The sequence below is a fragment of the Paranoxybacillus vitaminiphilus genome, from assembly GCF_003259935.1.
GTDB lineage: Bacteria > Bacillota > Bacilli > Bacillales > Anoxybacillaceae > Paranoxybacillus > Paranoxybacillus vitaminiphilus.
This window is the reverse complement of record NZ_QLMH01000016.1, coordinates 1-56,350: the sequence shown is the minus strand read 5'-3', so window position 1 is coordinate 56,350 and position 56,350 is coordinate 1. Positions and strand designations below refer to the sequence as shown.

Genomic DNA, 56,350 nt, shown 5'->3' with positions numbered 1-56,350 from the left:
AAGTATAAGCAGTTGATAAGCATTGCAGACTAGCAGCGGGAATAACATTAAATATAGCCAATCCTTTTCGTTAATTCTCAATACCGGAAACCATTCAATAACTGTGACTACGACCATAAAAAACAAAGCTGGAACAAAAGCTTCCTTATTTGTTTGCGAACGTTTAATATATGCTACAACGAGTCCAAATAAGAAAATAAACAAAGCAATCAATACATAGCTGACAATCGACTCGCCTTCTTTCGCAAAAATTTGATATCGGAAATAAATTAAGTCAAACAACACAAATGCAATGAATACGAGTTGTACTGAATTCCAAAGGGAAACGGAACGAAAGATTCCTAAGCCAAAGCGATGAACCGTCAAATAAGCAAAAAACCCCATTTGGCTAATAATACTGAAAATAAAGCCAACACCAATTAACCAAAGCAAAACGGCAAAAATTTCTCCGAAATTCATTTCTAAGAAAAGTTCTTTATATTCACTCCATCTTACTGCAAAACCAGTAATTCCTGTTGTAATTCCCCCGATGATTAATGTTGTCAGAAATAAACGAACCCATTTACGGCTGTTCACAGTCAAGTCCTCCATTACTGTTCTAATATTTCCTTTAAAAATTTTATCAATCACTTATTGAAAAAGCCAGACATTAATCAGACCGATGTATATTTTTTTCTCTAACATTCATATTAAGGATAAGGATCTTTGCAGAAAGGAGCTTATTTCGCATGATAAAATGGACATCGCTCCTCTTATTGAATTATTTTCTTCTCCTTAGCGCTTGTGCTCCTCAAGAGCCAAGTCCTCCCCCACCTGATTACGATCAAACAAAAAAGATGATTGTTGATATATTAAAAACGGATGAGGGAAAGAAAGCGATTAAAGAAATTATGAAAGATGAAAAAGTGAAACAGGAACTTATCATGGACCAAGCCGTTGTTAAACAAACCGTTGAACAAGCACTCACATCTAAAAAAGGTGCAGATTTTTGGAAAAAAATGTTCGAAGACCCTAAATTCGCTGAAAGCTTTGCACAAAGCTTAAAGACAGAACAAGAAAAAATGTTGAAAGCGTTAATGAAAGACCCAGAATATCAAGCGATGATCATCGACATTTTAAAAAATCCGGAAGTAGAAAAATCGATGATAACCGTGTTAAAAAGCAAAGAATTTCGCACCCATCTTCAACAAGTAATGACAGAAACATTTGAAAGCCCATTATTTAAGGCAAAGATTCAAGATCTTCTTATTAAAGCAGCTGAAGATATGCAAGGAACAAAAAAGAAAGATGAAGAACAAGAAGGAGAAGAAGGCGGGGAAGGCAGCGAAGATACGGGCGGAGGACAAGGGGGCAGCTAGTACAACCGCTTAAAGCGGAAGACTTCTTTCTTTAATTTGTCCTGATAAGGGTCCGACTCTCTAAAATATGTAAGAGAAGTCTGACCCTTATCTCACCCAGCTTTCTTTTAAGAAATTTTCTCAGTGATTTTGCGGGCAATATCCATATAAATTTTTCCGATTGGGTGATCTTCCGCATATACCGAAGGAGCAAAGTCTTCTTCATTCCAATCAGGCTGCTGCAACGGCAGCTGTCCTAAAAGCTCTGTTTGCAATTCTTCAGCGAGCTTCTTGCCGCCGCCTTTTCCGAATACATATTCTTTCTCCCCGGTTAGTTTGCTTTCAAAATAAGACATATTTTCAATGACACCAATGATTTCATGCTCTGTGCGAAGCGCCATCGCCCCTGCTCTCGCTGCAACAAATGCTGCCGTTGGGTGAGGAGTAGTAACGATAATTTCTTTACACGCAGGTAACATGGAATGTACATCTAGTGCTACATCTCCTGTTCCGGGCGGTAAATCTAATAATAAATAATCTAATTCTCCCCACTCCACTTCCTTAAAGAAATTGTTTAGCATCTTTCCTAACATCGGTCCGCGCCAAATAACAGGCGCATTATCTTCCACAAAAAAGCCCATAGAAATCACTTTTACGCCAAAACGCTCCACAGGAATAATTTTTTCACCGCGAACAACGGGTCTTTCCACTATTCCCATCATATCTGGAATACTGAAACCGTAAATATCCGCATCGATAAGCCCGACTTTTTTTCCAAGCCGTGCAAGGGATACAGCAAGATTGACGGAAACAGTCGATTTTCCTACCCCGCCTTTTCCGCTCGCAATGGCAATATAGGTAGTTTGTTTTAACTCTCCTTGATGTTTCGCTAGTTCTTCTGAAGACAAGCTCGTAAATCGCAATCCTACCGTTTCTGCACCCGCATTTTTTAACAGCTGTACAACTGTATTTTGTACTTGGAGCTGCTCAGCAGTGCCTGTTTTCGCCAAAGCAATTTTGACGCTTACATGTCCTTTATCCTCTTTTATTTTGATTTCTTGAATAGCATTTGTTTCTTTAAATGTTTTATGTAAGAACGGATCTTTTATGTTTTCCAAAATTTCTGTCACTTTTTGTTCTGTTAACACGGTTTATCACCAATCCTTTTATGTAGTCGTTTTCATATTTCTAATATAACATAATCTATTTTTTCTATGGAAATAATCCGGTTGTTGATGACTTCAAGCAAAACAAAAGCCCCCTAGTTTGGGGGATTTTTTTCATTTGAAAAATATCTTAAAATTCCTTTGTATATCGATGCCGCCACTTTCGTTTGGTAATCTTCAGAAGATAGAAGCTGCCGCTCATCATAGTTAGATAAAAAACCGACTTCGACAAGCGCACCCGGTTTTTTGGCGTACTTTAATAAATACACTCCATTAATTGGTTTCGCTAAACGGTTCGTATTTTCAAGATTTCTCCGAAGTTCCGCTTGAATAAATTTCGCAATCCGTTCATTTTCCACAAAGGAGGCATAATAAAATGTTTGTGCTCCACGCCATCGCGGAGATGGGATCGCATTTAAATGAATGCTGATGAATAAATCTGCTTCTGACTCATTAATAAACTCTGCTCTCTTTTGCAAATCCTCGATTTTCCGCCTGCTGTAACCTTTTGTATCCTTTGAAGCTAAATCATTGTCCCCTTCACGTGTCATCACAACTAATGCCCCTTGCTGTTGTAAGTAGTCGCGCAATTTTAACGCTATGTTTAAAGCTACATTTTTTTCGACCACTTCTTCTCCGACCGCGCCACCATCAGGACCGCCATGCCCCGGGTCTAAAATAATGATTCTTCCTGAGAGCGGAAGATTCCATGATTTCCATGAACTGTTATCAGTAAACTTATATTGAAGTAAAACCATCAAAATGATAAAACCAATGACAAAACCAATCATTTTTATTTTTTTGTTCATCGTTTCTCCCCCTGCTTTTCCCCTTCTCTATCTTATATGGAACAAGCAGAGAAAATAGAACATACATTAATGCAATTTTAAACGCCAACGTTTTCTTCCTTTTTCAAAGCCTTCTATCCACCAGCTTTCCACATAATGTTCACATGCATAATATAGCGATTCATTAATAAGTGCATCATCAATATTTCCCCAAAAACACAAAACATCAAACAATGTGTCGACTAAATATTTTTCCTCTTTTGTACAACGGTGCCTTACCATTGTGACCGGTTCACCATAATAACCAAAACGGCTATAGCTTGCCCCAAGCAAAAAAGCTTCAATCGCAATATCTACACAACTATCTTCAACAGACGAAGGAAAAACACGGTGAGTGCGATAGAAATCCGCAAAATATTCGTGTACCCGTTTTTTCAGTTGCTCTAACGATAGTTCCCGGAGCATTTTTCGTTCATAAGCGATTTCCTTTTCCCGTTTTTTCTCTTTAAAAGAAGTAATCACATTCATCTATTTCACGCTCCTTTGAGATGTAGTTTCCTACCGTCTCATCTCAATCATGCGTACATAAAGAAAACAAAAAATCCCAGCCGCAATGGCTGAGATTGATAAAGAAGAAACATTTGATATTAGCGTTTTGAGAATTGTGGTGCACGACGAGCGCCTTTAAGACCGTATTTCTTACGCTCTTTCACACGAGCGTCACGAGTTAATAAGCCTGCACGTTTTAATGTTGGACGGTATTCTGGGTCAACTTGTAATAAAGCGCGAGCGATACCGTGACGGATTGCGCCTGCTTGACCAGAGAAACCGCCACCTTTTACATTTACTAATACATCATAGCTGCCTAAAGTCTCAGTTAATACTAATGGCTGCTTAACTACTTCAATTAACGCTTCGAATGGGATATAGTCTTTAATATCACGACCATTGATTACGATGCGTCCGTCGCCAGGAACTAAACGTACGCGCGCAACAGAGCTTTTACGACGGCCTGTGCCATAATATTGTACCTGTGCCAAAATAATACCCTCCTTAATAGATTATCCGCGAAGTTCGTAAACTTCTGGTTTTTGTGCTTGATGTGGATGTTCGCTTCCTCTGTAAACATGTAATTTTTTAAACATTTGACGGCCAAGGCGACCCTTTGGAAGCATGCCGCGAACTGCTCGCTCAAGCATTTTTTCTGGATAGTTCGTACGCATTTCAAGCGCTGTTCTTACTTTTAATCCGCCTGGATGTAAGCTGTGGCGATAGTATAATTTGTCAGTTAATTTTTTACCAGTCAACTCAATTTTCTCAGCATTAATGATGATTACGTGATCACCAGTATCAACATGTGGTGTGAAAGTTGGTTTGTGTTTACCGCGTAAAATTGCAGCAACTTCGCTTGCAAGACGACCTAACGTTTTGCCTGCAGCGTCAACAACGTACCATTTACGTTCTACTTCATTTGGCTTCGCCATGTAAGTTGTACGCATTGTTTTCCCTCCTAAAATAAAAAATGAAACGAATGGGTTATATTTATTTCAACACGATTATTTTCCGGGGCTAATCGTGGGGTTAAAATACATACCATATGATATAATATCTCTTTAAAATACCAATGTCAAGAAAATGTTACACCTGGATTAGTTGTCATAATAAACTTTCCATAAATATAAACCATGACTAGGGGCTGTTTTGCCCGCTAAACGGCGATCCTTCCCTTTTATGATTGCAGGAATGTCGGCTGGATGAATCTTTCCTTGTCCAACATCAAGCATCGTTCCGACAAGAATACGCACCATATTATAAAGAAAACCATTTCCCACGAATTTAAATATTAGCTCGCTGTCTGAGATAACAAAATCAGCTTCGTAAATCGTGCGCACTTTATCTTCTGTCTCCGTTTTTGCCGAACAAAAACTTGTGAAATCATGTGTCCCAACAACAAATTGCAATGCTTCCTTCATTGCATCATAGTTAAGCGGATATGGAAAATGAAAAGCATAGTTACGGGAGAACACATCCTTTTCTTTTGCAATTCTTACTTTATAGCGATACTCTTTAGACGCAGCGCTGAATCGAGCGTGAAACGAGGAATCTACTTTCTCGACTTCTTTAACAACAATATCGTCTGGCAGCAAAGCGTTCAATGCTTTTAACCATCCGGCCCCCGGAATCGTCATTGGAGAATCAAAATGAACAACCTGCCCATGCGCATGAACTCCCGCATCGGTTCTTCCAGATGCGAAAACACGAATGGACTGTCCTTTATGCATCGTTGCTAAAGCACGTTCCAATTCACCTTGCACTGTGCGCTTATTCGGTTGAATTTGATAGCCGGCAAAGTTCGTTCCATCATAAGCAATTGTACATTTCAACCTTTGCATCGTTCATTCCCCATTATGACCGTAGTATAAACAATATGATTGCCAATAAAATGAGTGAAACTATTAACGCAGTATCGGCAGTTTTCCACGTTAATAAACGAAATTTCGTTCTTCCTTCTCCCCCACGATATCCGCGCGCTTCCATAGCAGTAGCTAATTCCTCAGCCCGCTTAAAAGAGTTGATAAACAATGGAACAAGCAGCGACACAATCGCTTTTATTCTTTCCTGAAAAGAGCCGCCTGAGAAATCGACTCCTCGGGCAGTCTGAGCTTTCATAATTTTATCGGTCTCCTCCATTAATGTTGGGATAAAACGCAAAGAAATCGACATCATCAGCGCTAACTCATGTATCGGCATGTTGAATTTTTTTAATGGTGAGAGGAGACTTTCTACTCCGTCTGTGACTTCAATTGGCGTCGTCGTTAATGTCAGCAACGTCGTTACAATAATTAATGACAGAAAGCGAAGGGAAATAAAAACACCTTGTTTGACACCCTGTTCATAAATTTCAAACCATCCCAGTCTATACAATAGTTCCCCTTCTTTCGTCATGAATAAATGAAGCAAAAATGTAAATAAAATGACCAAAAAAATCGGTTTCAAGCCTCTGATGATGAAAGAAAGCGGAATACGAGACAATAATATGAGACTAAAAGTAAAAATCATTAAAACGGCATAAGTTTCAACATTATTCGCTAAAAAAACGATAAAGACATAGAAAAAGACCATGATTAATTTCGAACGCGGATCCATTCGATGAACAATCGATGTACCAGGAACATATTTACCGATAATCATACTATTCATCATTTTTCCTCACCTTGGCAAATAGCTTTTTCGCTTCTTCAACAATTTCTTCCATCGTTAAACATGGAGAGTCGATGGTTACCCCAAACTTTTCTTCCAATTTCTTCTGGAATAAAATCGTCTCTGGCACATCTAACCCTATTTCCAACAAAGTATTTGGCTCACGGAAAATTTCTTTAGGAGTTCCCGTTTTCACTACAGTACCTCGGTGCATGACAACAATTTCATCGGCATATTTTGCTGCATCTTCCATACTATGAGTAACTAAAATCGTTGTTAACTTCTTCTCTTGATGTAAGCGGTAAAACATTTCCATAATTTCTTTTCGTCCCTGTGGATCTAAGCCGGCTGTCGGCTCATCTAATACAATGACTTCCGGTTCCATCGCAAGCACTCCGGCAATGGCTACTCTCCTCATTTGCCCCCCGCTTAACTCAAAAGGCGACTTTGTTAACACTTCTTCAGGAAGACCTACTAATGGAAGCAATTCTCTTGCCATTTTTTTCGCCTGTTCTTCTGGAATTCCGAAATTCACAGGGCCGAAACAAATATCCTTTTCTACCGTTTCCTCAAAAAGCTGATGCTCTGGAAATTGGAACACGATTCCTACTTTCTTGCGTAACGGTTTTAAGTGTTTTGGTTTTTTGGCATTTGTAATGATTTGATCACCAATATGCACTGTGCCGTTTGTTGGTTGGAGTAAACCATTGAGATGCTGTAAAAGTGTTGATTTCCCCGAGCCGGTATGACCAATGATAGCAACGTAAGAACCGCTGGCAATCGATAAATTCATATTATATAATGCCCGTCGTTCAAAAGGGGTGTTGGTATGATACCGATGCTCTACATCTTTGAATACAATGTCCATAACTCTTCCACCAACCCCTCTGCAGTTAAATGATCCGTAGTCAATGGGAAACCCGCTCCCTTTAACTCATTGCTAAGTTTTACAGTAAAAGGAAGATCTAACCCAATTTTCTCAAGTTGTTCTCCTAATAAAAATATTTCTTCTGGTGTCCCTTGAGTCAAAACTTCGCCCTTGTTCATTACGATAACCCTGTCTGCTTTTACTACTTCCTCAAGGTCATGCGTAATCGAAATCACGGTGATCTTTTGTTTCTTCTTTAAATCTCTCACCGTTTCCAGCACTTCATTACGCCCTTTCGGATCAAGCATGGATGTAGCTTCATCTAAAATAATAATATCGGGCTGTAAAGCAATAATACCGGCAATCGCTACTCTTTGCTTTTGTCCGCCGGAAAGATGGTGCGGTTCTTGTTCTAAAAACTCTTCCATTTTCACGAGTCGAATCGCTTCATCCACTCTTTCCACCATCTCGTCGCGAGGAACACCGTTATTCTCAAGTCCAAAAGCAACGTCGTCCTGAACGGTAGTACCAACAAATTGATTATCCGGGTTTTGAAATACCATTCCAACCCGCTTGCGAATCTCCCAAATCGTCGTCTCATTTAACTCTGTACTAAATATTTTGATGACACCGCTTTCCGGTCTCAATAAGCCATTCAATAATTTAGCAATTGTCGATTTTCCAGAGCCATTATGCCCAACAATGGCCAACCATTCGCCTTCTTGAACGTAGAAGCTGACATTTTTGACAGCATAGTTGGCTTCATTCGGATATTTAAAAGAAACGTTCTCGACTGATACAGCAATCTCTCTCATAACTGACCTCCTCTCAACTCTTCGCTTTCTATTCTCTACTCTACTATAGTTAGCGAAAAAGAGAAATAAAAAAAAGGGCATAGATCCAGTTTGATTAAACTGTCTCGCCCTTATAGTGTTGCTATTAAACTAACTCAATAATGACCATTGGAGCACCATCGCCACGGCGTTGGCCAAGTTTCATAATGCGAGTGTAACCGCCTTGACGATCTTGATAACGTGGTGCAATGTCACTGAATAATTTTTGGATTGCGTCTTGGCCTGTTTCTGTATTTGCTACTTCTTTGCGAACGAAAGCAGCTGCTTGACGGCGAGCATGTAAGTCGCCACGTTTGCCTAACGTAATCATTTTCTCTACTACTGAACGCAATTCTTTTGCACGAGCTTCAGTAGTTTCAATGCGCTCATTAATGATTAAATCAGTAACTAAGTCACGAAGTAACGCTTTGCGTTGAGCGCTCGTACGTCCTAATTTTCTGTAAGACATAAGATGTCCCTCCTTTATTATTAAATGACTTGTAACATGAAAATGCCTAGTTAATCAAAAAGTTAACTAGTCATCTTTGCGTAATCCTAAACCTAACTCTTCTAGCTTCGCTTTTACTTCTTCGAGAGATTTCCGTCCTAGGTTACGCACTTTCATCATATCTTCTTCCGTTTTTTGAGCGAGCTCTTGAACTGTATTAATGCCGGCGCGTTTTAAGCAGTTATATGAACGTACAGAAAGATCCAGTTCTTCAATCGTCATTTCCAGCACTTTTTCTTTCTGGTCTTCTTCTTTTTCTACCATAATTTCCGCATTTTGCGCCTCATCAGTAAGACCAACGAAAATATTTAAATGCTCTGTTAAAATTTTCGCACCAAGTGCAATCGCTTCTTTTGGACCGATGCTGCCATCTGTCCATACGTCGATTGTTAATTTATCATAGTTTGTCACTTGACCGACACGTGTATTTTCCACTTGGTAAGATACGCGTGATACCGGTGTATAAATAGAATCGATAGGGATAACACCTATTGGCTGATCCTCGCGTTTATTTGCATCAGCTGGAACATACCCACGTCCGCGCTTCGCAGTCATTCTCATGCGCAAATGGCCGCCTTCTGCTAGCGTAGCAATATGAAGGTCTGGGTTGAGAATTTCTACATCGCTGTCGTGAGTAATATCTGCAGCCGTGACAACTCCTTCGCCCTGTACATCAATTTCGAGCGTCTTTTCTTCGTCAGAGTAAATTTTTAACGCAAGTTTCTTAAGGTTTAAAATAATTGTTGTTACATCTTCTACGACGCCTTCAATTGTTGAAAATTCATGCAATACACCATCTATTTGCACAGATGTTACAGCGGCACCAGGGAGTGAGGATAATAGGATACGACGTAAGGAGTTACCCAAAGTTGTACCATATCCACGCTCAAGCGGTTCAACGACGAATTTGCCATATGTGGCATCTTCGCTGATTTCAACCGTTTCGATTTTTGGTTTTTCGATTTCAATCATTATATAACCCTCCTTCAAAACGTCGAAACCCCGATCAAACGATAAGCGCCTAATCGAAATTCCCCCATGAATAAGTTCCCGAATGTGCACAACAACTGGTTTAATGTTCTCTGCAAGAATTTATATATCATATCCCATTATTGACAAGGATACGAATTCTATACAGAGAAATTAAACACGGCGACGTTTTGGCGGACGGCATCCGTTATGTGGTACAGGAGTAACGTCTTTAATCGATGTAATTTCTAGTCCAGCAGCTTGAAGCGCACGGATAGCAGCTTCACGACCAGCGCCAGGTCCTTTTACGTTTACTTCAACAGTTTTCATGCCATGCTCCATAGAAGCTTTTGCAGCAGCTTCTGCAGCCATTTGCGCAGCGAATGGAGTTGATTTGCGAGAACCTTTAAAACCTAACGCACCAGCACTTGACCAAGCAATTGCGTTACCATGAACGTCAGTAATTGTTACGATTGTGTTGTTGAATGTAGAGCGAATGTGAGCAATACCAGATTCAATATTCTTTTTCACGCGGCGTTTACGTGTATTTGTTTTACGTGCCATTAGTTCATTTACCTCCTTTTCTCAATTATTTTTTCTTGTTAGCTACAGTGCGGCGTGGACCTTTGCGTGTACGAGCATTGTTTTTCGTATTTTGACCGCGAACTGGTAAACCGCGGCGATGACGAAGACCACGATAGCAGCCGATCTCCATTAAACGTTTAATGTTTAAAGATACTTCGCGACGAAGATCTCCTTCAACTTTTAGACGATCAACAATCTCGCGGATTTTTCCTAATTCTTCCTCTGTTAAATCACGAACGCGAGTGTCTTCAGAAACACCTGCTTCCGCTAAGATTTTTTGCGCAGTTGGTTTTCCGATACCATAGATATATGTTAAAGAAATAACTACACGTTTATCACGAGGAATATCTACACCTGCAATACGTGCCATGTTACATACACCTCCTTAAAAATTACCCTTGTTTTTGTTTATGTTTTGGATTTTCGCAAATAACCATTACTTTTCCTCTTCTACGAATAACTTTGCATTTTTCGCAGATTGGTTTAACAGATGGTCTGACCTTCATGTTCTTACCTCCTTGTTAGTCCGGAGTGTTGATTATTTATAGCGATACGTAATTCTACCACGAGTTAAATCATACGGAGATAATTCTACCGTAACTTTGTCTCCAGGTAAAATACGAATGAAGTGCATCCGAATTTTACCAGAAACATGCGCTAAAACCGTATGCCCATTTTCAAGTTCTACACGAAACATCGCATTTGGCAACGTTTCAACAACAGTACCTTCCACTTCAATTACATCGTCCTTCGCCATTGAACGGCTCTCCCTTCTTTGTAACATATTCATTGACAAATTTCGTTAATGCATAACGCAATTTGCCGTTTGTCACACGACCAGTTTCCATAATGCTGTTTTGAACTTCCAAAGAAATGTAATCAAGCAACTGAATGTGCTGTACATTTTTTCGCTTTGGAAAATCAAATTTACGTCTACTTCCATCTGCAAGAAGGACAAAGCGTTCATCTATAACATCAATGATTACTGCATACTGTCCCGCATCACGACCGCGCGTAATTTGCACAATTTGCCCCACTTGGCACGGTGAGCATTTTCTTGGCAACCATCTCACCTTCTATTAAAGGGTCGTCAAAATTTCATAACCGGTCTCGGTGATAGCGATCGTATGCTCAAAATGCGCACACATTTTACCGTCCACTGTAACAACTGTCCAATTATCTTCAAGTGTCCGTACATAGCGGCTTCCCGCATTTACCATCGGCTCGATGCATAAAACCATTCCAGGTCTCAGTCTAGGTCCTTTATTAGGTGGACCATAATGCGGAATTTGCGGGTCCTCATGTAAGTCTTGACCAATTCCATGCCCAACATACTCACGGACGATCGAAAAATTATGCGCCTCTACGTATGTTTGAATAGCATGAGAAATATTAGATAGACGAGCACCTGGTTTCGCTTCTTGTAATCCCTTGTACAACGACTGTTCTGTTACTTCAAGAAGCTTTTGTGTTTCTTCGGCAATTTTACCGACCGCGTATGTCCAGGCAGAATCACCATGATAACCGTTATATTTAGCTCCAATATCAATGCTGATAATGTCGCCTTCCTTTAATACTCGGTCACCGGGAATACCGTGAACCAATTCTTCGTTCACAGAAGCACAAATACTTCCAGGAAATCCATTATATCCTTTGAAGGAAGGAATAGCACCATATTGGCGGATGACTTTTTCAGCAATATGGTCAAGCTCCTTCGTTGTAATTCCTGGTTGAATGTGCTTTTTTAATTCTTGATGAGTTAAAGCGACAATTCGTCCAGCTTCACGCATAATTTCAATTTCACGTGGGGTTTTGCAAATAATCATTATTGTAAGCCCCCGAGCAATTCGCTAATATCTTCGAATACTTTATCGATTTCTTGCTGACCGTTAATATTGCGCAAGTAGCCTTTTTCTTGATAAAAATCAAGCAATGGTTTCGCTTGCTTTAAGTTCACCTCAAGACGGTTTGCCACTGTTTCTTCATTATCATCAGCGCGTTGATAAAGCTCACCGCCGCATTTGTCGCAAACACCTGGTTGAGCAGACGGATTAAACACTAAATGATATGTCGCACCACAATTTTTGCAAATACGTCTTCCCGTTAAACGCTCCATTAAAATATCTTTATCAACATCGATGTTGATAACATAATCAATAGAGCGGTTAAGTTCAGCAAGAATATTTTCAAGTGCCTCCGCTTGAGTTACTGTTCGTGGAAACCCATCAAGCAAAAATCCTTTTTGACAATCGTCTTTGCTTAAGCGTTCACGAACGATTCCGATTGTCACTTCATCAGGCACAAGATCTCCTCGGTCCATATATGACTTAGCTTCCAATCCTAACGCTGTACCTTCCTTAATCGCAGCGCGAAACATATCACCTGTAGAAATATGGGGAATTCCATATTTCTCTACAATTTTTTCCGCTTGAGTACCTTTTCCTGCACCCGGTAACCCCATCAATACTAAATTCATCATTGTTCCCCCTCAGCTCTATATGAGGTAAAGGGAATAAATATTCCCAAAACCTCTTACTTAATAAATCCTTTATAATGACGTTTTACTAATTGACTCTCAAGCTGTTTCATCGTTTCAAGTGCAACACCGACAACGATAAGCAAGCTTGTTCCCCCAATTTGAGCAGAAGGCGGCAGTTCAGCAAATTTAATAAAGAAGACAGGAAGAACAGCGATTGCTGCTAAGAATAATGAACCAACAAACGTGAGTCGATAAAGAACTTTTGTTACATACTCTTGCGTATTTCTTCCTGGACGTATACCTGGAATGTAACCACCTTGCTTCTTTAAGTTCTCCGCCATTTGTTCCGGGTTGACTTGAACAAATGCATAGAAATACGTAAAGGCAATAATTAAAGCCACATATATAATCATACCAACTGGTTGTGTATAATCAAATGTTTTCCTAATCCACAATGTTACATCATTAGAGCCGAAAAACGATGCAATTGTCGGTGGAGTAATAATAAACGATACCGCAAAGATAACAGGAATAACACCTGCCGGATTTACTTTAAGCGGTAAATGAGTAGAGTGACCACCCACTGAGCTACGTCCTTCTAAACGCTTTGCATATTGAATCGGAATTTTCCGAAGCGCTTGTTGCATATAAATAACTCCGACGATGACTGCAATAACAGCCAACGCAATGAGAAGCACTGTAACAATCCTTAAGAACAAATCTTCGCCAGCATTTTCAAATTGCTGTGCGTAAATTTGGTTAAGAGTAGATGGGATGCCTGAAACAATTCCTGCAAAGATAAGAACGGAAATACCGTTTCCGACACCTTTAGCAGTAATTTGTTCTCCCAACCACATTAAAAATGCTGTACCTGCAGTTAACACAGTTGCAATTAGCAAATATGTTGGTATTCCAGGGTTTTTTATTAATAATCCACCTACGAGATTATTGAAGCCGTAAGACATACCAAATGCTTGAATAAAACCAAGCACAATCGTAAAATAGCGGGTAAACTGAGCTAATTTACGCCGTCCAACTTCTCCTTGTTTAGACCATTCCGTAAATTTAGGAACAACATCCATCTGTAACAGTTGTACAATGATGGATGCTGTAATGTAAGGCATAACTCCCATCGCAAAAATAGAGAAGTTTTGTAGAGCTCCTCCACCGAATGTATTTAAAACGCCAAATACATTCACTTGATCTTGGAGCTTTAACACATCGGTGTTAACGTTCGGTACGGGAATAAATGTACCGATACGAAAAACAATGAGCATAAGAAGGGTGAAAATAATTTTTTTTCTTATATCACCCACGCGCATAAAATTGGAGATTGTTTGAAACATTAAATCACCTCAGTTTTACCGCCAGCAGCTTCAATTGCTTCTTTTGCAGCAGAGGAGAATTTATGTGCTTTTACTGTTAATTTTTTCTCGATTTGACCGTTACCTAAAATCTTCACGCCAGCTTTTAGCTTGCTGACAACACCTGTTTCAAGTAAAAGTTCAGGTGTTACTTCTGTGCCGTCTTCAAAACGGTTAAGCGCGTCAAGGTTAACAATCGCATATTCTTTGCGGTTGATGTTTGTGAAACCGCGTTTTGGAAGACGACGGAATAAAGGAGTTTGACCTCCTTCAAAGCCAATTCTTACACCGCCGCCAGAGCGAGCTTTTTGACCTTTTTGACCTCTTCCAGAAGTTTTACCGTTACCAGAACCGATACCACGACCAACACGATTGCGTTCTTTACGAGAACCCGGTGCTGGTTGTAATTCATGAAGTTTCATCGCGAGGCACCTCCTTAGTTAAGAATATCGATTACTCTTCTACTTCTTCCACTTTTACAAGGTGAGAAACTTTATTAACCATTCCGCGGATTGCTGGATTATCGTTATGAATAACTGTTTGATGTAACTTTCTTAATCCTAACGTTTTTACAGTGATACGTTGATCTTCAGGACGACCGATAACGCTACGAGTGAGGGTGATTGCTAATTTTTTCGCCATTTCATTTCCCTCCTTATCCTAACAGTTCCTCAACTGTTTTACCGCGTAACTTCGCTACGTCTTCAGCACGTTTTAATTGTTTTAAACCGTCAATTGTTGCCCGTACCATGTTGATTGGTGTGTTAGAACCAATTGATTTTGATAAGATGTCGCTAATACCTGCTAACTCCAATACAGCACGTGCAGGACCACCAGCGATAACTCCTGTACCTTCAGAAGCAGGCTTCAAGATAATTTCACCTGCACCAAAATGACCGATTACTTCATGAGGAATGGTTGTGCCAACAATTGGTACAGTGATTAAGTTTTTCTTAGCGTCCTCAATTGCTTTACGAATAGCATCTGGAACCTCTTGAGCCTTTCCAGTTCCGAATCCAACATGGCCGTTCTTGTCACCAACAACAACTAAAGCAGCGAAACGGAAACGACGCCCACCTTTTACTACTTTTGCTACGCGGTTAACGGCAACAACGCGTTCTTCAAGTTCAAGTTTGCTTGGATCAATGCGACGCATCTCTGTCCCTCCTTTATTATTAGAATTCTAAACCAGCTTCACGAGCAGCGTCAGCAAGAGCTTTTACACGTCCATGATATAAATATCCGCCACGGTCGAATACAACAGATTTAATACCTTTCTCTAATGCGCGTTTTGCAACTAATTCGCCAACTTTTTTTGCTGCTTCAATATTGCCAGTTGACTCTAAGTTAAATTCTTTATCTAATGTAGAAGCGCTCACAAGCGTTACTGCTTTCACATCATCAATGACTTGAGCGTAAATGTGTTTGTTAGAACGGAACACATTTAAACGCGGACGTTCAGCAGTTCCGAACACTTTTTTACGAACACGTGCATGTCTTTTTTTGCGAACTGCATTTTTATCAAGCTTAGTGATCATTTATGTCACTCCTTTCATTTACCTAAGCAGCATTATTTACCCGTTTTACCTTCTTTGAGACGTACAACTTCACCTTCGTAACGGATACCTTTTCCTTTATAAGGTTCTGGAGCACGTACTGCACGAATGTTAGCAGCTAATTCACCAACACGTTGTTTGTCCGCACCTTTAACAACGATTTTTGTTTGAGAAGGAACTTCGATTTCAAGACCTTCTTCTGGCTCGATTTCAACAGGATGAGAGTAGCCAACGCTAAGTACAAGTTTTTTACCTTGTTTAGATGCACGATAACCGACACCGACTAATTCAAGGTTTTTCTCGTACCCTTTAGAAACTCCTTCAATCATGTTTGCTAAAAGGCTGCGAGTTGTCCCGTGAAGAGCACGATGCTCTTTTTCATCGCTTGGGCGGGAAACCGTTAAAACGTTATCTTCTAATTTAATTGTCATATCAGGATGGAAAGTGCGAGTAAGCTCGCCTTTCGGTCCTTTTACTGTAACTGTGTTGCCGTTTACTGTAACTGTTACACCAGCTGGAATTTCAATTGGTTTTTTACCAACACGTGACATATGTTACACCTCCATTCTTAAAGAGACTAATTACCAGATGTATGCCAATACTTCGCCGCCAGTTCCTTTTTGACGTGCTTCTTTATCTGTTAAAATACCTTGAGACGTAGAAAGAATTGCAATGCCTAAACCGTTAAGTACGCGAGGCACTTCATGCGCTTTTGCGTAAACACGCAAACCAGGTTTGCTGATACGTTTAAGACCAGTAATAACACGTTCATTATTTGGACCGTATTTTAAGAAGATACGGAGGATACCTTGTTTGTTGTCTTCAATGTATTCTACATCACGAATGAAACCTTCGCGTTTTAAAATTTCTGCGATTTCCCTTTTTATTTTAGAAGCAGGAACTTCAAGTTTCTCGTGACGTACCATGTTCGCATTACGAATGCGAGTAAGCATATCTGCAATTGGATCTGTCATCACCATTATTTTTACCTCCTTCCCAATTCACGGGTTGATTACCAACTTGCTTTTTTAACACCAGGAATTTGACCTTTGTAAGCTAATTCACGGAAACAAATACGGCAAAGTTTAAATTTGCGGTACACAGAATGCGGACGTCCGCAACGTTCACAACGAGTGTACGCTTGCACTTTAAACTTTGGCGTACGTTTTTGTTTCGCAATCATTGATTTTTTAGCCACGTTTTCGCCTCCCTCTTTTTGCGATTGGGATCCATTATTTTTGGAATGGCATACCAAGTAAAGTTAGTAACTCACGAGCTTCTTCGTCAGTTTTTGCTGTTGTAACGATTACAATATCCATACCGCGCACTTTATTTACTTTATCGTAATCAATTTCAGGGAAAATTAATTGCTCTTTAATACCTAATGTATAGTTACCGCGACCATCAAACGACTTTTTAGATACGCCACGGAAGTCACGAACGCGTGGAAGAGATACAGAGATTAATTTATCTAGGAATTCGTACATGCGCTCTCCACGTAATGTAACTTTCGCACCAATTGGCATACCTTCACGAAGACGGAAACCAGCAATTGATTTTTTCGCGCGAGTGACAACTGGTTTTTGACCAGAAATTAATGCTAACTCTTCAACAGCGCTATCTAATGCTTTTGGATTTTGTACAGCATCACCAACACCCATGTTGATGACGATTTTTTCGATTTTTGGAACTTGCATTACAGATTTATAGTTAAACTTGCTCATAAGAGCAGGAGTAACTTCTTTTAAGAACTTTTCTTTTAGGCGGTTCATGTAAGTACCTCCCTTCCGACATCACGATTATTTATCTAAAATCTCACCAGATTTTTTCGCATAACGTACTTTTTTACCATCTACAATTTTATATCCTACACGAGTTGGTTCTCCTGTTTTAGGATCTAAAGGCATTACGTTTGATACATGAATAGGTGCCTCTGTGCTAATGATACCGCCTTGAGGATTTGCTTGAGATGGCTTCACGTGTTTTTTAACGATGTTTACACCTTCTACAAGCACTCGGTTTTTCTTAGGGAATGCGGCAAGAACAACGCCTTGTTTTCCTTTATCTTTACCAGAGATTACTTGTACTTTGTCACCTTTTTTTACATGCATTTGAATCGCACCTCCCTTAAAAGGCTGTTCCTTTTCATTAAATAACTTCTGGAGCTAGAGAAACGATTTTCATAAAATCTTTTTCACGCAATTCACGCGCAACTGGTCCAAAAATACGAGTTCCACGTGGACTCTTATCATCACGAATGATGACGCAGGCGTTCTCGTCAAAGCGAATGTAAGAACCATCTGTACGACGTACGCCGCGTTTTGTGCGGACAACAACTGCTTTCACAACTTGACCTTTTTTAACAACGCCACCTGGTGTTGCTTCTTTAACGGTTGCCACTACAACATCGCCGATGTTTGCATAACGACGACCAGAGCCACCTAATACTTTAATAACAAGCACTTCACGTGCACCTGAGTTATCAGCAACTTTCATACGAGATTCTTGTTGAATCATTTACGAGACCTCCCTTCGGAATTATATAACCGTTCCGAACAATAGTTAGATAATAACAGCTTTCTCCACCACTTCAACTAAACGGAAACGCTTTGTCGCAGAAAGCGGACGAGTTTCCATGATTTTAACGATATCGCCAACTTTCGCTACATTGTTTTCATCATGAGCTTTGTATTTTTTAGAGTACTTTACGCGCTTTCCATATAGAGGATGCTTTTTGTAAGTTTCTACAAGAACAGTGATCGTTTTATCCATTTTGTCGGATACAACACGACCAACGTATACTTTACGTTTATTGCGTTCACTCATTCCGCGAACCTCCTCTCAAGCTTTTATTTATTAGCAGCGATCTCTCTTTCGCGAATAATTGTTTTCATGCGAGCGATTGCTTTACGAACTTCACGAATACGTGCAGTGTTTTCCAATTGACCAGTTGCTAATTGGAAACGAAGGTTGAATAACTCTTCTTTTAAAGCTTTAATTTTTTGTTCAATTTCGGCAGTGGTAAGTTCACGAATTTCTTTAGCTTTCATTAGATTCACCACCAATTTCTTCACGTTTTACAAACTTACATTTTACAGGAAGTTTATGAGAAGCGAGACGCAATGCTTCACGTGCTACTTCTTCAGAAACACCTGCAACTTCAAACATTACTTTTCCAGGTTTAACTACCGCTACCCAACCTTCAGGTGCACCCTTACCGGAACCCATGCGCACTTCTAAAGGTTTTGCAGTATAAGGTTTTGAAGGGAAAATTTTAATCCAAACTTTACCGCCACGTCTCATATAACGAGTCATCGCACGACGAGCAGCTTCAATTTGACGGTTTGTAATCCAAGAAGCTTCTAAAGCTTGTAAACCGTATTCACCAAAATGTACTTCCGTACCGCCTTTCGCACGACCTTTCATGCGTCCGCGATGTTCACGACGATATTTTACGCGTTTTGGCATTAACATGATTAATTTCCTCCTTCCTCAGTTTTCTTTTTAGTAGGAAGGACCTCTCCACGATAAATCCATACTTTGACACCGATTTTTCCGTAAGTTGTATCAGCTTCCGCTGTTGCATAATCGATGTCAGCACGCAATGTGTGGAGTGGAACTGTTCCTTCGCTATAATGTTCAGAACGAGCGATATCAGCACCGCCTAGACGACCAGATACCATTGTTTTAATTCCTAATGCACCAGCGCGCATAGTGCGTTGAATTGCTTGTTTTTGTGCACGGCGGAATGATACGCGGTTTTCGATTTGACGAGCGATATTTTCCGCTACTAATTTCGCATCTAATTCTGGCTTTTTAATCTCAAGAATGTTGATATGAACACGTTTACCTGTCAATTGATTAAGAGCTTTGCGAAGCGCTTCAACTTCTGTGCCGCCCTTACCAATAACCATACCAGGTTTTGCAGTGTGAATAGTGATGTTTACACGGTTTGCTGCACGTTCAATTTCAATGCGTGAAACAGCAGCATCGCTTAAACGTTTCGTAATGTATTCACGAATTTTTAGGTCTTCATGTAAGAGGTCTGCGTAATCTTTTTCAGCGTACCATCTTGATTCCCAATCACGGATAATACCGATGCGAAGACCGACTGGATTCACCTTTTGACCCACTGATTATCCCTCCTTCTTTTCTGAAACAACAATTGTAATATGGCTCGTACGTTTGTTAATTGCGCTTGCACGTCCCATAGCGCGAGGGCGGAAACGTTTTAAAGTTGGACCTTCATCAACGTATGCTTCTGTAATAACTAATTTGTTAACGTCCATTTCATAGTTATGCTCTGCGTTCGCTACAGCAGATTTCAAGACTTTCTCAATGATTGGAGAAGCAGCTTTTGGAGTGTGGCGAAGAATAGCTACTGCTTCACCTACTTGCTTTCCTCGAATTAAATCGATTACTAAACGAGCTTTACGAGGAGCAATGCGTACTGTTCTCGCAACAGCTTTAGCTTTCATGAATAAAGCCTCCTCTCATTAACGTTTTGTTTTCTTATCGTCGCCAGCGTGACCTTTGAATGTACGTGTTGGCGCGAATTCACCGAGCTTGTGTCCTACCATATCCTCTGTAATGTATACAGGCACATGTTTACGGCCATCATATACAGCAATTGTATGACCGATAAATTGAGGGAAAATTGTTGAACGACGAGACCAAGTTTTAATCACTTGCTTTTGTCCAGTTTCATTCAACTTCTCAATTTTTTTCATTAAATGATCATCACAGAAAGGACCTTTTTTCAAGCTGCGACCCATAAATGAACCTCCCTTCGTGATTGCTCTACGGTTCTTTTGAACCGTAGCTCAACCCCGTTATTTTTTACGACGACGTACGATAAATTTATCAGATTTATTTTTCTTCTTGCGAGTTTTGAAGCCAAGAGTTGGTTTACCCCATGGAGTCATTGGTGATTTGCGTCCGATAGGTGCTTTACCTTCACCACCACCATGTGGGTGATCCACTGGATTCATTACAGAACCGCGAACTGTTGGACGAATTCCTAACCAACGAGCACGTCCCGCTTTACCAATGTTTACAAGCTCATGTTGTTCGTTACCTACTTGACCAATTGTTGCACGGCAAGTTCCTAAAATCATGCGAACTTCGCCAGACGCTAAACGAACAAGTACATATTTACCTTCTTTACCAAGAATTTGTGCAGATGTACCTGCGGAACGTACTAATTGTCCACCTTTACCAGGTTTTAATTCAATGTTGTGTACTAATGTACCAACAGGAATGTTTGCAAGTGGTAATGCGTTACCGATTTTAATGTCCGCATCCGGACCAGACATGATTTCCATGCCAACTTCTAAGTTTTTAGGTGCGATGATGTAGCGTTTTTCACCATCTAAATAGTGAATTAGCGCGATGTTCGCAGAACGGTTTGGATCGTATTCAATTGTAGCAACGCGTCCTGGAATGCCATCTTTATCGCGCTTAAAGTCAATGATACGATATTGACGCTTATGACCGCCACCTTGGTGACGCACAGTTAACTTACCTTGGTTGTTGCGACCGCCTTTTTTCTTTAAAGGCACAAGCAAAGATTTTTCCGGCTTATCAGTTGTGATTTCAGAGAAATCAAGAACTGTCATGCCACGACGACCGTTAGATGTTGGTTTATATTTTTTAATCGCCATGTCGGTTTCCCTCCTTCGCTTTTAAACTTACACTTCAAACAATTCGATTTCCTTGCTGTCAGGCGTTAACGTAACAATCGCTTTGCGACGACGGTTTGTAAAACCGCTGTAGCGACCTACACGTTTGAACTTACCTTTGTAGTTCATGATGTTTACTTTTGCAACTTTTACGCCAAAGATCGCTTCAATTGCATCTTTTACTTCTGTTTTATTCGCTTTTACGTCAACTTCAAACGTATATTTTTTCTCAGCCATTAATTCAGTTGAACGCTCAGTAATGACGGGGCGCTTAATAATATCGCGAGGATCTTTCATTATGCAAGCACCTCCTCTACTTTTTCCACTGCAGCTTTCGTGATCACAAGCTTATCGTGGTTAAGCACGTCAAGAACGTTAATTCCGTTTGCAGTAACAACTGTTACTCCAGGAATGTTGCGTGCTGATAATGTAACATTTTCGTTCACATCAGCTGTAACGATTAACGCTTTGCGATCAACAGAAAGATTGTTTAGGATTTTCACCATTTCTTTTGTTTTTGGTGCTTCAAGGGTTAAGTTATCTAATACGATAATGTTATTTTCAAGAACTTTTGAAGATAATGCTGATTTGATTGCTAAACGACGTACTTTTTTCGGTAATTTGTAGCTGTAGCTGCGTGGAACCGGACCAAATACTGTACCACCACCGCGCCATTGTGGAGAGCGAATAGAACCGTGACGAGCGCGTCCAGTACCTTTTTGGCGCCATGGTTTACGGCCACCGCCGCTTACCTCTGCACGATTTTTTGTTTTGTGAGTTCCTTGACGTAAGGAAGCACGTTGCATAATAACAGCTTCAAATAAAACATGCTTATTTGGCTCAATACCAAATACGGAATCGTTTAATTCGATTTCACCAACAGTTGCTCCGTTTTGGTTGTACAATGCTACTTTTGGCATTGGATAATTCCTCCTTTCTTAAAGAAGTTATTTCGCTTTAACCGCACTTTTAATGATCACTAATCCTTTTTTCGGACCAGGCACATTGCCTTTTACAAGGATTAAATTGCGTTCTGCATCAACTTTAACGATTTTTAAGTTTTGAACTGTTACACGTTCTCCACCCATGCGACCTGGAAGTTCTTTAGATTTGAATACACGGTTTGGAGCAATCGGACCCATTGAACCAGGACGACGATGATAACGAGAACCGTGTGACATAGGTCCACGAGACTGTCCATGGCGCTTGATTGCACCTTGGAATCCTTTACCTTTTGAAGTTCCTGTTACATCAACAATATCGCCTTCAGCGAAAATATCAACTTTGACTTCCTGACCAACTTCATAATCCGCAAGATTTACTCCACGGATTTCACGAATGAAGCGCTTAGGTGCAGTATTCGCTTTAGCAACATGTCCTTTTAAAGGCTTATTAGCAAGTTTTTCGCGTAAATCTTCAAAGCCTAATTGAATTGCTTCATAGCCATCATTTTCGATCGTTTTCTTTTGAAGAACTATGTTTGGGCTAGCTTCAATAACCGTTACAGGAATTAAATCACCATTTTCAGCGAATACTTGCGTCATGCCAATTTTTCTACCTAAGATTCCTTTGGTCATTCGTCACACCTCCTATGAAACTCATTTTTGAATTAAAGCTTAATTTCAATATCTACACCAGACGGTAAGTCAAGACGCATTAAAGAATCCACTGTTTGTGGAGTTGGGTTTACGATATCGATTAAGCGCTTGTGAGTACGCATTTCAAATTGCTCACGAGAGTCTTTGTATTTGTGAACAGCGCGTAAAATCGTATAAACAGTTCTTTCAGTTGGTAATGGGATCGGTCCAGACACAGTTGCACCTGAACGTTTTGCTGTTTCTACGATTTTCTCAGCAGATTGATCAAGGATTCGATGATCGTAAGCTTTTAAACGGATACGAATTTTTTCTTTTGCCATTATTTTCCCTCCTTCTTCGCCTATTTTAAAAATAGACATTCTCCGTGGAAATTTCCTCACACTCTCGCCATGGCAAAGCGGCCGGGTGTGTCAGCAACCTTCCACTTCATCGCAGTTAAAGACCAACATTAGATATTATACAGATATCCAATGTAAATTGCAAGCAATTTCTTTTATAGCTGAACACTTCTTATATTATACATACAAAAAAAACCTATTTCAACTTCTCACAAATTATTAGAATTTTGTTGCATATACATTATTTTAAAAAATGGATTGTTTAGATCCCCAAAAATGTGCTTGTCCTCTTAAATCTTTAAATGAAAAAAGAACAGGCTTGCTTTAGCAAGCCTGTTCTTTCAAGCTTCTGTCGATTATTCGATGATAGAAGATACAACGCCAGCGCCTACTGTACGGCCGCCTTCACGGATTGAGAATTTTGTACCTTCTTCGATCGCGATTGGAGCGATTAATTCTACTGTCATTTCAACGTTGTCGCCAGGCATTACCATCTCTACGCCTTCTGGAAGAGTGATGATACCTGTTACGTCAGTTGTACGGAAGTAGAATTGTGGACGGTAGTTAGAGAAGAATGGAGTATGACGTCCACCTTCTTCTTTAGATAGTACGTAAACTTCCGCTTTGAATTTAGTGTGTGGTGTGATTGTACCTGGTTGTGCAAGTACTTGACCACGTTGTACTTCGTCGCGAGATACACCACGAAGAAGCGCACCGATGTTGTCACCAGCTTGAGCTTGGTCAAGAAGCTTGCGGAACATTTCTACACCAGTAACTGTTGTAGATTTTGGCTCATCAGAAAGACCGATGATTTCTACAGCGTCACCAACTTTTAATGTACCGCGCTCAACGCGACCAGTAGCAACTGTACCGCGACCAGTGATTGAGAATACGTCCTCAACTGGCATCATGAATGGTTTATCAACTTCACGTTGTGGAGTTGGAATGTACTCGTCAACAGCGTTCATAAGCTCGATGATTTTTGCTTCCCATTCAGGGTCACCTTCAAGAGCTTTTAACGCAGAACCTTTGATAACTGGAATTTCATCGCCAGGGAAGTCGTATTCAGATAACAAGTCACGAACTTCCATTTCAACAAGCTCTAGTAATTCTTCGTCGTCTACCATATCGCATTTGTTTAAGAATACTACGATGTATGGTACACCTACTTGGCGAGATAAAAGAATGTGCTCGCGAGTTTGCGGCATTGGACCGTCAGCAGCAGACACTACAAGGATCGCGCCGTCCATTTGCGCAGCACCCGTGATCATGTTTTTAACGTAGTCCGCGTGACCTGGGCAGTCAACGTGTGCATAGTGACGAGCGTCAGTTTCATACTCAACGTGTGCAGTTGAGATTGTGATACCGCGCTCACGCTCTTCTGGAGCAGCGTCGATTTGGTCATAAGCACGAGCTTCTGCTTTACCTTGTTTTGCAAGAACTGTTGTAATAGCAGCTGTTAAAGTTGTTTTACCATGGTCAACGTGGCCGATTGTACCAATGTTAACGTGTGGTTTAGAGCGTTCGAATTTCGCTTTAGCCATTAGAAATATCCTCCTTAAGTATAAATTTCTCAATAATATAAAATATAGGATGCCTGGAGGCGAACATGCAAGCATCTTCGCCTCCAAGTCTTACATAAGTATTTATACTTGAACAATGCTAGAAAATCAATTATTCACCTTTATTTTTTTTGATGATTTCTTCAGCAATGCTCTTAGGAACTTCTTCATAGTGGTCAAATACCATGGAGAATGTTCCGCGTCCTTGAGTATTTGAACGCAATGAAGTTGCGTATCCAAACATTTCAGCAAGTGGAACCATTGCATGTACCACTTGTGCATTACCGCGAGCTTCCATACCTTCTACACGGCCGCGGCGGGAAGTGATGTCACCCATAATATCTCCAAGATATTCTTCAGGGATGACAACTTCTACTTTCATAATTGGCTCAAGCAATACAGGATCACATTTTGCTGCTGCATTTTTCAAAGCGAGGGAAGCAGCAATTTTGAACGCCATTTCACTTGAGTCAACATCGTGGTAAGAACCATCAAATAGTTTTGCTTTAATGTCTACAACTGGGTATCCAGCAAGAACACCGTTTTGCATGGCATCTTCAAGACCTGCTTGAATCGCTGGGATGTATTCTTTTGGAACAACCCCACCAACGATTGCGTTCTCGAATTCAAAGCCTTTTCCTTCTTCGTTTGGAGAGAATTCGATCCAAACGTGACCGTATTGACCGCGACCACCGGATTGACGCACAAATTTACCTTCTACTTGTGCAGACTTACGGAATGTTTCGCGATATGCTACTTGTGGAGCACCAACGTTTGCTTCCACTTTGAATTCGCGACGCATACGGTCAACGATGATATCGAGGTGAAGTTCACCCATACCCGCGATGATCGTTTGACCAGTTTCTTGATCTGTCCATGCGCGGAATGTTGGGTCTTCTTCTTGTAATTTTTGTAGAGCCTGACCCATTTTATCTTGGTCCGCTTTTGATTTTGGTTCAATTGCAATTTGAATAACTGGCTCTGGGAATTGCATGGACTCTAAAATAACAGGATGTTTTTCATCACACAAAGTATCGCCCGTTGTTGTATCTTTTAAACCTACAGCCGCAGCGATATCACCAGCGTACACTTTGGAAATCTCTTCGCGATGGTTCGCATGCATTTGCAGGATACGTCCGATACGTTCACGTTTGCGCTTTGTAGAGTTCAAAACGTATGAACCAGAATCTAATGTACCTGAGTAAACGCGGAAGAATGTTAATTTACCAACATAAGGGTCAGACATAATCTTGAACGCTAACGCTGCGAATGGAGCATCATCGCTAGATTCACGAACTACTTCTTCTTCCGTATTTGGATTGATACCTTTAATAGCAGGTATATCTACTGGAGCAGGTAAATAGTCAACAACTCCATCAAGCAATAACTGAACGCCTTTGTTTTTAAACGCAGAACCGCAAAATACAGGGAAGAATTCAACGCTAACAGTCGCTTTTCGAATCGCAGCTTTAAGCTCTTCTACTGTAATTTCTTCCCCTTCTAAATATTTCATCATTAATTCTTCGTCAAGCTCTGCTACCGCTTCAATTAGTTTTCCGCGATATTCTTCTGCCATATCGCGATAATCTTCAGGAATTTCGATTTCTCGAATATCTTTACCAAGATCATCGTTATATTGGTAAGCAGTCATTTTAACTAAGTCGATAATTCCTGTGAATTGATCTTCCGCACCGATCGGTAATTGAACCGGATGCGCATTCGCTTGCAAACGATCATGAAGCGTTTTTACAGAGTATAAAAAGTCTGCGCCGATTTTATCCATTTTGTTTACGAATACAATACGCGGAACGCCGTATGTAGTCGCTTGGCGCCATACTGTTTCCGTTTGTGGTTCTACCCCGGATTGCGCATCAAGTACAGCTACCGCACCGTCTAATACACGTAAAGAACGCTCAACCTCAACTGTGAAGTCTACGTGTCCAGGTGTATCGATAATGTTGATGCGGTGACCTTTCCATTGAGCAGTTGTTGCCGCAGAAGTGATCGTAATACCACGTTCTTGCTCTTGCTCCATCCAGTCCATTGTAGCTGCGCCTTCATGAACTTCACCGATTTTGTGAACGCGCCCTGTATAGAAAAGGATACGTTCAGTCGTTGTCGTTTTACCGGCATCAATATGAGCCATGATACCAATATTGCGAGTTTTTTCTAAGGAGAACTCTCTTGCCATGGTGGTTTTTTCTCCTTCCTTAAGTGAGTATCGTGTTTGTGAAAAAATCATTCATATATAGGAAGATAGGTGAGTGCACGATAGAGATACCTCTATCGCCTTCACCTATTCCAAGTATATAATCAATAGACATATGAACAAAAACAATAACGAAGATTACCAACGATAGTGAGCAAATGCTTTGTTCGCTTCTGCCATTTTATGAGTATCTTCACGTTTCTTAACAGCTGCACCTGTGTTGTTTGCAGCATCCATAATTTCGTTAGCTAGACGCTCTTCCATTGTTTTTTCACCACGAAGACGAGCGTAGTTTACTAACCAACGAAGACCTAGTGTTGTACGACGTTCAGGGCGCACTTCTACCGGAACTTGATAGTTAGCACCACCAACACGACGAGCTCTTACTTCAAGAACTGGCATTACATTTTTTAATGCTTGCTCAAAAACTTCCATCGGATCTTTACCTGTGCGCTCACGAATAATATCGAACGCAGTATAAAGAATTTTTTGCGCTTTACCTTTTTTACCGTCAATCATAATTTTGTTGATAAGACGTGTTACTAATTTTGAATTGTAAATTGGATCAGGTAATACATCTCTTTTCGGAACTGGACCTTTACGTGGCATAGTTTTTCCTCCTTTCAAGAAAAAGTTATCTTTTTCTTAAATTATTTTTCATTACTTCTTAGCTGCTTTTGGTTTCTTCGTACCGTATTTAGAACGTCCTTGCATACGGTTTGCTACACCAGCAGTATCTAACGCACCACGAACGATATGGTAACGTACACCCGGTAAGTCTTTTACACGTCCACCGCGGATTAATACAACGCTGTGTTCTTGTAAGTTATGACCGATACCAGGAATGTATGCTGTTACCTCGATACCGTTTGTTAAACGTACACGAGCATATTTACGAAGCGCAGAGTTTGGCTTCTTAGGTGTCATAGTACCTACACGTGTACATACACCACGTTTTTGTGGTGAAGAAACGTTAGTTTGTACTTTTTTGAAGCTGTTGTATCCTTTGTTTAATGCAGGAGATTTAGATTTTACCACTTTTTTCGTACGACCTTTACGTACTAGCTGGTTAATTGTAGGCATTATAAATTTCCTCCCTTCGCATTTAAGTTCAAGCCCACACATCCAGGCGGCTCATTTTTATACAAAAACAAAGTTTTTGCAGACAAACCTACAAAAACAGTTTTTAACAAATAATCGCAACAGCAGCAGCTCCAACTTGAATTTTACATGCCTTTCCAAGCTTTTTCATAGAGTCTACTTTTGCTACAGGAACGTTTGCTTCCTTTGCAGCTTCCAACACTTTATCAATAATGAACGAATCTGCATCTTCGGCAATAACCACTTCCTGTACTTTTCCCTCTTTTAGAGCTCTCACTGTTTGTTTGGTTCCGACAATAATTTGCTTAGCCTGCAATACTTTTTCATAAGACATGAAACATATCCTCCAAAGTACCAGGTTTTTGGAACACCTTTATTACATTAACATTTTCTTAGAACGTTGTCAACTTCATTTATTAAAAATTTTTTACCGGCAAGAGCTGTTCTTGCCGGTAAAAATATATAAGCGATTATTTGCTTGTTGTAGCTGCATCTTCGCGAATGTTTGACTTAATTACTGGTTTTACTTTACGATAGCGTGCCATTCCTGTTCCAGCAGGCACTAGCTTACCAATAATAACGTTTTCCTTAAGACCGAGCAGCTCGTCACGTTTGCCTTTAATTGCTGCATCTGTAAGCACTCTCGTTGTTTCTTGGAAAGATGCAGCAGATAGGAATGAGTCTGTTTCAAGCGATGCTTTTGTAATACCAAGCAATACCGGGCGAGCTGTTGCCGGTGTTTTGCCTTCAAGCAATGCTTTAGCATTAACATCTGTAAATTGATGTACATCAAGCAATGTGCCTGGAAGTACGTCCGTATCACCCGCATCAATGACACGCACTTTGCGGAGCATCTGGCGAACCATTACTTCAATATGCTTATCGCTAATTTCTACCCCTTGCATACGGTATACTTTCTGCACTTCACGCAACAAGTATTCTTGAACAGCAGTAATATCTTTTACCTTGAGGAGCTCCTTCGGATCGATCGAACCTTCTGTCAGCTCTTGACCACGCTCTACTTGCTGACCTTCTTGAACTTTTAATCTCGCACTATAAGGAGCTGTATATGTGCGCGTCTCTACTTCACCTTGCACGACAATTTCTTGTTGACGGTCGCGAGTTTCATTAATTGCAACTACCACACCGTCAATTTCTGAAATAACTGCTTGACCTTTTGGATTACGCGCTTCAAACAATTCTTGAACGCGCGGTAAACCTTGAGTGATATCGTCTCCCGCTACACCACCAGTGTGGAATGTACGCATCGTTAACTGCGTACCAGGTTCACCAATCGATTGTGCCGCAATAATACCGACCGCTTCTCCAACTTCTACTTCTGCGCCTGTAGCTAAGTTGCGGCCATAACATTTCTTACATACTCCATGACGCGTATTACATGTAAACGCAGAGCGAATCCAAACTTGGTCAATCCCCGCCTTAATAATGGCGTTAGCAATATCTTCCGTGATCATTTCATTTTCTCGGACAAGAATTTCACCAGTTTCCGGATGTTTTACCGTTTTTCTCGCATATCGGCCGACTAAACGCTCTTCTAGCTTCACGATAACCTCTGTGCCATCCGTTAACGCTCTTACAAGCATACCGCGGTCTGTACCGCAATCATCCTCACGAACGATGACATCTTGCGCAACGTCAACAAGACGGCGTGTGAGATAACCAGAGTCAGCCGTTTTAAGCGCTGTATCTGCAAGACCTTTACGCGCACCATGCGTAGAAATAAAGTATTCCAATACCGTTAAACCTTCACGGAATGAAGATTTAATCGGCAATTCGATAATGCGTCCGGCCGGGTTTGCCATCAAACCGCGCATACCAGCAAGCTGAGTAAAGTTTGATGCGTTACCACGCGCACCGGAGTCGCTCATCATAAAGATTGGGTTGCGTTTATCTAAAGATTCCATTAACTTGCTTTGAATTTTATCTTTCGCAGCGCTCCAGATGGAGATAACACGCTCATAACGCTCATCCTCAGTAATTAAACCGCGTCTAAACTGCTTTAAGACCGTGTCTACTTTTGCTTGTGCTTCTTGTAAAATTTCTTGCTTTTGCGGCAATACAACGATATCAGCGACGCCGATTGTAATACCGGCTTTCGTTGAATATTTGAAACCGAGGTCTTTCATGCGGTCAAGCATTTTCGATGTTTCCGTGATTTTGAACCGCTTGAATACTTCCGCAATAATATTTCCAAGAATTTTTTTCTTAAACGGAGGAACAAGTTCACGTTTGCGAATTTCTTCTTTCACGTTTACTCCTTTATCAAGGAAATACTTATCAGGAGTACGCTCCTCCAGATTTTCTTTTGTCGGTTCATTAATATAAGGGAATGACTTCGGTAAAATCTCGTTAAAAATCAACTTACCTACTGTTGTAATTAATAATTTATTATTTTGTTCTTCAGTGAATGTCTCATTCTTTAATGAACCTGCATGTACAGCAATGCGGCTATGCAGATGCACATAACCGTTATGGTAAGCTAACAGCGCTTCATCTGTATCCTTGAAGACCATTCCCTCACCGATTGCCCCTTCACGTTCCATTGTTAAGTAATAGTTACCTAGTACCATGTCTTGTGAAGGAGTAACAACCGGTTTCCCGTCTTTAGGGTTGAGAATGTTTTGTGCTGCCAGCATGAGCAGGCGAGCTTCGGCTTGCGCTTCCGCTGATAGCGGAACGTGTACCGCCATTTGGTCACCGTCGAAGTCCGCGTTATACGCTGTACATACAAGCGGATGCAAGCGAATCGCACGGCCTTCAACAAGCGTAGGTTCGAACGCTTGAATACCGAGTCTGTGCAAAGTTGGGGCACGGTTTAGCAGAACAGGATGTTCTTTAATGACAGATTCTAAAACGTCCCAAACTTCTGGGTGAACGCGTTCGATTTTTCGTTTTGCACTCTTAATGTTGTGAGCTAAACCTCTTTCTACAAGCTCTTTCATAACGAATGGTTTAAAGAGCTCAAGCGCCATTTCCTTAGGAAGACCACATTGATACATTTTTAAGTTTGGTCCCACAACAATAACAGAACGGCCAGAATAGTCAACACGTTTACCAAGCAAGTTTTGACGGAAGCGGCCTTGCTTACCTTTTAGCATATGAGAAAGAGATTTTAACGGACGGTTTCCAGGACCTGTTACCGGACGGCCGCGGCGACCGTTATCGATTAGCGCATCAACCGCTTCTTGAAGCATCCGTTTTTCGTTTTGCACGATGATATTCGGAGCTCCAAGATCCAGAAGTCGTTTTAAGCGGTTGTTACGGTTAATGACACGACGGTATAAATCGTTTAAATCCGATGTCGCAAAACGACCGCCATCCAATTGAACCATCGGGCGCAACTCCGGCGGGATCACTGGAAGCACATCCAATACCATCCATGCCGGGTCATTCCCGGAATTTCGGAATGCTTCCAACACTTCAAGTCGTTTAATTGTTCGAGCACGACGCTGCCCTTGAGCTGTTTTTAACTCTTCTTTTAGTGCTTCTACTTCTTTTTCAAGATCAATATCTTGAAGAAGCTTTTTAATCGCTTCAGCTCCCATAGAGGCTTGGAACGACTGTCCATACTTTTCGCGATACGCACGATATTCTTTTTCAGAAAGCAATTGCTTTTTCTCAAGCGGAGTATCTCCCGGATCGGTAACTACATAGGAAGCAAAGTAAATGACTTCTTCCAAAGCCCGCGGGGACATGTCTAAGACAAGTCCCATGCGGCTTGGAATTCCTTTAAAATACCAAATATGTGAAACAGGGGCTGCCAGTTCAATATGGCCCATTCGTTCACGGCGAACTTTTGCACGAGTTACTTCAACACCGCAACGATCACAAACTACGCCTTTATAACGCACGCGCTTATATTTACCGCAATGACACTCCCAGTCTTTTGTCGGACCGAAAATGCGCTCGCAGAACAATCCGTCTTTTTCAGGTTTTAATGTACGATAGTTAATCGTTTCAGGTTTCTTTACTTCACCGTATGACCAAGAACGAATTTTTTCTGGTGAAGCAAGTCCGATTTTCATATACTCAAAATTATTTACATCCAGCAAGGGGCCTACCTCCCTCTTAATCTCCAGGTTTTACCCTTATTGCTCTGTCATTTTATTGCTCTTTCGTCACAACATCTTTTTCTTCTTCAACTGTGTCTACATTCATTGTAACTGTATTCGCTGGTTGAACATCGTCATCTTCATCAAAATTTTCCATATTGATTTCTTTTTCATCGCTGGAAAGAATTGTGACATCCATACCTAAACTTTGCAGTTCTTTAATCAATACTTTGAATGACTCTGGGACACCAGGTTCTGGAACGTTCTCACCTTTAACAATCGCTTCATATGTTTTCACGCGACCAACGACATCATCCGATTTAACCGTAAGAATCTCTTGCAATGTATATGCTGCACCATAAGCTTCAAGCGCCCATACTTCCATCTCACCGAAACGCTGACCACCAAACTGCGCTTTACCACCGAGCGGCTGCTGCGTAACAAGCGAGTAAGGACCTGTTGAACGAGCATGCAATTTATCATCAACCATGTGTGCCAGTTTAATCATGTACATAATACCGACGGAGACACGGTTATCAAACGGCTCGCCTGTTCTTCCGTCATAAAGAACGGTTTTGGCATCGCGAGGCATTCCAGCTTCTTCCAACGTTGCCCAAACATCTTCTTCACGAGCCCCATCGAATACTGGAGAAGCGACATGAATTCCCAGCTTTTTCGCCGCCATACCGAGGTGCAATTCTAGTACCTGACCAATATTCATACGTGAAGGCACCCCTAATGGGTTTAACATGATATCAACTGGCGTGCCATCCGGCAAGAAAGGCATATCCTCTTCTGGTAAGATTCTCGAAATTACCCCTTTGTTACCATGGCGGCCCGCCATTTTATCGCCTTCAGAGATTTTACGTTTTTGAACAATGTACACACGTACTAGCTGGTTCACACCAGGAGGAAGCTCATCTCCGTCTTCACGGTTAAATACTTTGACGTCTAGTACGATACCGCCGCCGCCATGCGGAACACGAAGAGAGGTATCGCGTACTTCACGAGCTTTTTCGCCAAAGATTGCATGCAACAGGCGCTCTTCCGCTGTTAACTCCGTTACTCCTTTTGGCGTTACTTTACCAACAAGTAAATCTCCGTCTTTTACCTCTGCACCAATTCGGACAATTCCCCGTTCATCTAGGTTGCGTAATGCATCTTCTCCGACGTTCGGAATGTCACGTGTAATTTCTTCAGGTCCAAGCTTCGTATCACGAGCCTCAGACTCATATTCTTCAATATGAATAGAAGTATAAACATCTTCTTTGACAAGACGCTCGCTCATAATAATCGCGTCTTCGTAGTTATAACCATCCCATGTCATGAAGGCAACAAGCACGTTGCGCCCAAGCGCCAATTCACCTTTTTCCATTGATGGACCGTCAGCAAGAATTTCACCTTTTTCTACAATGTCGCCTTTTTTAACAATCGGACGTTGATTGTAGCATGTTCCTTGGTTAGAACGAACAAACTTCAAAAGACGGTATTTATCGAGATCGCCTTTTACTTCTTTGCCATCTACTTCAATTAAGCGGCGTACCCAAATTTCTTTCGCTTCTACTCTTTCAACAATTCCCCGATGTTTACAAATGACTGCCGCACCTGAATCTCTTGCTGACACATATTCCATTCCTGTACCAACGATTGGAGCCTCAGGTTGCAATAATGGAACCGCTTGGCGCTGCATGTTTGCACCCATCAAAGCACGGTTAGAATCGTCATTTTCCAAGAATGGAATGCACGCTGTTGCGGCGGATACAACTTGCTTTGGTGATACGTCCATGTAGTCGACACGATCACGTTTGACCACAATGTTTTCACCGCGGAAACGTGCCACAATATCTTCATCTAGGAACGTACCGTCTTCGGCGATTCTTGCGTTCGCCTGAGCCACAACATAGTTGTCTTCTTCATCCGCTGTTAAGTAATCAATGCGGTTCGTTACTTTTCCTGTTTCAGGGTCAACGCGGCGATACGGTGTTTCGATAAAACCAAATTTGTTCACTTTTGCATATGTTGACAGTGAGTTAATTAAACCGATGTTTGGACTCTCGGGAGTTTCGATTGGACACATGCGACCATAGTGTGAATAGTGAACGTCACGAACCTCGAAACCAGCGCGTTCGCGCGTTAAACCACCCGGTCCTAACGCAGAAAGACGGCGCTTATGTGTCAACTCAGCAAGAGGGTTTGTTTGGTCCATGAATTGAGATAGTTGTGAACTTCCAAAAAATTCCTTGATTGCTGCAATTACTGGACGAATGTTGATAAGTTGCTGTGGCGTAATTGTATTTGTATCTTGGATAGACATGCGCTCACGCACAACGCGTTCCATGCGTGAAAGCCCAATTCTGAATTGATTTTGCAGCAGCTCACCAACGGAACGAAGACGACGATTTCCTAAGTGGTCAATATCGTCTGTATCGCCTACCCCATGAAGCAAGTTAAAGAAGTAACTAATCGACGCAATAATATCACTTGGTGTGATATGTTTTACATCTTCCGCAATATAGCCGTTACCAATGACATTAATGACTTGTTCCCCATCCGGATCGTTTGGCGCATAGATTTTGATCGATTGCAGCGTGAATTCCTCATCTACAACGCCGCCTGCAGGGTTGTATGTCTTAAAGCCAATATTCTTTTCAAGCTGTGGTAAAATTCGGTCTAATGTTCTACGGTCGATGATTGTTCCTTTTTCAGCGATAATTTCACCAGTTTCAGGATCGACAAGTGTTTCGGCTAAACGTTGATTAAAGAGTCGGTTTTTAATATGAAGCTTTTTATTAATTTTATAACGTCCAACGCTTGCTAAATCGTAGCGTTTCGGATCAAAGAAACGGGAAACTAGCAAATTTTTTGCGTTTTCTACTGTAGGCGGTTCTCCCGGCCGTAAACGCTCATAAATTTCTAATAACGCTTTTTCTGTGCTTTCTGTGTTATCTTTTTCAAGCGTATTACGAAGATACTCATTATCACCAATTAAATCGATGATTTCTTGATCAGACCCAAACCCAAGCGCACGTAAAAGCACCGTTACAGGCAGTTTACGAGTACGGTCGATACGAACATATACAACATCTTTCGCATCCGTTTCATACTCCAACCATGCACCACGGTTTGGAATAACTGTCGCAGAAAAGCCGCGTTTACCGTTTTTGTCAACCTTTCCGCTGTAATATACACTCGGTGAGCGAACAAGCTGAGAAACGATGACACGTTCAGCCCCGTTAATGATGAACGTACCTGTCTCTGTCATGAGAGGAAAATCTCCCATAAACACTTCCTGATCTTTTACCTCACCAGTTTCTTTATTGATTAAACGGACCTTTACGCGAAGCGGTGCTGCATACGTAACGTCCCGTTCTTTCGCTTCTTCAACGGAATATTTAGGCTCTCCTAAACTATAATCAATAAACTCAAGCGACAGATTTCCTGTGAAATCCTCGATAGGAGAGATTTCTTTAAACATTTCTCTTAAACCCTCATCAAGAAACCACTGATAAGAGGAAGTCTGAATTTCAATTAAATTAGGTAATTCCAAAACTTCACTGATACGCGCGTAACTTCTTCGTTGGCGGTGTCGTCCATATTGAACTAGTTGACCTGTCAACTGATTCACCCCTCAAATTAAAGCGTTAGTAAGTAGAAAGCAAGCTTATGGAGCTGTCCCGCCCGTCAGTGCCTGACCTCATGCACATTCACAACATAATTCCAAATATAATATCTGCATATTGTGTTGTGGGGTCTGACACTTGGCTTTTGGATCAGCCTCATAAAACAAAAGAAAAAATGGTTTCTGTTAAGAAAACCACATTTCACAAAACATTGATTTTATAATTTTTTCCATTAAAAATAAAATTATACAATTTATTATTTGAACAGAACCTTAATAAAATTACATATTTGGCATTTTATAATGATATCACAGGCAAAAAAAGCCGTCAATATTTTTTCGCCTTTATGATATAATATCCTTTTTTCTTTTCTACAACTTCTACCTCAGAAAATAAAGATTGTAATTTTTCCAACGCTGAAGGAGCACCTTGCTTCTTTTGAATGACGATCCATAATTCTCCATCAGGAAGCAAATGAGCAAAACTTTGCTCAAAAATCGCATAAACAACGCTTTTTCCTGCACGAATTGGTGGATTTGTTAAAATGGCGGCAAACATCTTATTACCGACATGTTCAAATAAATCACTTTGATAAATAACTACATTATCCACTTGATTGATTGCTTTATTTTTGTTGGCTAACTCAATGGCACGTTCGTTAATATCAATCATTTCTACTTTACGCTCAGGAAAATCTTTTGCTATGGACAGTCCAATCGGTCCATATCCACAGCCTACATCCAAAAAATCCCCCTCAATTTCCGGTTGCTTAAACGATTCAATTAGTAATCGCGAACCAAAATCCACTTCCTTTTTCGAAAAAACACCGCTGTCAGTTGTAAAAGTAAAGAGGCGGCCTCTTAATTGAAACGTCCAAGTTTGCGGATTGCTCGATGAAGAAGGTTTTTTCGAATAATAATGCTCACTCAATGACATCACCTTTTCATTACTTTTTCTCTATCATCATAACCGTTTCTTCACAATAATGAACCTCTCCCACCTTCACTTCACTTTAGAGGTGGGAGACTTCTCGATAAACATGTTAAAAAATATTAAAAAAAGCCCGCTATCATTAGCGAGCTTTTTATCGCATAGCCGAAATTACTTAATTTCTACGCTAGCGCCAGCTTCTTCAAGTTTCGCTTTAATTTCTTCAGCTTCTTCTTTAGAAACGCCTTCTTTAACTGGCTTTGGAGTGTTGTCAACTAACTCTTTAGCTTCTTTTAAGCCAAGGCCAGTAAGTTCACGAACAACTTTGATAACTTTGATTTTTTGAGCGCCGCCATCAGCAAGGATAACGTCGAATTCTGTTTTCTCAGCAGCCGCTTCACCACCAGCAGCAGCACCGCCAGCAACTACTACAGGAGCAGCAGCAGTTACACCGAACTCTTCTTCAATTGCTTTTACTAATTCATTTAATTCTAAAACAGTCATATTCTTAACCGCTTCAATGATTTGTTCTTTAGTCATTGTAAATATTCCTCCCTTAATATCATTTTTTCAATGTAATCAAATTGAAGATGCAAACGCTAAATTATGCGCCTTGTTCTTCTTTCTTCTCTGCAACTGCTTTTGTAACAAGAGCGAAGTTGCGGATTGGTGCCTGAAGAACGCTAAGCAACATAGAAAGCAAGCCTTCGCGTGAAGGAAGATTTGCAAGTGCCTTAACTTCTTCAACAGTAGCAACGTTACCTTCGATGACACCTGCTTTAATCTTTAACGCTTCGTGAGTTTTCGCGAATTCATTTAAGAGTTTGGCAGGCGCTACTACATCATCATTACTAAACGCGATCGCATTTGGTCCAGTAAAAACTTCGTCTAATCCCTCTAAACCAACTTCTGCAAGAGCGCGACGAGTTAATGTGTTTTTATACACTTTAAACTCGATGCCAGCTTCGCGAAGCTGTTTGCGAAGTTCTGTAACTTCTGCTACGTTAAGACCGCGATAGTCTACGATGATTGTTGATTTGCTTGCGCGGAACTTATCAGCAATTTCCGCTACAACTTGCTTTTTGAGTTCAATTGCGCTGCTCATCTTTACACCTCCTGTAGAAGATAAAATAAATAAAACACCACTTATACCGTTCATTAAAAAACCTCCATGTCTACATAGACATGGAGGTACCCTGAAGTGCTTATACGACGCACTTTTTTCTATACTAAACACCTCGGTAGGAAATTAAGCCTTTCTAGGCACCTACTGTCTACGGTACAAATGATATTCTTTTTTCAGACAAGATATATATTACTAAATGACTTTAAAAAAGTCAACAATTAGCTTATCTTGAAACAGCAAATGTTGAAGGGTCTACTTTAATACCAGGTCCCATTGTTGAAGTAACTGTTACGTTTTTCACGTAAGTACCTTTCGCAGCCGCTGGTTTTACTTTTAGAATTGTTTCATAAATAGTTGTGAAGTTATCAACAAGTTTTTCATTATCGAAAGAAATTTTTCCGATTGGTACATGAATGTTACCTGCTTTATCTACACGGTATTCAACTTTACCCGCTTTAATTTCTTTCACTGCTTTCGCAACATCAAATGTAACTGTACCTGTTTTAGGGTTTGGCATTAAACCTTTAGGACCTAAAATACGACCTAATTTACCTACCTCACCCATCATATCAGGAGTTGCTACAATTACATCAAATTCGAACCATCCTTGTTGGATTTTGTTGATGTAATCTGTATCACCAACGTAGTCTGCACCTGCAACTTCCGCTTCTTTTGCTTTTTCGCCTTTTGCGAATACTAGCACGCGTTGCACTTTACCAGTACCATGTGGTAATACAACCGCGCCGCGGATTTGTTGGTCAGCTTTTTTAGGATCAACTCCTAAACGGAAAGCAACTTCTACTGTCGCATCAAATTTTGCAATGTTTGTTTTTTTCACTAATTCAATTGCTTCTGTTACAGAGTAAGCTTTAGAACGGTCAACAAGCTTTACAGCTTCTAAATATTTTTTACCTCTTTTAGCCATTTTCGTTTCCTCCTTAATTGTGGTTTTAGCGGAATAACCTCCCACGAATAAAGGTTGCGAAACAGAACGCTACTGTATTCGCAACCTTCAACAGCCAGCTAAATGACAACATTAGTCTTCGATGACGATACCCATGCTGCGCGCTGTACCTTCAATCATGCGCATTGCAGCTTCGACGCTAGCCGCATTTAGATCTGGCATTTTTGTTTCAGCAATCTCGCGTACTTTATCACGCTTGATTGTTGCTACTTTATTACGGTTTGGCTCACCAGAACCTGACTCGATACCAGCTGCTTTCTTAAGCAATACTGCAGCAGGTGGAGTTTTCGTAATAAATGTAAATGAACGGTCTTCGTATACCGTAATTTCAACAGGAATGATTAAACCTGCTTGGTCAGCTGTACGAGCATTGAATTCTTTACAGAATCCCATGATATTTACACCAGCTTGACCTAACGCAGGACCAACTGGTGGTGCTGGATTCGCTTTACCTGCAGGAATTTGCAATTTCACAACTTTAATTACTTTTTTAGCCACGAGACACACCTCCTTAAGTCCGTGATGTGGTATTAGGGGTTTACCCTCCCACTCGTTATAACCTATATAAAGAACTAGCAATAATAGCCTCAATGTATTTGAGACATACTGACCTTAAAATATTATCACTTTTCTCAACTGATTTCAAGTTATTTCATAATTATATTTTTTCAATCTGAGTGAAATCAAGTTCGACCGGTGTTTCACGACCAAACATATTAACAAGAACTTTCACCTTGCGTTTATCTTTATCAATTTCTTCTATCGTACCGGTAAAGTTTGCAAACGGCCCTTCTTTTACTTGAACAGTTTCATTTAATTCAAAGTCAAAATCAAACTCCATTAATTCTACTCCTGCACGCTTCAAGATGATGTTTACTTCCTCTTCAAGCAATGGAGTCGGCTTAGAACCTGCCCCAGAAGAACCTACAAATCCAGTTACACCAGGCGTATTGCGCACAACATACCAAGAGTCATCTGTCATAACCATTTCGACTAAAACATATCCAGGGAATACTTTCCGTTTTGTTACTTTTTTCTTTCCATTTTTCATATCTGTTTCTTCTTCTTCAGGAACGACAACACGGAAAATTTTATCTTGCATTCCCATAGATTCTACTCTTTTCTCAAGGTTCGCTTTTACTTTATTTTCATATCCAGAATAAGTATGAATCACATACCAATTTTTTTCCATTTATTGGGGCCTTAAATGCCCTTCCCTCCCTAAAGAAAATTGAGAAAATATGGATTTATATTCGTTAAAAAACCAAAATAAAAACCCGTTTCCGGGCTTTACATTTCCTGTATTATTTTTCATTATACCATACAAACACGAGCGTTATTCAAGTACTAAACGAATTAAAGAAGAAATCCCTAAATCAACAATAGCAAAAAAGATTGCCATAAACGCAACCGTAGTCAATACCGTAATCGTGTAACGCACGAGCTCTTTCCGCTTCGGCCAACTTACCTTCTTCATTTCTCGTGCGACATCGCTGAAAAATTTCATCATTCGTTGCATAATAAGTAACCTCCAACAGCTAGGAACTAGCTCAAACAAACATTAAACTTATGTCAAAACAAAATTACTTCGTTTCACGGTGAACAGTATGAGTGTTGCATACTTTGCAAAACTTTTTCACTTCAAGCCGCTCTTGCAAATTTGCAACATTTTTCATTGTTGAATAATTCCTGCTATTACAATTGCTGCATGCCAATACTACTTTTTTACGCATATTAACTCACCAATATACAAGATGTCTTTAAAACTGTAACATACGGCTATTTTTCATGTCAACATAAAAACTATAAGCTCATTTCTTTCCATTCTAAATATCTTTCTAATTTACGCTTCACGCGTTGCAAAGCATTATCAATCGATTTGACATGCCGGTTTAACTCCTCCGAAATTTCCTGATAAGATCGACCATCTAAATACAAAACAAGCACTTTTCTTTCTAAATCACTTAACAGTTCCGCCATTTTTACTTCGATATCGTCTACTTCTTCCTGATTAATGATTAATTCCTCAGGATCCATCACTTTTGCTCCTGAGATCACATCCATTAAAGTTCGATCTGATTCATCGTCATAAATTGGCTTATCAAGTGAGACATATGAGTTGAGAGGAATATGTTTTTGCCGTGTTGCAGTCTTAATCGCTGTAATCATCTGCCTTGTAATACACAGCTCGGCAAACGCTTTAAAAGAGGTCAGCTTGTCCTCTTTAAAGTCACGAATCGCTTTATATAAACCAATCATTCCTTCTTGAATAATATCTTCTCGATCTGCGCCAACTAAAAAATATGAACGTGCTTTGGCACGAACAAAATTTTGGTATTTATGAATCAAATAATCTAGTGCATCACTGTCCCCTTGGTGAACTAATTCTACTACCTCTTCGTCCTCAAGATGGTCATAATTCTTGATCGTTCTGCCTTTGAAGCCTGCGCCCACGCCGATCCCCCCGACCGCACAACTCGATAAAATTATTATACCGTACAAATTTTTACAGCGTCAACCGTTCATTTTTCGCCCCTTCTCCATTTTTCGAAAATTCTAGCAACTTCGTCGTTTAACGGAATTTTCGATATTGGTTTTTTCTCTTGGATTTTCTTTACTTTTCGCTCGATGCTTTTTTCAACCGATTCCATCTCAATGAGTAACTCCCGCGCTGATTTTCTTAATGCTCCTTGACCAAAAATCGCCCATTGTTCTGTATAATCAGATGTGGCTACATAAATTTGCGTGCGGATATTATTTAAGCTTTTCGCAAGTTTTTCAATACGTTCATCTGCCGTCTCATTTTCTCTCGTGAAAATGACTTCCACTTTATGGTCTTGATATTTTTTCTCAATTCCTTGTACGAGGTGCGCATCGAAAACAATAATCACTTTGCAACCTGTAAAAGCTTGGTACTCGGCCATTTTTGCAATTAACAAGTCTCTTGCTGAGGCAAGATCATGTTCTTTTAATTGTCTAAGTTCCGGCCAAGCACCAATGATGTTATAACCATCTACAATAAGAATATCCATATGAATTATTCTCCTAAAGGATAACGTTTGCGATACACCTCATACATTAGTAAACCAGCAGCTACAGATGCATTTAAAGATGTGACTTTTCCTTTCATTGGCAAACGGATTAAAAAGTCACATTTTTCTAAAATGAGTCTGCCAATTCCTTTGCCTTCGCTGCCAATAACAAGAGCTAACGGCAGCGTTCCATCAAGTGAACGATAATCATCGCTTCCTTGAGCATCTGTTCCGACAATCCAAATTCCTCGTTCTTTTAACTCATCAATTGTTCTTGCTAAATTCGTCACCCGGGCTACTGGAATATATTCAATTGCTCCTGTTGATGCTTTTGCTACTGTAGCCGTCAATCCAACAGACCGGCGCTTTGGAATAATAATTCCGTGTGCTCCTGCGGCATCGGCTGTTCTTATAATGGATCCCAAATTATGAGGATCCTCAAGTTCGTCCAATATTAAAAAGAATGGTTGTTCATTTTTCTCATTAGCACGTCGAAATAGCTCATCAATATCATAATATTTATAGGAAGCTACTTGAGCGATCACCCCTTGATGATTTCCTTCCACTATTTGATCCATTTTCTTTTTCGGTACGTACTGTACAACAACACCTTTTTGCTTCGCTAATTGAATAATTTGCTGCATCGTACCGCGCTGCGAGGTTTCTGAAATCCAAATTTTGTTAATATCACGTTCTGACTTCAACGCCTCAACTACTGGATTTTTTCCAATAATAAAATCCATTCTTATTTCTCCCTTTCTTGATTCTCGATAATATCAAAAGAGTAGGCGATAATCTCTTCCATTCGCTCGTGATTATTTCCTAAGAAATGATATCCTATTAGAGTTTCAAAAGCTGTGCTATATCTATATGTTTGTACGTCTGTGTTCTTTGGAGTGGTAGCTGATTTAGCGTTTCTTCCTCTTCGAACAACAGATTGTTCTTCTTCGGTTAACATTGACTGCTCTAATAATTGTAAAATAACATTTGCTTGAGCCTTTGCCGAAACATACCTTGTGGCTTGTTTATGCAATTGATTCGGCTTAACATTTCCTTGAGAAAGTAGGCGATGCCGCACATAAAGGTCGTAAACGGCATCACCAATATAAGCAAGAGCTAAGCTGTTTAACTGTTTAAAATCTTTTACTTCCTTTAATAAATTCATACAAATCTTATCCTCTTTTCCATCTTGTTCCTTGCGGTGTATCTTCTAAAATAACATTTCTCGCTTTTAACTGTTCACGAATTTGATCGGCTAAGGCAAAGTCACGGTTTTTCCGCGCTTCGTTTCTTTTTTGAATCAACGCTTCGATTTCTTCATCTAACAATTGCTCCGCTTGCAAAGTAAGACCTAATACATCAAATAACTGTTCAAATTCTGTTAAAAATGCCCGAATCACTGTTTCTGACGTGTTTTTTTCAAGCAAATATAAATTGGCCTGCTTTGACAATTCAAATAAAACAGCAATCGCATTCGCTGTATTAAAATCATCGTCCATTTCTTTAATAAATGCTTCGCGATAACTGTTAATTTTATTTAACCATTGCTCATCATTATGTGTTAAATTTGTACTGCTTTCTAGACGATGCTTAAGGTTAAAATACGAAGTTTTTAAACGCTCTAATCCATTTTTTGTACTCTCTAACAGTTCTTCACTATAGTTAATTGGATGACGGTAATGTACAGAAAGCATAAAGAATCGCAATACTTGCGGATCAATTTGTTTAATGATGTCATGAACAAGAACAAAGTTTCCAAGCGATTTAGACATTTTTTCATTGTTAATATTAATATAACCGTTATGCAACCAATATTTTGCAAACGTTTTTCCTGTTAACGCTTCGGACTGGGCAATTTCGTTTTCATGATGCGGGAATGTTAAATCTTGTCCTCCTGCATGAATATCAATCGTATCACCTAAATATTTACGCGCCATTGCCGAGCACTCAATATGCCATCCCGGTCTTCCTTTCCCCCATGGGCTATCCCAGGCAATTTCTCCTTCTTTTGCCGCTTTCCATAAAGCAAAATCCAGCGGATCTTTTTTCTTCTCGCCTACTTCAATGCGTGCTCCTGCGCGAAGTTCGTCAATCGATTGATGTGAAAGCTTTCCGTATTCGGCAAATTCTCTTGTTTTATAATACACATCTCCATCTGCTTCATACGCATATCCTTTTTCGATAAGCTGTTGAATAAATTCAATAATAATGTCAATGTTCTCCGTTACGCGGGGATGGACATCCGCTTTTTTGCATCCTAATGCCGATATATCTTCAAAATATGCTTGAATAAAACGTTCTGCAATGGTTGGAACATCTTCCCCCAACTCTTTTGCTGCTTTAATTAATTTATCATCTACATCAGTAAAATTGGAAACATATTGAACATCATAACCGCGAAACTCTAGATAGCGGCGAATTGTATCAAAAACGATCGCCGGCCGAGCATTGCCGATATGAATATAGTTATAAACGGTTGGGCCACATACATACATTTTTACCTTATTTGGTTCTATTGGCTCGAACATTTCTTTTTTGCGGGTCATCGTATTATAAAGCTGAATGGCCATTTTCGCTCTTCCTTTCCTTTAACTTTAATTCGTTAAGTTCTTTTCTTAATTTCTCAATTTCCATTTCCAGCTCTTTGAATCTGTCAGAAATTGGATCCGGCAAATCTGTATGATTTAAATCTTTTTTAATTCTAACACCATTTTGAACAACAACGCGCCCAGGTATGCCGACAACCGTAGAGTTAGGGGGTACATCCTTTAGAACAACGGAACCAGCACCGATTTTTGAGTTCTCTCCAATGGTAATCGAACCGAGTACTTTTGCCCCCGCGGCAATGAGACAATTGTCCTTAATGGTTGGATGACGTTTTCCTTTCTCTTTTCCCGTTCCGCCTAACGTCACCCCTTGATAAACTGTCACATTATCGCCAATTTCACACGTTTCTCCAATGACAACACCCATGCCATGGTCAATGAAAAAGCGACGGCCGATTTTCGCCCCAGGGTGAATCTCTATTCCCGTAAAAAAGCGGCTAATCTGTGAAATAACTCTTGCGATAAAGAAAAATTTACGTTTGTAAAAAGCATGGGCAATGCGATGAGCCCAAATCGCATGCAGCCCTGAATAAGTAAGAATGACTTCCAAATAACTTCTTGCTGCTGGATCTTGCTCAAAAATGACCTCAATGTCCTCTTTTAATGTTTTAAACATAAATAATTTCCCTCCTATCTTACTTCCAATAATCATAATAATAAAAAGCGTCTCTGTGTTTATAAACACAGAGACGCTCAATGCGCGGTTCCACTCTGTTTAGCTAAACAAATTGAAGTGTTTAGCTCCCTCAACTCTTATAACGGAAGAGAATCCGCCCCATTCTACTACAGAGCATCTCTGATTCGAAAGGAGACTCAGAGGCGCATTTCAAAAACATTGAGCATGAATCACTTCCAGCCAAGGTGATTCTCTCTGTAATGTCAATGTTTTTTACTTCTCCTCATCAACGTTTTAGCTATATATTTGACTTGTTAATCCTTACTATATTACAACAGGGCAAAAATGTTAACTGATTAGTTTCTCTAAACGGCTGACTACTTTTTCTTTACCTAGTAACTGAAGAGCAAGCGGCAGCTCCGGGCCATGAGTTTGACCAGTCGTCGCTACACGAATCGGCATGAATAATTTCTTTCCTTTTTGTCCCGTTGCTTTTTGCACCGCTTTAATCGCTGTTTTGATGGCTTCAGCATCAAACGTTTCTAGATTTTTCACTTCCTCTAAGAACGCCTTTAATACCTCTGGTACTTGTTCTTCTGCCAATACGGCTTTTGCTTCATCATTATACTCAATATCTTCTTTAAAGAACAGCTCGGATAATTCTACAATCTCCGCACCATAGCTCATTTGTTCTTGATAAAGCGCAATAAGGCTGCGCGCCCATTGTTTTTGCTCATCGCTCATATTTTCAGGCAGGCGTCCTGCTTTCACTAAATGCGGAAGTGCCAGATCAACTAATCGGTCTAAATCTAATTTTTTAATATATTGGTTGTTCATCCATGTTAACTTCTGTTTATCAAACATCGAAGGAGATTTTGATAAACGAGAAACATCAAAGATTTTAATTAATTCTTCTTTTGTAAAAATCTCTTCTTCTCCTTCTGGCGACCATCCTAGTAAAGCAAAGAAGTTAAACATCGCTTCCGGCAAATAGCCAAGTTCTTTATATTGGGATACGAATTGAATAATAGACTCATCGCGCTTAGACAGCTTTTTACGATTTTCGTTAACAATTAATGTCATATGACCATATTTCGGCGGTGCCCATCCTAAATATTCGTAAATCATGAGCTGCTTTGGCGTGTTGGATAAATGCTCTTCACCGCGGAATACGTGCGTAATCTTCATTAAATGGTCATCGATGACAACAGCAAAGTTATAGGTTGGAATGCCGTTTGCCTTTACGATTACCCAGTCGCCAATATCTTTTGACTCAAATACAACTTTGCCGCGAACCATATCTTCGAATTCATATACTTTTCCTTCTGGAACTTTAATACGAATCGTATATGGCTTTCCTTCTGCTTCCAATTGCGCTGCTTGATCTGGAGTTAAATGACGGCATTTTCCGCTGTATTGCGGTGCCGCTATGCCGGCAGCTTTTTGCGCTTCACGTTCCTGTTCCAATTCTTCCGGCGTACAGAAGCATTTGTAGGCATATCCTTTTTCCAATAATTCATTGGCATATTTACGATATATATCAAGGCGTTCCGTTTGGCGATAAGGACCGTATCCGCCATCCTTATCGATGGATTCATCATACTCAATACCAAGCCACTTTAAGTTTTCTAATTGTGATTGTTCTCCGCCTTCGACATTACGTTCAATATCGGTATCCTCTATACGCACAATAAACTTACCGTTGTGATGACGTGCAAATAAATAATTGAATAGCGCTGTTCGCGCTCCGCCAATATGTAAATGTCCTGTTGGACTTGGCGCATAACGCACTCTTACTTCTTGTGACATCGTCGATAACCCTCCATAAAATTTTCGATAATCCGATTATGCAACGTTATTTTAACATTATACAACAGAAAAGTTCAAAAACCGTTATTTCTTTTGCAATAGAACAACAGCTTGAGCAGCGATACCTTCTTCACGCCCCGTAAATCCGAGTTTTTCAGTCGTAGTCGCCTTCACGTTAACTTGAGACATTTCTCCTTCTAGCAATTCAGCAATCCGTGCTCTCATTTGCTCAATATACGGCGCCATTTTCGGTTTTTGCGCAACAATGGTACAATCAAGGTTCACTAGTTGATAGCCTTCTTTTTTTACAAGGTTCCAAACATGTTGTAAAAGAACAGCAGAATCCGCATCTTTATACTTTTGATCGTGATCCGGAAAATGCTTGCCGATATCTCCGGCAGCAATCGCACCTAAACATGCATCGGCAACAGCATGAAGTAAAACATCAGCATCTGAATGCCCAAGCAGTCCTTTTTCATATGGAATTTCAACTCCTCCAATCATAAGAGGACGTCCTTCGGCAAACTGATGAACATCAAAACCTTGACCAATTCGAAACATAATGGTCCCCCTTTTCTCTCTATTTTAACAGCTTGACCAACTCGACAAAATAGCTTGTGCAAATAATAAATCATCAGGAGTCGTTAACTTTATATTCCGGTAGTCTCCTTCAACGATCTTTACCTGCTTTCCCATTCGCTCAACAAGGCTGGCATCATCTGTTCCAATATATCCTTCCAAAAAAGCGCGTTCATGAGCTTCTAATACAAGTGAAACATGAAAAGCTTGTGGAGTTTGTACAGCCCACAAGCTAGAGCGTTCCATCGTTTCATGGACATAGCCATCAAATCCCCGTTTAATCGTGTCCTTTACTGGCACAGCTACAACCGCCGCTCCATGTTCTTTCGCTGCTTGAACAAGCTCATGAATTTTCTCTACTGTAATAAAAGGACGTGCTCCGTCATGAATAAGAACGATATCGCTGTTTTTAACCTTTTTCAAGCCGTTGTAGACACTATGCTGGCGCTCGGCACCGCCGCTTACCATGGAAATGACTTTTTTAATCGAGAAACGTTTCAATATTTCGTTAAATCGCTCTCGTTCCGCTTCATTAATAACAAGAATGATTCCTTCACACCATTCATCCCGCTCAAACACTTTTAATGTATGGACAATAACAGGTTGATCATAAAGTTCAATAAATTGTTTATTCTTGCCTGCCTTCATTCGTTTTCCTTGTCCAGCAGCAGGAATTACAACCTGATAGAACATTCTTCATTCCCCTAACTAAAGTCTATAATGCTTTTTCAAGAAGTTTCAGCTTTGCAAAAATCATTCTTCCTGCCGATGTTTGCAACACGCTTGTGACCATTACATCGACTCGCTTGCCAATATAGTCTTTTCCATCTTCAACAACAATCATTGTACCATCATCTAAGTATGCCACACCTTGATTATGTTCTTTCCCGTCTTTAATCACATGAACATTTAATTCTTCCCCAGGAAGCACGACTGGCTTTACGGCATTGGCTAAATCATTAATATTTAGTACCGGTACATTTTGCAATTCACATACTTTATTTAAATTAAAATCGTTCGTAACAACAACCCCGGAAATTAATTTTGCTAACTTGACAAGTTTGCTGTCTACTTCCTGAATATCTTCAAAATCTCCTTCGTAAATTTCGACTTTGATATCTAACTCTTTTTGAATCCGATTCAAAATATCAAGACCGCGTCGTCCGCGGTTTCGCTTCAGCACATCCGATGAGTCGGCAATGTGTTGCAGCTCCTCTAGGACAAAGCGGGGAATCACAATCGTTCCTTCTAAAAATCCAGTTTGACAAATATCGGCGATTCGCCCATCGATAATGACGCTTGTATCCAATATTTTTAATGCCCGGCCTTTACGATTTTCCGCTTCTTCATCATTGCCTTTTTTCTTTGCCATTCGGTTAGAAAGAGAAAATAAGTTCATAAGTTCATGGCGTTTTTTAAACCCGACCTGAAAACCTAAATACCCTAACAAGACAGTTAGAAAAATAGGCAGCACAGTGTTGAGCACTTGAAATTGGAACGCCTGAAGCGGCATAACAACTAAAAAGGCAACAATCAAACCAAAAATTAATCCTAAACTACCAAATAAAATATCAGTAACTGGTGCCTTGACCAGCGACTCCTCAATCCAATGTATGAGACCAACAATATAATCAACCAACCAAAATGTCATGATAAATAAAATAATAGCTCCTAATATCGCTAAAATATAAGGGTTATTCAAAAAAGGAATATTTCCTATATTTAATAAGTCGAATAAATCCGGGAGAAAGATAACCCCTAACATTCCCCCGACAATAAGAAAAAACAATTGAACAATTCTTTTTAACATTATTTTTTCACCTCCTCATACTACCATTATAAACAGTTTCGAATATTTGAAACCAATAATAGCACATTTTTAAAAAGTTTGATAAAAATTTGTAAAAATTATTGGAAAGGATTGTATGAATTTCCTAATACATACTCAAGCGTTTCAGCGACATCAGAAACTCCGATTACTTCCACACCTTTTGGGACGGTCCATCCCCCTAAGTTATTTTTCGGGATAATAATGCGGTTAAATCCTAATTTGACCGCTTCTTGCACGCGCTGTTCGATGCGGGAAACACGGCGAACCTCCCCTGTTAATCCTACTTCACCAATAATGACATCAGCAGGATTGGTCGGCTGGTCACGGAAGCTTGACGCAATGCTAACAGCAATCGCTAAATCGATCGCTGGTTCATCTAATTTAACCCCGCCGGCTACTTTTAAATAAGCATCTTGATTTTGCAATAGCAAACCTACCCGCTTCTCAAGCACGGCCATTAATAAAGAAACACGATTATGATCAATTCCCGTAGCCATTCTTCGCGGGTGACCAAAGCTTGTTGGTGAAATTAACGCTTGAATTTCCACTAAGACTGGTCTTGTTCCTTCCATAGCAGCTACAACAGTTGAACCTGCTGCGCCTTGCGATCTCTCTTCAAGAAAAATTTCTGAGGGATTCTCAACCTCTGATAAACCGGATTCCCTCATTTCAAAAATACCGATTTCATTTGTCGAACCAAAGCGGTTTTTCACGGCCCGCAAAATTCGATACGTATGATGGCGTTCTCCTTCAAAATAAAGAACTGTATCTACCATATGTTCCAAAATTCTCGGTCCGGCAATCGATCCTTCCTTTGTGACGTGACCGACAATAAATATAGCGATTCCTTTTGTCTTCGCTACTCTCATAAGTTCAGCCGTACACTCTCGCACTTGGGATACGCTTCCAGGTGCTGAAGTAATATCCGAGTTGTAGATCGTTTGAATCGAATCAATGATGACAAAAGCTGGATTCATTTCTTCGATCGTCTGAACGATATATTCTAAATCCGTTTCAGCCATTACATATAGTTGGTCAGTATTAACATGGAGACGATCGGCACGTAATTTCGTTTGCTTTACAGATTCCTCTCCGGAAATATATAAAACTTTATGTCCTTTCATAGCCATTTGTGCAGAAACTTGCAAAAGAAGGGTTGATTTTCCAATCCCAGGATCGCCGCCAATTAATACGAGGGAACCTTTTACAATTCCGCCGCCTAAAACACGATTAAACTCTGATAAATCCGTTAACATTCGGGGCTCTTGAGACGTTTCAATGGTGGAAATGGACACAGGCTTTGATATCGTTTGTTGCGAAGAATGAATAAATACTCCCTTCGGTGTTTGCTTTGTCCGCTCAACTTCCTCTACCATCGAATTCCACGTATAACATCCAGGGCACTTCCCCATCCATTTTGGTGATTCATAACCGCATTCTTGACAAATAAACTTTGTCTTTTTCTTTGCCATTCTACTATTTCCTTTCTTCGTTAAAAATACAAAAGAAGGGGCTGCCCCAAAAAGCGTCTGACCTCACTCTCATTCCACAATATATCGTTCATTTACTCAATGTTATGTCTTATATATTGTGTGTTGTGTAGTCTGACACTTTGCTTTAGGGTCAGCCTCTGACTGCTTTATTATTTTTATTGTACCGTTTCCTCCGTTAATACTACAAATTCATTATCTTTTACATCCACGACTACTTTTTGTCCTTTTGTAATTGTGCCTTTAAGCAGTTCTTCCGATAAACGATCTTCAATATGTTTTTGAAGTGCCCGGCGCAGTGGACGTGCACCATATTCTGGGTCATATCCTTCCTGCGCAATTTTTTCAATTGCTGCCTCCGTTAATTCTAAATCAATATCTTGCTCTTTCAAACGTTTTACTAATTGCTCAGCCATTAAGTTAACGATTTGTTTTAAATGTTGCTTCTCTAATGAATGGAAAACAATGATTTCATCAATACGGTTTAAAAATTCTGGACGGAATGCTTTCTTTAATTCATCCATTACTTTTCCTTTCATATCTTTGTATTGCTGATTTTCATCTTGAATATTAAAACCAACGTATTTATTTCGCTTCAATGCATCAGCACCAACATTCGATGTCATAATTAAAATGGTATTGCGGAAATCAACCGTTCTTCCCTTTGAATCTGTCAGACGCCCATCTTCTAATACTTGTAAAAGAATGTTAAATACATCTGGATGAGCTTTCTCCATTTCATCTAACAATACAACTGAATATGGTTTTCTGCGAACTTTTTCCGTTAATTGTCCGCCTTCTTCATATCCTACATATCCAGGAGGAGAACCAACTAAACGGGAAGTTGAATGCTTCTCCATATATTCTGACATATCGATGCGAATTAAAGCATCTTCATCGCCAAACATCGCTTCCGCAAGCGCTCTAGCTAATTCAGTTTTACCTACCCCAGTTGGTCCTAAGAAAATAAATGAACCAATTGGGCGTTTTGGATCTTTTAATCCGGCACGAGCACGACGCACTGCTTTAGCAACTGCTTTAACCGCTTCCTCTTGACCAATTACGCGGGAATGAAGAATCTCTTCCAGTTTTAACAAACGTTCTGTCTCTGTTTGTGCCAGTTTCGCTACTGGAATTCCCGTCCAGCTTGATACGACCATGGCAATATCTTCGACCGTTACTTCCGAATTCTCTTGTCCTTGTTTTTCTTTCCAAGCTCGCTTTGTTTCTTCGAGCTGTTCGCGTAAACGTTGCTCAGCATCTCGCAATGAAGCAGCTTTTTCAAATTCTTGACTTTGAACAGCAGCATCTTTTTCTTTACGTACTTCCTCTAATTTTTGTTCCAATTCTTTTAAGTTTGGAGGAGCGGTAAACGAACGAAGACGTACTTTAGAACACGCTTCATCAATTAAGTCAATTGCTTTATCCGGAAGGAAACGATCGGTAATATAGCGATCTGATAATTTGACAGCTTGAATGATTGCCTCATCGGAAATGGATACACGATGATGCGCCTCGTAACGATCGCGCAATCCTTTTAAAATCTGAATAGACTCTTCAATTGTCGGTTCATCAACATAAATTGGTTGGAAACGACGCTCAAGGGCCGCATCTTTTTCGATATATTTACGATACTCATCTAACGTCGTTGCACCGATACATTGCAATTCTCCGCGGGCAAGAGCTGGTTTTAAAATGTTTGATGCATCAATCGCTCCTTCTGCACCGCCAGCTCCAATCAACGTATGCAATTCATCAATGAATAAAATGATGTTACCGGCTTGGCGGATTTCATCCATTACCTTTTTCAAACGGTCTTCGAATTCACCACGATATTTTGTACCAGCGACTACTGTCCCCATATCTAACGTCATAACACGCTTATCGCGAAGAGTTTCCGGCACTTCATTGTTTACAATTTGTTGTGCTAATCCTTCCGCAATCGCTGTTTTACCTACCCCAGGTTCACCGATAAGAACAGGGTTATTTTTTGTACGACGGCTTAATACTTCAATCACCCGTTGTATTTCTTTGCTTCTTCCAATAACAGGGTCCAAGCTGCCTTCTCGAGCAATGGCAGTCAAATCGCGAGCGAGACTATCTAATGTAGGAGTACTCACATGGGATGCTGTACCACCTTGATGTCCAGCAACGGATTCATTGCTGCCTAACAATTGTAATACTTGTTGTCGGGCTTTATTTAAGCTAACTCCTAGATTATTAAGCACGCGGGCAGCTACACCTTCACCTTCGCGAATAAGACCAAGTAAAATATGTTCCGTGCCAACATAAGAATGACCAAGTTTTCGCGCTTCATCCATAGAAAGTTCAATCACTTTTTTCGCCCGCGGCGTATAGTGAATCGTTTGCGTTGATTGATGACCGCGACCAATGAGCGCTTCCACTTCTTTTTGAATTTTGTCAGGACCTAGTCCCAAGGCAGTTAACGCTTTCGCCGCAATCCCTTCACCTTCACGAATGAGACCAAGCAAAATATGTTCTGTACCAATATTGTTATGTCCTAACCGGACCGCTTCCTCTTGTGCTAGAGCCAATACTTTCTGCGCTCTTTCTGTAAATCGACCAAACATCATTTTTCATCACCCTCCATTTCTTGATACTTTCTTTCTTCCATTTTCAAACGCTCACGAATGAGAGTAGCTCTACGAACATCCCGTTCACTTGGTCTTAAAGCTCCTCCGGCATATTGTTGTAAGAAACCTGGCTGCATTAAAATCATTAACTCATTCAAAATACTTCGAGAAACGTTTTTAATATATCCTAAATCTATTCCCAGCCGTACATCAGATAAACATTGTGCTGCCTCTTTTGATTCAATAATACGGCTGTTTGTCAATATACCGTAAGAGCGAAAGATTCTGTCTTCTAATTGTATGTTAGAAGTTTTGACTAATGCCTCTCTTGCCATTCTTTCTTGAGCAATTAATTGTTGAACAACACTTTTCAAATCCTCAACAATATCTTCCTCAGACTTTCCTAATGTAATTTGATTCGATATTTGAAATATATTTCCTAAAGCTTCACTGCCTTCCCCATATGTTCCCCTTACTACTAGTCCCAGTTGATTAATAGCAGGAATAATTCGATTCATTTGCTGCGTCAAAACAAGAGCCGGCAGATGCATCATGACCGAAGCGCGCATCCCTGTCCCGACATTTGTAGGACAGCTAGTTAAATAACCGCGTTTTTCATCAAATGCATAGTTGACATGGGTCTCAATCCAATCATCCAATTGATTCGCCACATCTAAAGCTTCTGTTAGCTGAAGTCCTGGGAACAAACATTGAATTCGTATATGATCTTCCTCGTTAATCATGATGCTAACCTCTTCGTTTTCCGAAAGCAAACACGCCCCGAATGCACAATCTTCAGCTAAATGCGGGCTTATTAAATGCTTCTCAACTAATACCCGCTTCTCGATCGGCTGCAGTTCATTCATTTTTAACAGCTCAAATTTTCCAAAGGGGACGTATGATTTATGAGCAAATGTTTTTTCAAACAGCTCAACAATTTCTTTTGCTTCTTCATTTGTAAATACAGTAGGAAATTGAAAATCCTCAATATTTCTTGCCAATCTAATCCTGCTACTTAATACAATATCGGAATCGGGGCCTTCTTGATTCATCCAAGAGCTCACTGCTGTATTAAGAAATTTCTCTAGTGACATAAAATTATAATCCCCCCTCTCCATATTTCATTAATTGAGATTCGAGAAAACGGATTTCATCACGGACATTGGCAGCTTTTTCAAATTCTTCTCTAACGATAAGATCTTGTAGTTTTTGTTTTAATTTTTCAATTTGTTTTCGTATATGGATCGCGCCGCCAATACGTTTTGGTATTTTGCCTGCGTGAGTCGTATTTCCGCTATGCAGCCTTCTCAATATTGGCTGCAAATGTCTAGAGAATGTATAATAACAATTTGAACAACCAAACCGGCCTACTTTTGTAAATTGGTGATATGTCATTTTACAGCGTTCGCATTGTAAAATTTCCGGGCCTTGGAAAGCGTTTGTTTTAGCTTCTTTTAAGGGAGATTCAAGATTCAATAAACCTGCTAATAAGTTATTGATGGAGAAACCTGCATTTTCCGAAAACATTAACATCTCCCCACGTTCTTGAGCACAATGCTCACAAAGATGAACTTCCGTTTTTTCTCCGTTAATAATTTTTGTAAAATGCAATGTGGCGGGTCTTTGTTTACACTCCTGACATATCAAGACTTTCACCCCTCTCGAGCTTTATTTATATTTCAACGAAGTTAGCATCGCTTTTAACATTCTCGCTCTTAATTCATCACGATGCGGCAAATCAATATATAAAACAGAGCGATCCATAACACTTAGCATAATATTTGCCTCTCGATTAGAAATTACTTTTTCTTCCACTAAACGATGAACAATATCTTCAGCACTCGATTGGCTAATTCGGCTACCTATAAGCGATAGCAACTGATCAATTAACTGCGAGCAGCTTTGCGTTTTAACTTTCATAATCCGAATATATCCTCCGCCCCCGCGTTTGCTCTCAACAATATAGCCTCTTTCTAATGTAAAACGGGTATTAATCACATAGTTAATTTGCGAAGGAACACATTGGAATTTATCAGCAATTTCACTCCGTTTAATTTCAACAATATCTTTGTCACTTGTATGAAGAACTTGTTTTAAATACTGTTCAATTATGTCAGAAATGTTTCTCACTCTACCTCCTCCTTGTTGCAGCTGACTTTGACTATATTTGACCTTACTTTTACTATATAGCGAATGAATGAAAAATGCAAGAAAGCAAATTCAAAAGAAACTCAGTTATATAATTATATAATGACCTTTTTTAAATAAAATGAAACAAAGAAAGAAGATTAATTAATTGTATCCGAGGTAGAATTGAGAAAGGAGATTATACTTAAATAATAAAAAATAAAAGAGGCTGAATTATATTCAGCCTCTTTTCTGCTAAATGCTGCCTGGCAACGTCCTACTCTCGCAGGGGCGTTAGCCCCAACTACCATCGGCGCTGGAGAGCTTAACTTCCGTGTTCGGGATGGGAACGGGTGTGACCTCTCCGCCATCGTCACCAAGCGAACTACCTTGCTTTTGCTTCTCTGCTAGCTTGCACCGAGGAATCCTTCATCCTCGAATAAACTAGTAGACGCAGGTGCAGACCTGTTTAAACACAAGCCACACAGGTACAGACCAACAAGAACTATTATAATCAATCTTTTTATCATGTCAAGGAATTTTTTATTCCCTCAAAACTAGATAACCGGTATTCATGGAGAGGTTCCAGTTTTCGCTCTGTCTAGCTCCAGCGCCTAGCCCCTCACGACGCTCCGGTCTCGCTGTGGCGGCAACAGCCTCCTCGCGAGCCCTCTAGCGCGTTTCGTGGCTAATCGCGGCGCCTCCGCTTTTCTTCTTGGTTAAGTCCTCGATCGATTAGTATCCGTCAGCTCCACGTGTCGCCACGCTTCCACCTCGGACCTATCTACCTCGTCATCTTCGAGGGATCTT

The 56,350-nt window shown here is 40.2% G+C and carries 72 protein-coding genes, 2 rRNA genes and 2 other annotated features (1 of these 76 cut by a window edge); of the genes, 1 reads left to right on the top strand and 73 read right to left on the bottom strand.

The window, feature by feature from the left end; all coding sequences use genetic code 11:
* A protein-coding gene (locus tag B0I26_RS14585; protein ID WP_111646150.1) for a KinB-signaling pathway activation protein crosses the window boundary here: on the bottom strand, positions 1-576 show its 5' portion. It extends 27 nt beyond the left edge of the window; 576 of the gene's 603 nt are visible here — the first part of the coding sequence; its start codon is at positions 574-576; the stop codon falls past the left edge of the window.
* 152 nt (positions 577-728) lie between these two features.
* On the opposite strand from B0I26_RS14585, the gene gerD reads away from it, so the two are divergent.
* A complete protein-coding gene (gene gerD / locus B0I26_RS14580; RefSeq protein ID WP_111646149.1) occupies positions 729-1,358 on the top strand; it encodes a spore germination lipoprotein GerD in 630 nt (209 codons plus the stop codon).
* A 107-nt stretch (positions 1,359-1,465) separates the two neighbouring features.
* Here the strand turns inward: gerD and B0I26_RS14575 are convergent, their stop codons facing one another.
* The 72 genes from B0I26_RS14575 to B0I26_RS14220 all read right to left on the bottom strand — a co-directional run.
* Entirely contained in the window at positions 1,466-2,485 is a 1,020-nt protein-coding gene (locus B0I26_RS14575; RefSeq protein WP_111646148.1) for an Mrp/NBP35 family ATP-binding protein, read from the bottom strand.
* A 113-nt stretch (positions 2,486-2,598) separates the two neighbouring features.
* The gene (gene cwlD, locus B0I26_RS14570; protein ID WP_111646147.1) at positions 2,599-3,312 is read right to left on the bottom strand and encodes an N-acetylmuramoyl-L-alanine amidase CwlD; all 714 of its coding nucleotides are present in this window, start codon (positions 3,310-3,312) and stop codon (positions 2,599-2,601) included.
* Positions 3,313-3,378: 66 nt separating this feature from the next.
* A complete protein-coding gene (locus B0I26_RS14565) occupies positions 3,379-3,819 on the bottom strand; it encodes a YbaK family protein (protein WP_111646146.1) in 441 nt (146 codons plus the stop codon).
* A 119-nt stretch (positions 3,820-3,938) separates the two neighbouring features.
* Positions 3,939-4,331, bottom strand: a complete 393-nt coding sequence (gene rpsI, locus B0I26_RS14560) for a 30S ribosomal protein S9 (RefSeq protein ID WP_111646145.1) — start codon at positions 4,329-4,331, stop codon at positions 3,939-3,941.
* Positions 4,332-4,352: 21 nt separating this feature from the next.
* Entirely contained in the window at positions 4,353-4,790 is a 438-nt protein-coding gene (rplM, locus tag B0I26_RS14555) for a 50S ribosomal protein L13 (RefSeq protein ID WP_111646144.1), read from the bottom strand.
* A gap of 150 nt (positions 4,791-4,940) precedes the next feature.
* On the bottom strand, positions 4,941-5,684 hold the full coding sequence (truA, locus tag B0I26_RS14550) for a tRNA pseudouridine(38-40) synthase TruA (RefSeq protein ID WP_111646143.1): 744 nt from the start codon (positions 5,682-5,684) through the stop codon (positions 4,941-4,943).
* A gap of 13 nt (positions 5,685-5,697) precedes the next feature.
* Positions 5,698-6,495, bottom strand: a complete 798-nt coding sequence (locus B0I26_RS14545) for an energy-coupling factor transporter transmembrane component T family protein (RefSeq protein WP_181502917.1) — start codon at positions 6,493-6,495, stop codon at positions 5,698-5,700.
* Positions 6,485-7,360 carry an energy-coupling factor ABC transporter ATP-binding protein gene (locus B0I26_RS14540; protein ID WP_111646142.1) on the bottom strand — a complete coding sequence of 292 codons (876 nt, stop codon included), beginning with the start codon at positions 7,358-7,360 and terminating at the stop codon, positions 6,485-6,487. The genes B0I26_RS14545 and B0I26_RS14540 overlap by 11 nt, the downstream gene beginning before the upstream one ends.
* A complete protein-coding gene (locus B0I26_RS14535) occupies positions 7,336-8,175 on the bottom strand; it encodes an energy-coupling factor ABC transporter ATP-binding protein (protein ID WP_111646141.1) in 840 nt (279 codons plus the stop codon). Before B0I26_RS14535 ends, B0I26_RS14540 begins: the two co-directional genes overlap by 25 nt.
* A 124-nt stretch (positions 8,176-8,299) precedes the next feature.
* A complete protein-coding gene (gene rplQ, locus B0I26_RS14530; protein WP_111646140.1) occupies positions 8,300-8,662 on the bottom strand; it encodes a 50S ribosomal protein L17 in 363 nt (120 codons plus the stop codon).
* A 66-nt stretch (positions 8,663-8,728) separates the two neighbouring features.
* Positions 8,729-9,673 carry a DNA-directed RNA polymerase subunit alpha gene (locus B0I26_RS14525; protein WP_111646139.1) on the bottom strand — a complete coding sequence of 315 codons (945 nt, stop codon included), beginning with the start codon at positions 9,671-9,673 and terminating at the stop codon, positions 8,729-8,731.
* Positions 9,674-9,844: 171 nt separating this feature from the next.
* Positions 9,845-10,234 carry a 30S ribosomal protein S11 gene (gene rpsK / locus B0I26_RS14520; protein WP_111646138.1) on the bottom strand — a complete coding sequence of 130 codons (390 nt, stop codon included), beginning with the start codon at positions 10,232-10,234 and terminating at the stop codon, positions 9,845-9,847.
* A gap of 25 nt (positions 10,235-10,259) precedes the next feature.
* Positions 10,260-10,625, bottom strand: a complete 366-nt coding sequence (gene rpsM / locus B0I26_RS14515) for a 30S ribosomal protein S13 (RefSeq protein WP_044895215.1) — start codon at positions 10,623-10,625, stop codon at positions 10,260-10,262.
* Between the two features lie 22 nt (positions 10,626-10,647).
* Positions 10,648-10,761: a 50S ribosomal protein L36 gene (gene rpmJ, locus B0I26_RS14510; protein WP_000868344.1), complete on the bottom strand. Its 114-nt coding sequence runs from the start codon at positions 10,759-10,761 to the stop codon at positions 10,648-10,650.
* 32 nt (positions 10,762-10,793) lie between these two features.
* Positions 10,794-11,012, bottom strand: a complete 219-nt coding sequence (infA, locus tag B0I26_RS14505) for a translation initiation factor IF-1 (protein WP_003247618.1) — start codon at positions 11,010-11,012, stop codon at positions 10,794-10,796.
* Positions 10,990-11,319: a KOW domain-containing RNA-binding protein gene (locus B0I26_RS14500; RefSeq protein ID WP_111646137.1), complete on the bottom strand. Its 330-nt coding sequence runs from the start codon at positions 11,317-11,319 to the stop codon at positions 10,990-10,992. The genes infA and B0I26_RS14500 overlap by 23 nt, the downstream gene beginning before the upstream one ends.
* Before the next feature lie 15 nt (positions 11,320-11,334).
* Positions 11,335-12,081, bottom strand: coding sequence for a type I methionyl aminopeptidase (map, locus tag B0I26_RS14495; protein WP_111646136.1), 747 nt, complete (start codon positions 12,079-12,081; stop codon positions 11,335-11,337).
* Positions 12,081-12,731: an adenylate kinase gene (locus B0I26_RS14490; protein WP_111646135.1), complete on the bottom strand. Its 651-nt coding sequence runs from the start codon at positions 12,729-12,731 to the stop codon at positions 12,081-12,083. Before B0I26_RS14490 ends, map begins: the two co-directional genes overlap by 1 nt.
* A gap of 56 nt (positions 12,732-12,787) precedes the next feature.
* Positions 12,788-14,080 (bottom strand): preprotein translocase subunit SecY, encoded by a 1,293-nt coding sequence (gene secY, locus B0I26_RS14485; RefSeq protein WP_111646134.1) that lies wholly within the window; start codon positions 14,078-14,080, stop codon positions 12,788-12,790.
* Positions 14,080-14,520: a 50S ribosomal protein L15 gene (rplO, locus tag B0I26_RS14480; RefSeq protein ID WP_111646133.1), complete on the bottom strand. Its 441-nt coding sequence runs from the start codon at positions 14,518-14,520 to the stop codon at positions 14,080-14,082. The genes secY and rplO overlap by 1 nt, the downstream gene beginning before the upstream one ends.
* A 31-nt stretch (positions 14,521-14,551) precedes the next feature.
* Complete coding sequence (rpmD, locus tag B0I26_RS14475) at positions 14,552-14,740, bottom strand: 50S ribosomal protein L30 (protein WP_111646132.1); 189 nt, start codon at positions 14,738-14,740, stop codon at positions 14,552-14,554.
* Between the two features lie 13 nt (positions 14,741-14,753).
* Complete coding sequence (gene rpsE, locus B0I26_RS14470) at positions 14,754-15,254, bottom strand: 30S ribosomal protein S5 (RefSeq protein WP_111646131.1); 501 nt, start codon at positions 15,252-15,254, stop codon at positions 14,754-14,756.
* A 19-nt stretch (positions 15,255-15,273) separates the two neighbouring features.
* Positions 15,274-15,636, bottom strand: coding sequence for a 50S ribosomal protein L18 (rplR, locus tag B0I26_RS14465; RefSeq protein WP_111646130.1), 363 nt, complete (start codon positions 15,634-15,636; stop codon positions 15,274-15,276).
* A 32-nt stretch (positions 15,637-15,668) separates the two neighbouring features.
* On the bottom strand, positions 15,669-16,205 hold the full coding sequence (rplF, locus tag B0I26_RS14460) for a 50S ribosomal protein L6 (RefSeq protein ID WP_111646129.1): 537 nt from the start codon (positions 16,203-16,205) through the stop codon (positions 15,669-15,671).
* A gap of 30 nt (positions 16,206-16,235) precedes the next feature.
* Entirely contained in the window at positions 16,236-16,634 is a 399-nt protein-coding gene (gene rpsH, locus B0I26_RS14455) for a 30S ribosomal protein S8 (RefSeq protein ID WP_111646128.1), read from the bottom strand.
* Positions 16,635-16,666: 32 nt separating this feature from the next.
* The gene (rpsN, locus tag B0I26_RS14450; RefSeq protein WP_003397678.1) at positions 16,667-16,852 is read right to left on the bottom strand and encodes a 30S ribosomal protein S14; all 186 of its coding nucleotides are present in this window, start codon (positions 16,850-16,852) and stop codon (positions 16,667-16,669) included.
* Between the two features lie 34 nt (positions 16,853-16,886).
* On the bottom strand, positions 16,887-17,426 hold the full coding sequence (gene rplE / locus B0I26_RS14445; protein WP_044895204.1) for a 50S ribosomal protein L5: 540 nt from the start codon (positions 17,424-17,426) through the stop codon (positions 16,887-16,889).
* Between the two features lie 27 nt (positions 17,427-17,453).
* Positions 17,454-17,765 (bottom strand): 50S ribosomal protein L24, encoded by a 312-nt coding sequence (rplX, locus tag B0I26_RS14440; RefSeq protein WP_111646127.1) that lies wholly within the window; start codon positions 17,763-17,765, stop codon positions 17,454-17,456.
* Between the two features lie 37 nt (positions 17,766-17,802).
* A complete protein-coding gene (gene rplN, locus B0I26_RS14435) occupies positions 17,803-18,171 on the bottom strand; it encodes a 50S ribosomal protein L14 (protein ID WP_111646126.1) in 369 nt (122 codons plus the stop codon).
* A 45-nt stretch (positions 18,172-18,216) separates the two neighbouring features.
* Positions 18,217-18,480 carry a 30S ribosomal protein S17 gene (gene rpsQ, locus B0I26_RS14430; protein WP_111646125.1) on the bottom strand — a complete coding sequence of 88 codons (264 nt, stop codon included), beginning with the start codon at positions 18,478-18,480 and terminating at the stop codon, positions 18,217-18,219.
* A 23-nt stretch (positions 18,481-18,503) separates the two neighbouring features.
* A complete protein-coding gene (gene rpmC / locus B0I26_RS14425; RefSeq protein ID WP_111646124.1) occupies positions 18,504-18,704 on the bottom strand; it encodes a 50S ribosomal protein L29 in 201 nt (66 codons plus the stop codon).
* Positions 18,694-19,128, bottom strand: coding sequence for a 50S ribosomal protein L16 (gene rplP / locus B0I26_RS14420; RefSeq protein WP_111646123.1), 435 nt, complete (start codon positions 19,126-19,128; stop codon positions 18,694-18,696). Before rplP ends, rpmC begins: the two co-directional genes overlap by 11 nt.
* A gap of 2 nt (positions 19,129-19,130) precedes the next feature.
* Complete coding sequence (gene rpsC / locus B0I26_RS14415) at positions 19,131-19,787, bottom strand: 30S ribosomal protein S3 (protein ID WP_111646122.1); 657 nt, start codon at positions 19,785-19,787, stop codon at positions 19,131-19,133.
* A gap of 3 nt (positions 19,788-19,790) precedes the next feature.
* A complete protein-coding gene (rplV, locus tag B0I26_RS14410) occupies positions 19,791-20,132 on the bottom strand; it encodes a 50S ribosomal protein L22 (RefSeq protein ID WP_044895197.1) in 342 nt (113 codons plus the stop codon).
* Between the two features lie 18 nt (positions 20,133-20,150).
* Positions 20,151-20,429, bottom strand: coding sequence for a 30S ribosomal protein S19 (gene rpsS / locus B0I26_RS14405; protein WP_044895196.1), 279 nt, complete (start codon positions 20,427-20,429; stop codon positions 20,151-20,153).
* Between the two features lie 57 nt (positions 20,430-20,486).
* A complete protein-coding gene (gene rplB / locus B0I26_RS14400) occupies positions 20,487-21,317 on the bottom strand; it encodes a 50S ribosomal protein L2 (RefSeq protein ID WP_111646121.1) in 831 nt (276 codons plus the stop codon).
* 27 nt (positions 21,318-21,344) lie between these two features.
* On the bottom strand, positions 21,345-21,632 hold the full coding sequence (gene rplW / locus B0I26_RS14395; protein WP_111646120.1) for a 50S ribosomal protein L23: 288 nt from the start codon (positions 21,630-21,632) through the stop codon (positions 21,345-21,347).
* Complete coding sequence (gene rplD, locus B0I26_RS14390) at positions 21,632-22,255, bottom strand: 50S ribosomal protein L4 (protein ID WP_111646119.1); 624 nt, start codon at positions 22,253-22,255, stop codon at positions 21,632-21,634. Before rplD ends, rplW begins: the two co-directional genes overlap by 1 nt.
* Before the next feature lie 27 nt (positions 22,256-22,282).
* Entirely contained in the window at positions 22,283-22,912 is a 630-nt protein-coding gene (rplC, locus tag B0I26_RS14385) for a 50S ribosomal protein L3 (RefSeq protein WP_111646118.1), read from the bottom strand.
* A 32-nt stretch (positions 22,913-22,944) separates the two neighbouring features.
* A complete protein-coding gene (rpsJ, locus tag B0I26_RS14380; protein WP_009361489.1) occupies positions 22,945-23,253 on the bottom strand; it encodes a 30S ribosomal protein S10 in 309 nt (102 codons plus the stop codon).
* A 374-nt stretch (positions 23,254-23,627) separates the two neighbouring features.
* Positions 23,628-24,815, bottom strand: coding sequence for an elongation factor Tu (tuf, locus tag B0I26_RS14375; protein WP_111646117.1), 1,188 nt, complete (start codon positions 24,813-24,815; stop codon positions 23,628-23,630).
* A gap of 130 nt (positions 24,816-24,945) precedes the next feature.
* On the bottom strand, positions 24,946-27,024 hold the full coding sequence (gene fusA / locus B0I26_RS14370) for an elongation factor G (RefSeq protein ID WP_111646116.1): 2,079 nt from the start codon (positions 27,022-27,024) through the stop codon (positions 24,946-24,948).
* A 156-nt stretch (positions 27,025-27,180) separates the two neighbouring features.
* The gene (rpsG, locus tag B0I26_RS14365; protein ID WP_004888658.1) at positions 27,181-27,651 is read right to left on the bottom strand and encodes a 30S ribosomal protein S7; all 471 of its coding nucleotides are present in this window, start codon (positions 27,649-27,651) and stop codon (positions 27,181-27,183) included.
* A 51-nt stretch (positions 27,652-27,702) separates the two neighbouring features.
* Positions 27,703-28,125, bottom strand: coding sequence for a 30S ribosomal protein S12 (gene rpsL, locus B0I26_RS14360; RefSeq protein WP_111646115.1), 423 nt, complete (start codon positions 28,123-28,125; stop codon positions 27,703-27,705).
* A 103-nt stretch (positions 28,126-28,228) separates the two neighbouring features.
* Positions 28,229-28,477 (bottom strand): 50S ribosomal protein L7ae-like protein, encoded by a 249-nt coding sequence (locus B0I26_RS14355; RefSeq protein WP_111646114.1) that lies wholly within the window; start codon positions 28,475-28,477, stop codon positions 28,229-28,231.
* A gap of 136 nt (positions 28,478-28,613) precedes the next feature.
* Positions 28,614-32,216, bottom strand: coding sequence for a DNA-directed RNA polymerase subunit beta' (gene rpoC / locus B0I26_RS14350; RefSeq protein ID WP_111646113.1), 3,603 nt, complete (start codon positions 32,214-32,216; stop codon positions 28,614-28,616).
* A gap of 52 nt (positions 32,217-32,268) precedes the next feature.
* Positions 32,269-35,832, bottom strand: a complete 3,564-nt coding sequence (gene rpoB / locus B0I26_RS14345) for a DNA-directed RNA polymerase subunit beta (protein ID WP_111646112.1) — start codon at positions 35,830-35,832, stop codon at positions 32,269-32,271.
* A 331-nt stretch (positions 35,833-36,163) separates the two neighbouring features.
* A complete protein-coding gene (locus B0I26_RS14340) occupies positions 36,164-36,766 on the bottom strand; it encodes a class I SAM-dependent methyltransferase (RefSeq protein ID WP_111646111.1) in 603 nt (200 codons plus the stop codon).
* A gap of 171 nt (positions 36,767-36,937) precedes the next feature.
* Complete coding sequence (rplL, locus tag B0I26_RS14335; protein WP_111646110.1) at positions 36,938-37,306, bottom strand: 50S ribosomal protein L7/L12; 369 nt, start codon at positions 37,304-37,306, stop codon at positions 36,938-36,940.
* A gap of 64 nt (positions 37,307-37,370) precedes the next feature.
* Positions 37,371-37,871: a 50S ribosomal protein L10 gene (rplJ, locus tag B0I26_RS14330; RefSeq protein ID WP_111646109.1), complete on the bottom strand. Its 501-nt coding sequence runs from the start codon at positions 37,869-37,871 to the stop codon at positions 37,371-37,373.
* Between the two features lie 46 nt (positions 37,872-37,917).
* Positions 37,918-38,064, bottom strand: a sequence feature (ribosomal protein L10 leader region).
* Between the two features lie 51 nt (positions 38,065-38,115).
* Positions 38,116-38,817, bottom strand: a complete 702-nt coding sequence (gene rplA / locus B0I26_RS14325; protein WP_111646108.1) for a 50S ribosomal protein L1 — start codon at positions 38,815-38,817, stop codon at positions 38,116-38,118.
* A gap of 111 nt (positions 38,818-38,928) precedes the next feature.
* Positions 38,929-39,354 carry a 50S ribosomal protein L11 gene (gene rplK, locus B0I26_RS14320; protein WP_146612817.1) on the bottom strand — a complete coding sequence of 142 codons (426 nt, stop codon included), beginning with the start codon at positions 39,352-39,354 and terminating at the stop codon, positions 38,929-38,931.
* A 160-nt stretch (positions 39,355-39,514) separates the two neighbouring features.
* Positions 39,515-40,048, bottom strand: a complete 534-nt coding sequence (nusG, locus tag B0I26_RS14315; RefSeq protein WP_111646107.1) for a transcription termination/antitermination protein NusG — start codon at positions 40,046-40,048, stop codon at positions 39,515-39,517.
* 144 nt (positions 40,049-40,192) lie between these two features.
* Positions 40,193-40,375 (bottom strand): preprotein translocase subunit SecE, encoded by a 183-nt coding sequence (gene secE / locus B0I26_RS14310; RefSeq protein WP_111646106.1) that lies wholly within the window; start codon positions 40,373-40,375, stop codon positions 40,193-40,195.
* A 64-nt stretch (positions 40,376-40,439) separates the two neighbouring features.
* Positions 40,440-40,589 (bottom strand): 50S ribosomal protein L33, encoded by a 150-nt coding sequence (rpmG, locus tag B0I26_RS14305; RefSeq protein ID WP_111646105.1) that lies wholly within the window; start codon positions 40,587-40,589, stop codon positions 40,440-40,442.
* Between the two features lie 70 nt (positions 40,590-40,659).
* Positions 40,660-41,310, bottom strand: coding sequence for an RNA polymerase sporulation sigma factor SigH (gene sigH, locus B0I26_RS14300; protein ID WP_111646104.1), 651 nt, complete (start codon positions 41,308-41,310; stop codon positions 40,660-40,662).
* A 68-nt stretch (positions 41,311-41,378) separates the two neighbouring features.
* On the bottom strand, positions 41,379-41,888 hold the full coding sequence (locus B0I26_RS14295; protein ID WP_111646103.1) for an NYN domain-containing protein: 510 nt from the start codon (positions 41,886-41,888) through the stop codon (positions 41,379-41,381).
* 5 nt (positions 41,889-41,893) lie between these two features.
* Positions 41,894-42,631 (bottom strand): 23S rRNA (guanosine(2251)-2'-O)-methyltransferase RlmB, encoded by a 738-nt coding sequence (gene rlmB, locus B0I26_RS14290; RefSeq protein WP_111646102.1) that lies wholly within the window; start codon positions 42,629-42,631, stop codon positions 41,894-41,896.
* A gap of 2 nt (positions 42,632-42,633) precedes the next feature.
* A complete protein-coding gene (locus B0I26_RS14285; RefSeq protein WP_111646101.1) occupies positions 42,634-43,053 on the bottom strand; it encodes a Mini-ribonuclease 3 in 420 nt (139 codons plus the stop codon).
* A gap of 7 nt (positions 43,054-43,060) precedes the next feature.
* Entirely contained in the window at positions 43,061-44,458 is a 1,398-nt protein-coding gene (gene cysS, locus B0I26_RS14280) for a cysteine--tRNA ligase (protein ID WP_111646100.1), read from the bottom strand.
* Positions 44,439-45,110, bottom strand: a complete 672-nt coding sequence (gene cysE / locus B0I26_RS14275) for a serine O-acetyltransferase (protein ID WP_111646099.1) — start codon at positions 45,108-45,110, stop codon at positions 44,439-44,441. The genes cysS and cysE overlap by 20 nt, the downstream gene beginning before the upstream one ends.
* A gap of 66 nt (positions 45,111-45,176) precedes the next feature.
* Positions 45,177-45,409: a binding site (T-box leader), on the bottom strand.
* A 49-nt stretch (positions 45,410-45,458) separates the two neighbouring features.
* Positions 45,459-46,919 carry a glutamate--tRNA ligase gene (gene gltX, locus B0I26_RS14270; RefSeq protein ID WP_111646098.1) on the bottom strand — a complete coding sequence of 487 codons (1,461 nt, stop codon included), beginning with the start codon at positions 46,917-46,919 and terminating at the stop codon, positions 45,459-45,461.
* A gap of 84 nt (positions 46,920-47,003) precedes the next feature.
* Positions 47,004-47,480 carry a 2-C-methyl-D-erythritol 2,4-cyclodiphosphate synthase gene (gene ispF / locus B0I26_RS14265; protein WP_111646097.1) on the bottom strand — a complete coding sequence of 159 codons (477 nt, stop codon included), beginning with the start codon at positions 47,478-47,480 and terminating at the stop codon, positions 47,004-47,006.
* Between the two features lie 24 nt (positions 47,481-47,504).
* Complete coding sequence (gene ispD / locus B0I26_RS14260; protein ID WP_111646096.1) at positions 47,505-48,191, bottom strand: 2-C-methyl-D-erythritol 4-phosphate cytidylyltransferase; 687 nt, start codon at positions 48,189-48,191, stop codon at positions 47,505-47,507.
* A 22-nt stretch (positions 48,192-48,213) separates the two neighbouring features.
* On the bottom strand, positions 48,214-49,308 hold the full coding sequence (locus B0I26_RS14255) for a PIN/TRAM domain-containing protein (protein WP_111646095.1): 1,095 nt from the start codon (positions 49,306-49,308) through the stop codon (positions 48,214-48,216).
* 98 nt (positions 49,309-49,406) lie between these two features.
* Positions 49,407-50,801, bottom strand: a complete 1,395-nt coding sequence (gene radA, locus B0I26_RS14250) for a DNA repair protein RadA (protein WP_111646094.1) — start codon at positions 50,799-50,801, stop codon at positions 49,407-49,409.
* Between the two features lie 176 nt (positions 50,802-50,977).
* A complete protein-coding gene (gene clpC / locus B0I26_RS14245) occupies positions 50,978-53,413 on the bottom strand; it encodes an ATP-dependent protease ATP-binding subunit ClpC (RefSeq protein ID WP_111646093.1) in 2,436 nt (811 codons plus the stop codon).
* A complete protein-coding gene (locus B0I26_RS14240) occupies positions 53,410-54,507 on the bottom strand; it encodes a protein arginine kinase (RefSeq protein ID WP_111646092.1) in 1,098 nt (365 codons plus the stop codon). The genes clpC and B0I26_RS14240 overlap by 4 nt, the downstream gene beginning before the upstream one ends.
* A 4-nt stretch (positions 54,508-54,511) precedes the next feature.
* Positions 54,512-55,060 (bottom strand): UvrB/UvrC motif-containing protein, encoded by a 549-nt coding sequence (locus B0I26_RS14235; protein WP_111646091.1) that lies wholly within the window; start codon positions 55,058-55,060, stop codon positions 54,512-54,514.
* A 21-nt stretch (positions 55,061-55,081) separates the two neighbouring features.
* Positions 55,082-55,543 carry a CtsR family transcriptional regulator gene (locus tag B0I26_RS14230; RefSeq protein ID WP_111646090.1) on the bottom strand — a complete coding sequence of 154 codons (462 nt, stop codon included), beginning with the start codon at positions 55,541-55,543 and terminating at the stop codon, positions 55,082-55,084.
* Positions 55,544-55,804: 261 nt separating this feature from the next.
* Positions 55,805-55,921: ribosomal RNA gene (gene rrf / locus B0I26_RS14225) — 5S ribosomal RNA — on the bottom strand.
* 334 nt (positions 55,922-56,255) lie between these two features.
* Positions 56,256-56,350, bottom strand: a 23S ribosomal RNA gene (locus B0I26_RS14220); the annotation flags it as partial.

Bases quoted from the DNA above. Each gene is read 5' to 3' on its own strand.
- gerD (WP_111646149.1), top strand. From the start codon at position 729: ATGATAAAATGGACATCGCTCCTCTTATTGAATTATTTTCTTCTCCTT.
- cwlD (WP_111646147.1), bottom strand. From the start codon at position 3,312: ATGAACAAAAAAATAAAAATGATTGGTTTTGTCATTGGTTTTATCATT.
- B0I26_RS14565 (WP_111646146.1), bottom strand. From the start codon at position 3,819: ATGAATGTGATTACTTCTTTTAAAGAGAAAAAACGGGAAAAGGAAATC.
- rplM (WP_111646144.1), bottom strand. From the start codon at position 4,790: ATGCGTACAACTTACATGGCGAAGCCAAATGAAGTAGAACGTAAATGG.
- truA (WP_111646143.1), bottom strand. From the start codon at position 5,684: ATGCAAAGGTTGAAATGTACAATTGCTTATGATGGAACGAACTTTGCC.
- B0I26_RS14545 (WP_181502917.1), bottom strand. From the start codon at position 6,495: ATGATGAATAGTATGATTATCGGTAAATATGTTCCTGGTACATCGATT.
- B0I26_RS14540 (WP_111646142.1), bottom strand. From the start codon at position 7,360: ATGGACATTGTATTCAAAGATGTAGAGCATCGGTATCATACCAACACC.
- B0I26_RS14535 (WP_111646141.1), bottom strand. From the start codon at position 8,175: ATGAGAGAGATTGCTGTATCAGTCGAGAACGTTTCTTTTAAATATCCG.
- rplQ (WP_111646140.1), bottom strand. From the start codon at position 8,662: ATGTCTTACAGAAAATTAGGACGTACGAGCGCTCAACGCAAAGCGTTA.
- B0I26_RS14525 (WP_111646139.1), bottom strand. From the start codon at position 9,673: ATGATTGAAATCGAAAAACCAAAAATCGAAACGGTTGAAATCAGCGAA.
- rpsK (WP_111646138.1), bottom strand. From the start codon at position 10,234: ATGGCACGTAAAACAAATACACGTAAACGCCGCGTGAAAAAGAATATT.
- rpsM (WP_044895215.1), bottom strand. From the start codon at position 10,625: ATGGCACGTATTGCAGGTGTAGATATTCCTCGTGATAAACGTGTAGTT.
- rpmJ (WP_000868344.1), bottom strand. From the start codon at position 10,761: ATGAAGGTCAGACCATCTGTTAAACCAATCTGCGAAAAATGCAAAGTT.
- infA (WP_003247618.1), bottom strand. From the start codon at position 11,012: ATGGCGAAGGACGATGTAATTGAAGTGGAAGGTACTGTTGTTGAAACG.
- map (WP_111646136.1), bottom strand. From the start codon at position 12,081: ATGATTATTTGCAAAACCCCACGTGAAATTGAAATTATGCGTGAAGCT.
- B0I26_RS14490 (WP_111646135.1), bottom strand. From the start codon at position 12,731: ATGAATTTAGTATTGATGGGGTTACCGGGTGCAGGAAAAGGTACTCAA.
- secY (WP_111646134.1), bottom strand. From the start codon at position 14,080: ATGTTTCAAACAATCTCCAATTTTATGCGCGTGGGTGATATAAGAAAA.
- rplO (WP_111646133.1), bottom strand. From the start codon at position 14,520: ATGAAACTTCATGAATTACAACCAGCACCGGGTTCTCGTAAAGAACGC.
- rpmD (WP_111646132.1), bottom strand. From the start codon at position 14,740: ATGGCGAAAAAATTAGCAATCACCCTCACTCGTAGCGTTATCGGTCGT.
- rpsE (WP_111646131.1), bottom strand. From the start codon at position 15,254: ATGCGTCGCATTGATCCAAGCAAACTTGAACTTGAAGAACGCGTTGTT.
- rplR (WP_111646130.1), bottom strand. From the start codon at position 15,636: ATGATCACTAAGCTTGATAAAAATGCAGTTCGCAAAAAAAGACATGCA.
- rplF (WP_111646129.1), bottom strand. From the start codon at position 16,205: ATGTCACGTGTTGGTAAAAAACCAATTGAAATTCCAGCTGGTGTAACA.
- rpsH (WP_111646128.1), bottom strand. From the start codon at position 16,634: ATGGTGATGACAGATCCAATTGCAGATATGCTTACTCGCATTCGTAAT.
- rplE (WP_044895204.1), bottom strand. From the start codon at position 17,426: ATGAACCGCCTAAAAGAAAAGTTCTTAAAAGAAGTTACTCCTGCTCTT.
- rplX (WP_111646127.1), bottom strand. From the start codon at position 17,765: ATGCATGTAAAAAAAGGTGACAAAGTACAAGTAATCTCTGGTAAAGAT.
- rplN (WP_111646126.1), bottom strand. From the start codon at position 18,171: ATGATTCAACAAGAATCTCGTATGAAAGTTGCTGATAACTCAGGTGCA.
- rpsQ (WP_111646125.1), bottom strand. From the start codon at position 18,480: ATGAGTGAACGCAATAAACGTAAAGTATACGTTGGTCGTGTTGTATCC.
- rpmC (WP_111646124.1), bottom strand. From the start codon at position 18,704: ATGAAAGCTAAAGAAATTCGTGAACTTACCACTGCCGAAATTGAACAA.
- rplP (WP_111646123.1), bottom strand. From the start codon at position 19,128: ATGTTAATGCCAAAACGCGTAAAATATCGTCGTGAACATCGCGGACGC.
- rplV (WP_044895197.1), bottom strand. From the start codon at position 20,132: ATGAAAGCTAAAGCTGTTGCGAGAACAGTACGCATTGCTCCTCGTAAA.
- rpsS (WP_044895196.1), bottom strand. From the start codon at position 20,429: ATGGGTCGCAGCTTGAAAAAAGGTCCTTTCTGTGATGATCATTTAATG.
- rplB (WP_111646121.1), bottom strand. From the start codon at position 21,317: ATGGCGATTAAAAAATATAAACCAACATCTAACGGTCGTCGTGGCATG.
- rplW (WP_111646120.1), bottom strand. From the start codon at position 21,632: ATGAAAGATCCTCGCGATATTATTAAGCGCCCCGTCATTACTGAGCGT.
- rplD (WP_111646119.1), bottom strand. From the start codon at position 22,255: ATGCCAAAAGTAGCATTGTACAACCAAAACGGAGCAACTGTTGGTGAA.
- rplC (WP_111646118.1), bottom strand. From the start codon at position 22,912: ATGACCAAAGGAATCTTAGGTAGAAAAATTGGCATGACGCAAGTATTC.
- rpsJ (WP_009361489.1), bottom strand. From the start codon at position 23,253: ATGGCAAAAGAAAAAATTCGTATCCGTTTAAAAGCTTACGATCATCGA.
- tuf (WP_111646117.1), bottom strand. From the start codon at position 24,815: ATGGCTAAAGCGAAATTCGAACGCTCTAAACCACACGTTAACATTGGT.
- fusA (WP_111646116.1), bottom strand. From the start codon at position 27,024: ATGGCAAGAGAGTTCTCCTTAGAAAAAACTCGCAATATTGGTATCATG.
- rpsG (WP_004888658.1), bottom strand. From the start codon at position 27,651: ATGCCACGTAAAGGTCCAGTTCCGAAAAGAGATGTATTACCTGATCCA.
- rpsL (WP_111646115.1), bottom strand. From the start codon at position 28,125: ATGCCTACAATTAACCAGCTAGTACGTAAAGGTCGTACGAAAAAAGTG.
- B0I26_RS14355 (WP_111646114.1), bottom strand. From the start codon at position 28,477: ATGTCTTATGAAAAAGTATTGCAGGCTAAGCAAATTATTGTCGGAACC.
- rplL (WP_111646110.1), bottom strand. From the start codon at position 37,306: ATGACTAAAGAACAAATCATTGAAGCGGTTAAGAATATGACTGTTTTA.
- rplJ (WP_111646109.1), bottom strand. From the start codon at position 37,871: ATGAGCAGCGCAATTGAACTCAAAAAGCAAGTTGTAGCGGAAATTGCT.
- rplA (WP_111646108.1), bottom strand. From the start codon at position 38,817: ATGGCTAAAAGAGGTAAAAAATATTTAGAAGCTGTAAAGCTTGTTGAC.
- nusG (WP_111646107.1), bottom strand. From the start codon at position 40,048: ATGGAAAAAAATTGGTATGTGATTCATACTTATTCTGGATATGAAAAT.
- secE (WP_111646106.1), bottom strand. From the start codon at position 40,375: ATGCAACGAATGATGAAATTTTTCAGCGATGTCGCACGAGAAATGAAG.
- rpmG (WP_111646105.1), bottom strand. From the start codon at position 40,589: ATGCGTAAAAAAGTAGTATTGGCATGCAGCAATTGTAATAGCAGGAAT.
- B0I26_RS14295 (WP_111646103.1), bottom strand. From the start codon at position 41,888: ATGGATATTCTTATTGTAGATGGTTATAACATCATTGGTGCTTGGCCG.
- rlmB (WP_111646102.1), bottom strand. From the start codon at position 42,631: ATGGATTTTATTATTGGAAAAAATCCAGTAGTTGAGGCGTTGAAGTCA.
- B0I26_RS14285 (WP_111646101.1), bottom strand. From the start codon at position 43,053: ATGAATTTATTAAAGGAAGTAAAAGATTTTAAACAGTTAAACAGCTTA.
- cysS (WP_111646100.1), bottom strand. From the start codon at position 44,458: ATGGCCATTCAGCTTTATAATACGATGACCCGCAAAAAAGAAATGTTC.
- cysE (WP_111646099.1), bottom strand. From the start codon at position 45,110: ATGTTTAAAACATTAAAAGAGGACATTGAGGTCATTTTTGAGCAAGAT.
- gltX (WP_111646098.1), bottom strand. From the start codon at position 46,919: ATGTCACAAGAAGTAAGAGTGCGTTATGCGCCAAGTCCAACAGGACAT.
- ispF (WP_111646097.1), bottom strand. From the start codon at position 47,480: ATGTTTCGAATTGGTCAAGGTTTTGATGTTCATCAGTTTGCCGAAGGA.
- ispD (WP_111646096.1), bottom strand. From the start codon at position 48,191: ATGTTCTATCAGGTTGTAATTCCTGCTGCTGGACAAGGAAAACGAATG.
- B0I26_RS14255 (WP_111646095.1), bottom strand. From the start codon at position 49,308: ATGTTAAAAAGAATTGTTCAATTGTTTTTTCTTATTGTCGGGGGAATG.
- radA (WP_111646094.1), bottom strand. From the start codon at position 50,801: ATGGCAAAGAAAAAGACAAAGTTTATTTGTCAAGAATGCGGTTATGAA.
- clpC (WP_111646093.1), bottom strand. From the start codon at position 53,413: ATGATGTTTGGTCGATTTACAGAAAGAGCGCAGAAAGTATTGGCTCTA.
- B0I26_RS14240 (WP_111646092.1), bottom strand. From the start codon at position 54,507: ATGTCACTAGAGAAATTTCTTAATACAGCAGTGAGCTCTTGGATGAAT.